The sequence below is a fragment of the Streptomyces mashuensis genome (assembly GCF_014654785.1).
Classification (GTDB): domain Bacteria; phylum Actinomycetota; class Actinomycetes; order Streptomycetales; family Streptomycetaceae; genus Streptomyces; species Streptomyces mashuensis.
In genome coordinates this window covers 227,461-285,131 of sequence record NZ_BNBD01000006.1, presented here as the reverse complement: position 1 = coordinate 285,131, position 57,671 = coordinate 227,461, and the positions used below count along the sequence as shown (strand labels likewise).

Genomic DNA, 57,671 nt, shown 5'->3' with positions numbered 1-57,671 from the left:
TCGAGGACGGCACCCTCGGTCTCGCCCTCAACCTCGAGGAGCGCGAGATCGGTGCGGTCATCCTCGGCGAGTTCAGCGGCATCGAGGAGGGCCAGCCGGTGCACCGCACCGGTGAGGTGCTCTCCGTCGCGGTGGGCGAGGGCTACCTCGGCCGCGTCGTCGACCCGCTGGGCAACCCGATCGACGGCCTCGGCGAGATCGCGACCGAGGGCCGCCGCGCCCTCGAACTGCAGGCCCCCGGCGTCATGGTCCGCAAGTCGGTCCACGAGCCGATGGAGACCGGCTACAAGGCCGTCGACGCCATGACCCCGGTCGGCCGTGGCCAGCGTCAGCTGATCATCGGTGACCGCCAGACCGGCAAGACCGCGCTCGCGATCGACACGATCATCAACCAGCGCGACAACTGGCGCTCCGGCGACCCGAAGAAGCAGGTCCGCTGCATCTACGTCGCCATCGGCCAGAAGGGCTCCACCATCGCGTCCGTGCGCGGCGCGCTGGAGGAGGCCGGCGCCCTGGAGTACACGACCATCGTCGCCGCTCCCGCGTCCGACCCGGCCGGCTTCAAGTACCTCGCCCCCTACACCGGCTCGGCCATCGGCCAGCACTGGATGTACCAGGGCAAGCACGTGCTGATCGTCTTCGACGACCTCTCCAAGCAGGCCGACGCCTACCGCGCCGTCTCCCTGCTGCTGCGCCGCCCGCCGGGCCGTGAGGCCTACCCGGGTGACGTCTTCTACCTGCACTCGCGTCTGCTGGAGCGCTGCGCCAAGCTCTCCGACGACATGGGCGCCGGTTCGATGACGGGTCTGCCGATCGTCGAGACCAAGGCCAACGACGTCTCGGCGTTCATCCCGACCAACGTCATCTCCATCACCGACGGCCAGTGCTTCCTGGAGTCCGACCTGTTCAACGCCGGTCAGCGCCCGGCCCTGAACGTCGGTATCTCGGTCTCCCGTGTCGGTGGCTCCGCCCAGCACAAGGCCATGAAGCAGGTCTCCGGCCGGCTCCGCGTGGACCTCGCCCAGTACCGCGAGCTGGAGGCGTTCGCCGCCTTCGGTTCCGACCTGGACGCCGCGTCGAAGGCCGCCCTGGAGCGCGGTAAGCGCATGGTCGAGCTGCTGAAGCAGGCCCAGTACGCGCCGTACGCCACCGAGGACCAGGTCGTCTCGATCTGGGCCGGCACCACGGGCAAGATGGACGACGTCCCGGTCGAGGACATCCGCCGCTTCGAGCGCGAGCTGCTCGACTTCCTGCACCGCGAGCACAAGGGTCTGATGACCTCCATCCGCGAGGGCGGCAAGATGTCCGACGACACGCTGCAGGCCGTGGGCGACGCGATCGCCGCGTTCAAGCAGCAGTTCGAGACCTCGGACGGCAAGCTGCTGGGCGAGGGCTGAGCATATGGGTGCCCAGCTCCGGGTCTACAAGAGGCGGATCAAGTCCGTCTCCGCGACCAAGAAGATCACCAAGGCGATGGAGATGATCGCCGCCTCGCGCATCGTCAAGGCACAGCGCCAGGTGGCCGCGTCCACTCCGTACGCCAGTGAGCTCACCCGGGCAGTGACCGCGGTTGCCACCGGCTCCAACACCAAGCACGCCCTGACCACCGAGGTCGACAACCCGGTCCGGGCCGCGGTCCTGCTCGTCACGAGCGACCGCGGTCTGGCCGGCGGCTACTCGTCCAACGCGATCAAGGCCGCCGAGCAGCTCACCCAGCGCCTCAAGGCGCAGGGCAAGGACGTCGTCACGTACATCGTCGGCCGCAAGGGCGTCGCGTACTACGGCTTCCGCGAGCGCCCGGTCGCCGGCTCGTGGACGGGCTTCACCGACAGCCCGACCTACGCCGACGCCAAGCGCGTGGCCGGCCCGCTGATCGAGGCGGTCCAGCTGGACACGGCCGAGGGCGGCGTGGACGAGCTGCACATCGTCTTCACGGAGTTCGTGTCGATGATGACGCAGACGCCGGTCGACAAGCGGCTGCTGCCGCTGAGCCTCGAGGTCACGGCGGAGGAGACGGAGGCGGTCAAGGACAAGATCCTGCCGCTGTACGACTTCGAGCCGTCCGACGAGGCGGTGCTCGACGCACTGCTGCCGCGGTACGTCGAGTCGCGGATCTACAACGCCCTGCTGCAGGCCGCCGCCTCCGAGCACGCGGCCCGCCGCCGGGCGATGAAGTCGGCGACCGACAACGCCGAGGAGCTCATCAAGTCGCTCACGCGGCTTGCCAACGCGGCCCGACAGGCCGACATCACCCAGGAAATCAGCGAGATCGTCGGTGGCGCCAGCGCCCTGGCCGACGCGACCGCGGGGAGTGACCGATAAATGACCACCACTGTTGAGACGGCCGCCGCGACGGGCCGCGTCGCCCGGGTCATCGGCCCGGTCGTCGACGTGGAGTTCCCCGTCGACGCGATGCCGGAGATCTACAACGCCCTGACCGTCGAGGTCGCCGACCCGGCCGAGGCCGGGAAGAAGAAGACCCTGACGCTCGAGGTCGCGCAGCACCTGGGCGAGGGCCTGGTGCGCGCCATCTCCATGGAGCCCACCGACGGCCTGGTCCGTCAGGCCCCGGTGACCGACACCGGCGACGGCATCACCGTGCCCGTCGGCGACGTCACCAAGGGCCGGGTGTTCAACACCCTCGGCAAGATCCTGAACGAGCCCGAGGCCGAGGCCGAGGTCACCGAGCGCTGGTCCATCCACCGCAAGGCCCCGGCGTTCGACCAGCTCGAGTCGAAGACCGAGATGTTCGAGACCGGTCTGAAGGTCGTCGACCTGCTGACCCCGTACGTCAAGGGCGGCAAGATCGGTCTGTTCGGTGGTGCCGGTGTCGGCAAGACCGTTCTGATCCAGGAAATGATCATGCGTGTGGCCAAGCTGCACGATGGTGTTTCCGTGTTCGCCGGCGTCGGCGAGCGCACCCGTGAGGGCAACGACCTCATCCACGAGATGGCCGACTCGGGCGTTCTGGACAAGACCGCCCTGGTCTTCGGCCAGATGGACGAGCCCCCGGGCACCCGTCTGCGCGTGGCCCTGGCCGGTCTGACCATGGCGGAGTACTTCCGCGATGTGCAGAAGCAGGACGTGCTGTTCTTCATCGACAACATCTTCCGCTTCACCCAGGCCGGTTCCGAGGTCTCCACCCTGCTGGGCCGCATGCCCTCCGCGGTGGGTTACCAGCCGAACCTGGCCGACGAGATGGGCCTCCTCCAGGAGCGCATCACCTCGACCCGTGGTCACTCGATCACCTCGATGCAGGCGATCTACGTCCCCGCGGACGACCTGACCGACCCGGCCCCGGCGACGACCTTCGCCCACCTGGACGCGACCACCGTTCTCTCGCGTCCGATCTCGGAGAAGGGCATCTACCCGGCGGTGGACCCGCTGGACTCGACGTCCCGCATCCTGGACCCGCGCTACATCACGCAGGAGCACTACGAGTGCGCCTCCCGCGTCAAGGGGATCCTGCAGAAGTACAAGGACCTCCAGGACATCATCGCCATCCTCGGCATCGACGAGCTCGGCGAGGAGGACAAGCTCGTCGTGCACCGCGCCCGTCGTGTCGAGCGCTTCCTGTCGCAGAACACCCACGCGGCGAAGCAGTTCACCGGCGTCGACGGCTCGGACGTGCCGCTGGACGAGTCCATCGCCGCGTTCAACGCGATCTGCGACGGTGAGTTCGACCACTTCCCCGAGCAGGCCTTCTTCATGTGCGGCGGTCTCGAGGACCTGAAGAAGAACGCCAAGGAGCTGGGCGTCTCCTGAGCCCCGTGCTCACGGACCGGGGGCGGGGCGCCCCCGCCCCCGGTCCGTACGTCCCCTATTCTTTGACCCAACACCCGCCGTGCCCGGCGGGTGGAGACCCGAGGAGCCACGTTGGCTGCTGAGCTGCACGTCGAGCTGGTCGCGGCGGACCGAAGCGTCTGGTCCGGCGAGGCCACTCTGGTCATCGCGCGTACCACATCGGGTGACATCGGCGTCATGCCCGGCCACCAGCCGCTGCTCGGTGTGCTCGAGTCCGGCCCGGTGACCATCAAGACCGCCGACGGCGCGACCGTCGTCGCCGCGGTGCACGGTGGGTTCATCTCGTTCGCCGACGACAAGCTCTCGCTGCTCGCGGAGATCGCGGAGCTCGCCGACGAGATCGACGTCGAGCGCGCGGAGCGGGCGCTCGAGCGCGCCAAGTCGGAGGCGGACGCCGCCGCCGAGCGGCGCGCGGATGTCCGGCTGAAGGCGGTCACGGGCGTTCACTAGCCCGAGATCCGCTACACGTACGTCCCTCAGCCGCGGACCGCACTGGAAGATCCCAGGGCGGTCCGCGGCTGAGGCAATAACGCAGGTGCGGTTGCTCTAGATGATGCGAGGAGGTCGGTGGAGATGGTCCTCGCGCTGCTCGTGAGCGGCATCGTCGTCCTGCTGGTGCTGGCGGGGCTGTTCGTCTTCGGACTGCGCAGACGGCTCATCCAGCGGTCCGGCGGTACGTTCGACTGCAGCCTGCGCTGGAACGTTCCCGAGGACGACCCCGAACCCGCCGGCAAGGGCTGGGTGTACGGGGTCGCGCGCTACAACGGTGACCGGATCGAGTGGTTCCGGGTCTTCTCGTACGCACCCCGGCCGCGCCGGGTCCTGGACCGGGACGCCATCGAGGTGGTGCGCCGCCGCGTCCCGCAGGGCGAGGAGGAGCTCGCGCTGCTGTCGGACGCGGTCGTCCTGGTGTGCCGGCACCGGGAGACGCTCCTGGAGCTGGCGATGAGCGAGGACGCACTGACCGGCTTCCTGGCCTGGCTGGAGGCGGCGCCGCCGGGCCAGCGCGTGAACGTTGCCTGAACCCCGTGGTGGGGGTGCCCCCGGACGGAGTCTGGGGGAGTGGCCTGAACCCCGTGGTGGGGGTGCCCCCGGACGGAGTCTGGGGGAGTGGCCTGAACCCCGTGGTGGGGGTGCCCCCGGACGGAGTCTGGGGGAGTGGCCTGAGCGGCTTCAGAGGCTGATCTTTTCCTTTTCCGTCTCCGGCTCCTTCTTCGGCCAGAGCGTGTAGCTCGCCGCGATGACCAGGTTGATCGCGGCCACGATGCCCATCTTGTTCTGCCAGTCGCGCAGCGAGCTGGTGTCGCCCTCGCCCACGTACCAGATCGCGCACTGGAGCAGGCCGGCCGCGATGGCGGAGGCCAGGATCCAGCGGCCGGCGGACTTCCACTCGTGCACCGTGCGTGCCGTGCCGTACTTCGGCGGCTTCACCGGCGGCGGGCCGCCCGCGAAGCGGTGGGCGACGCGCTCGTCCGCCCACTTGATCATGGAGTGGCCGAGCGCCACGGAGAACCCGATGTAGACGGCCGCCAGGCCGTGCTTCCAGTCCGCCCGCGCGCCGTTCTTGAGGTCGATCGCCGTGACGACCAGCAGGACGAGTTCCAGCAGCGGCTCCAGGAGCAGCACGGCGAGGCCGGCCCGCGGCATCTTCGCCCCGTAGCGGAGGGCGAGCCCCACGGCCAGCAGTACCCAGAAGCCGACCTCGCAGGCGACGATCAGCGTGACGATCACGGTGTTCTCCTTCCTTCCCCACCAGCTTGCTGGCCGTCCTCCCCCGGGTCGTCGTCGCCCCCGGTGATCCGGGACTGCATCGTTCGATGTACCGGGGGCCTGGTCGTCCGCCCCGGCGGGGGACGGTCGTACCGCGTGTGACGTGCTGTGATGGAGCCATGCCGTCCGTCCGCCCGCCCCGGCCCCCCGACCGGTTCGACCTGCTGATCGCCGCCACCGGCCTGTCGGGCGGTCTGCTGCTGTACGTACTGGGGCTGGGCAGTACGCCGGCGGCGGACGTGCCGCGGTGGCTGGCGCTGGTGGCGCTGGTGGTGATGTCCGGGGCCGAGCTGCTGCGCCGCAGCGCGCCCCTGACCGGGCTGGCCGTCGGGACGGCCGCGCTGACGCTGGACGTCTGTGCCGGCAACCTCATCGCGAACACCGGCATGTACACCGACCTGATCTACGCGGCCGTGCTGTACGGGCCGCCGGCGGCGTACCGGTTGGTGCCGCGCGCCGCCGAGGTGGTCACGGTGCTGGGCACCCTGGGCGCGCTGGTGCTGTTGCGGGACCCGCAGGCGTTGCTGCTGGGCATTGCGCTCGGCGTCGTCACCATCACACCGGCCTGGACCGGGGTGGGGGTGCGCGTCCACCGCGACGAGGCGCGGGCCGCGCGCCTGGAGGCGGAGCGCATGGCGCTGCTGGCGGAGATGGACCGCCGTCAGGCGGTGGTGGCCGAGCGGGCGCGGATGGCGCGGGAGCTGCACGACATGGTGGCGGGCCACTTGTCGGCGATCGCCATCCACTCGTCGGCGGCGCTGTCGCTGGACGAGCCGGCGGCTTCGCGGGAGGCGCTGGGCGTCATCCGGGAGAACAGCGTGCAGGGCCTGGCGGAGATGCGGCGGCTGATCGGGCTGCTGCGGGAGGCCGCGGGGGCGGACGAGCCGGCGGCGACGCCCACGCTCGAAGGGCTCGACGCGCTGGTGGAGCAGGCCCGCAGGGCCGTGCCCGGCGACCGGTTCGCGTTTGTGCTCCACGACGGGCGGGGGCCGGGTGCGCTGCCGGCGCCGGTGGAGCTCGCGGCGTACCGGATCGTGCAGGAGTCGCTGACGAACGTGGTCAAGCACGCGGCGCCGGGCGAGGTGCGCGTGGAGCTGACGCGCGATGCGGCGGCCGGGCGGCCGCTGACGGTGAGGGTGACGAGCGCGCTGGGGGAGCGGCCGGTGCAGCGTGCGCCGGGCGCCGGGGCCGGTGTGGTGGGGATGCGGGAGCGCGTGGAGTTGCTCGGTGGGCGGCTCGCGGCGGGACCGGTGGACGGGGGCACGGTGTGGGAGGTACGGGCCGAACTGCCCGTGGACGAGGAGGCGAGGGCGTCATGAGCGAGCGGCCGGCGATTCGTGTGGTGGTGGCCGAGGACCAGGCGGCCGTACGGTCCGGGCTGGTGCTGATCCTGCGGTCGGCGCCCGGCGTCGAGGTGGTGGGCGAGGCGGCCGACGGGGAGGAGGCCGTGCGGCTGGCCCGCGAGCTGCGCCCCGACCTGGTGCTGATGGATGTGCAGATGCCGCGGCTGGACGGGGTGTCGGCGACGCGGGTGGTCACGGGGGAGGGGCTGGCCGACGTGCTGGTGCTGACCACCTTCGACCTGGACGAGTACGTCTTCGGTGCGCTGCGCGCGGGGGCGGCGGGGTTCCTGCTGAAGGACAGCGAGGCGGCGGAGCTGGTGGCGGCGGTGCGGACGGTGGCGCGGGGCGAGGGCCTGATCTCCCCGGCCGTCACCCGGCGGCTGATCGCCGAGTTCGCGCGCCCGGCGGCCCGCCCGGAGCCGAGTGCGGACGCGGAGGTGCTCCGGGCGCTGACGCGGCGGGAGCGGGAGGTGCTGGCGTGCCTGGGAGAGGGGCTGTCGAACGCGGAGGTGGCGGAGCGCCTGGGCATGGCGGAGGCCACGGTGAAGACGCACGTCAGCCGGTTGCTGGCGAAGCTGGAGCTGCGCAGCCGGGTGCAGGCGGCGGTCCGGGCCCGGGAATGGGGTCTGGTCCAGACCTCTTGACCATTGGTACGGACCTTCCTACGCTCCCCTCACTCACCTGTGCACCCCCCACCCTGTCAGGCCCTCACCCGAGGAGTACGCCGTGCGTACAGGAAGAACGGGACACGACAGAAACCTCTTACGTCACCTGCGTCTTGCCGTGGCGGCCCTGGCCGCCCTGCTGCTGCCCGCCGGCGCGCTCGCCGGCGCGGCCGCGGTCCCGGCGCACGCCGCCGCAGCACCGTCGGCCACCGCGCAGTTCGTGAAGACCTCCGACTGGGGCACCGGCTTCCAGGGGCAGTGGACCGTCAAGAACACCGGCACCACGGCCCTGGACGGCTGGAGCGTGGAGTGGGACTTCTCGTCCGGCACCACCGTCGCCTCGTACTGGGACGCCCTCGTCAGCTCCTCCGGCGGCCACTACACCGCCAAGAACCGCGAGTACAACGGCAGCATCGCCCCCGGGGCGAGCGTCAGCTTCGGCTTCGTGGCCTCCGGCGACGGCACCCCGCAGGGCTGCAAACTCAACGGCGGCCCGTGCGACGGCTCGTCCGGCGGGGACACGCCACCCGGTGCGCCCGGCGCCCCGCAGGCCACCGCCGTCAAGGACACCTCCGTCTCGCTGAAGTGGACGCCCGCCACCGACGACAAGGGCATCCGGGACTACGACGTCTACCGCGGCACCACCAAGGTGGCCACCGTCGTCAAGCTCGCGTACACCGACACCGGGCTCACCCCCGGCACCGAGTACACCTACACCGTCGTGGCCCGCGACACCGCCGGGCAGACCGGGCCGGCCAGCGCCCCGCTGACCGTACGGACCACCGGCGGCACCGACCCGCAGCCGGGCACGGGCTACGCCCGCGTGGGCTACTTCGTGCAGTGGGGCATCTACGGGCGGGCGTACACCGTGAAGTCCCTCGACGCCACCGGCGCCGCCTCCCGCCTCACCCACCTCAACTACGCCTTCTCCAACATCGACCCCGTCAACCTGACCTGCCTCAACGGCGTCACCAAGGCCACCACGCCGAACCCGCAGGACCCCAGCCAGGGCGACGGCGCCGGGGACTCCTGGGCCGACTACGAGAAGGGCTTCGGCGCCGGCGAGTCCGTCGACGGCGTCGGCGACACCTGGGACCAGCCGCTGGCCGGCAACTTCAACCAGCTGAAGAAGCTCAAGGCCAAGTACCCCAAGCTGAAGATCAACATGTCGATCGGCGGCTGGACGTACAGCAAGTACTTCTCCGACGTGGCGCGGACCGACGCCTCCCGGAAGAAGTTCGTCCAGTCCTGCATCGACCTGTACCTCAAGGGCAACCTGCCGGTGACCAACGGACGTGGCGGCGCCGGCGCCGCCGCCGGCATCTTCGACGGCTTCGACCTCGACTGGGAGTGGCCCGGCTCCGAGGGCCACGCCGGCAACCACGTCTCCAAGGACGACAAGGCCAACAACATCCTGCTGTTCCAGGAGTTCCGCCGGCAGCTCGACGCGCTGTCCGCCACCACCGGCAGGAAGTACCTGCTCACGGCCTTCACCCCGGCCGACCCTGGCAAGATCGACGCGGGCTGGGACATCACCACCAAGGACGGCACGCCCAGCGTCCTGGACTCCATGGACTTCGCCAACGTCCAGGGCTACGACTTCCACGGCTCCGGCAGCGACAACAGCTGGGAGCCCAAGCGCACCGGCCACCAGGGCAACCTCTACACCGACCCCAAGGACCCGTACACCACGAAGTTCAGCGTCGACGGCACCGTGCGCACCTACCTCGACGCCGGCGCCGACCCGCGCAAGCTCGTGCTCGGCCTCGCCTTCTACGGCCGCGGCTGGCAGCGCGTGACCGACGGCGGCGCCCACGGCACCTGGCAGGCGGCCGACGGCGCGGCCCCCGGACAGTTCCCCGAGGAGTCCGGCACCCGCGGCTACGACAACCTGCTCGCCTCGGTACCGGGGCTGACGGTCTACCACGACGAGCAGGCCGTCGCCACGTACGGCTACACCGGCGACGGCGGCCAGTGGTGGACGTTCGACGACGCCTGGTCCATCGGGAAGAAGACCGCCTGGCTGCGCGGCAAGGGCCTCGGCGGGGTGATGATCTGGGAGATGTCGGGCGACAGCGGCACGCTGATGAAGGCCGTGGACGACGGCCTGCGCTGACGGACCCGTAAGGCCCCCGCCACCCGGCGGGGGCCGCACCGCTAGCGGTTCTCGCCGGGCACCCAGAGCACGTCCCCGACCTCCTGATTGGCCGAGCGGGCCAGGATGAACAGCAGGTCGGACAGGCGGTTCAGGTACTTGGCCGTCAGCGGGTTCATGATGTCGCCGTGCAGCTCCAGCGCCGCCCACGTCGACCGCTCGGCGCGGCGCACCACCGTGCACGCCTGGTGCAGCAGCGCCGCGCCGGGCGTCCCGCCCGGCAGGATGAAGCTGCGCAGCTTCTCCAGCGGCTCCAGGAAGCGGTCGCAGTCCGCCTCCAGCTTGTCGATGTACGACTGCTCCACCCGCAACGGCGGGTACTTGGGGTCCTCGACGACCGGCGTGGCCAGGTCCGCGCCCACGTCGAACAGGTCGTTCTGTACCCGTACGAGCACCTTGACGACCTCTTCGGGCAGCTGCCCCAGCGCGATGGCCACCCCGATCGCGGCGTTGGCCTCGTTGGCGTCCGCGTACGCCGCGATGCGCGTGTCGGTCTTGACGGTACGGCTCATGTCGCCGAGGGCGGTCGTGCCGTCGTCCCCGGTCCGGGTGTAGATGCGCGTCAGATTGACCATGCCCCTGAGCCTAGCCACGCACGAGCCCCCCGGAACCTCCCGTGTGACGTGTGTCCAGGGGGACGTGACGCGCATCTCTAACCGCCCAACAGGCCGCCTCCGAACGCTAATGTCCGGGCGGAGAGCCGCGTACGCACAGGTATGGGCACAGGGAGTAAGGGGACAGCAGTGGCCAAGAAGCTCGCCGTCATCGGTGCCGGACTCATGGGTTCCGGGATCGCCCAGGTCTCCGCGCAGGCCGGGTGGGACGTCGTCCTCCGGGACGTCACCGACGAGGCGCTGCGCCGCGGCACGGACGGCATCCGCGCCTCGTACGACAAGTTCGTCGCCAAGGGCAAGCTGGAGGCCGCGGCGGCCGAGCAGGCGCTGGCCCGCATCACCCCCACCACCGACCTGGACGCGGCGGCCGACGCCGACATCGTCGTCGAGGCGGTCTTCGAGGACGTCGACACCAAGCGGGACATCTTCCGCACCCTGGACGGCCTGGTCGGGGACGAGACCGTGCTGGCCTCCAACACCTCCGCCATCCCGATCACCAAGATCGCGGCCGCGACGAAGCGCCCCGAGCGGGTCGTGGGCGCGCACTTCTTCTCGCCCGTGCCGATGATGCAGCTGTGCGAGCTGGTGCGCGGCCACAAGACCAGCGACGAAACGCTCGCCAAGGCCCGCGCGTTCGCCGAGGGCGTCGGCAAGACCTGCATCGTCGTCAACCGCGACGTGGCCGGCTTCGTCACCACCCGCCTGATCTCGGCCCTGGTCGTCGAGGCCACCAAGCTGTACGAGTCCGGCGTGGCCTCCGCCGAGGACATCGACGTCGCCTGCAAGCTGGGCTTCGGCCACGCCATGGGCCCGCTCGCCACGGCCGACCTCACCGGCGTGGACATCCTGCTGCACGCCACCCAGAACATCTACACCGAGTGCCAGGACGAGAAGTTCGCGCCGCCGGAGCTCATGCGCCGCATGGTCGACGCGGGCGACCTGGGCCGCAAGAGCGGCCAGGGCTTCTACCAGTACTGAGGACCGCTGGGCCACCCGCTTCACCCTCCGGGGTGATTTCGGTATCGGTTCGCTTACAAGCGGCAACTTTGTGGTGTGAGAGGCAGTCAGGTCTTTAGAGCCACCCGTCACGTCCAAGCCCGATCAGGCACGCACCACCTCCGGGAGCGCACATGCACATCAGGGGCGACCATGCCGAACTGGTCGTCGGGGGACGCCTCGACGTCCGCAGCGCGGCGGACGCCCGTACGGTCCTGCACTCCGCGCTCGACGCCGGCCGGGGCGACCTCGTGCTCGACCTCACCGAGCTCGACTCCTGGGACGCCACCGGCCTCGGCGTCATCATGAGCGCCCACCGCCGCGCCGGCCGCGCCGGCCGGCGGCTGGTGCTGCGCGGCGTGCCGGACCGGATGCAGCGCGTCCTGGTCGCCACCCGGCTGCACCGCATCCTCGCCATCGAGAACCTCGACAGCATGGAGTCCATCGGGAGCATGGGGGGCCTCGGCGGCGTCGAAACCGTCCCGCACCGGGAGAACGGCGCGGAAGGGACGGGAGCGCCCCCCGTGTCGAGAATGCCCCGATCCTGATACGACTGTGACGTCCCCCGGCACGCGGCACCCCGCGGGTCGGCGATACTGTGCCAAGGTCTGTTCGGTTTCCCGCCACCCACCAAGCCCACGGCGGGCACCGGGCCGGAGGTCGAACGAGTGCGGACAGGCCGGCACGACGGCACGCCACGCATCTTGGGGGCTCTGCAGCATGGACCCGACGAACCGGGGACCCGAGGATTTCCACGACGACGAGCCGCGGTCCGGCACGGCCGGCGGCCACGCCGCCGAGGCCGACGGCGCCGACCGCAGACGGCGCCCCGCCCGGGACGCGGCGCCGGCCCCCGAGGCCGCAGGGCAGCAGCCCGTCCGCGTCGCCCAGCTCGTCAGCGGCGACTACCTCCTCACCGTCAACCCCCTGGACGGCAGCGAGATAGAGCCCTGCCCGCCCGGCGCCCTGCCCGCCCGGCCCGAGCGGCACGGCGCCGAGCGCCGCGCCGAGCTGCGCCGCGCCGCCGCACCCACGCCGCCCGCACGCGAGGACGGCCCGCGGCTGCCGCTGCTCCACCGCGACGAGGAGCGCGAACGCCTCGGCCGGCTCCTCTCCCGGGGCCGCTCCGTACGCCTCACCGGCCCGTCCGGCGCCGGGCGCACCGCCCTGCTGGACGCCGTCGCCGACGACTGCGCGGCCCTTGCTCCCGACGGCGTCGTCCGGCTGACCGGCTGTCACCGCTCCGTCGCCGACCTGCTGCACGACCTCTACGCCGCCGTCCACCACGCGCCCGACTTCCGGCCCGAGCGGGCCGAACTGCTCGCCGCCGTGGCCCGGATCGGCGCCGTCGTCGTCCTCGACGACATGGAGTTCGGCGGCGCCGCCCTGGACGAGCTGCTCGACGCCACGCCCGAGTGCGCCTGGCTGCTGGCCGCCACGCCCGACGTGGCCGCGCCCTCCACCGACTCGCACGTCGAGGAGGTGTTCCTCGGCGGGCTCGACCGCACCGCGTGCCTGGAGCTCCTGGAGCACGCCGTCGACCGGCCGCTCACCGACGAGGAAGCGGACTGGGCCGCCGACCTGTGGTTCGAGTCGGAGGGCCTGCCGCTGCGGTTCGTCCAGGCCGGGGCGCTGCTGCGGCTGACCGGACGGGACGGGGCCGGCTCCGCCGGGGCGGCCCTGCCGTCGCTGGCGCAGGCCGCCGCGCCCGCGGGGCTGCTCGCCGCCCGGCTCGACGAGCCCGCGCGGGACGCCCTGCGGTTCGCCGTCGCCCTGGGCGGGGAACTGCCGCACCAGGCGCACCTGCCGGCGCTCGTCGGTGACACGCACGCCGACGCGGCGGTCGGGGCCCTGCTGGCCTGCGGGCTGATCACCACGGCGGGGCCGCGGTACCGGCTCGCCGCCGGTGTCCGCGAGCAGCTCCTCACCGAGGGCTACGGCGACGACGCGGCGTCCGTCGCGCTCACCGCGGCCCAGCACTACGCGTGGTGGGCGGGGCATCCGTCGGTCGAGCCGGAGCGGATCTGCCGCGAGGCGGAGGCGGTGCTCGCGGTGCTGGGCGCGCTGGCGGGCGGCTCGGGTGCCGGGTCGGGTTCCGGTTCCGGCTCGGGTTCCGCTTCCGCTTCCGGTGACGCCGGGCAGCGGGCCGCCGCCGTGCTGCTGGCCCGTACGGCCGCGCCCGCCTTCGCCGCGGGGCTGCACTGGGGCGCGTGGGAGCGCTGCCTGCGGTACGGGCAGGAGGCCGCCCGGCTGGCTGGGGAAGTCGGCGAAGAAGCGTATTTCCACCACGAGTTGGGTGTGCTGGCGCTGTGCACCGGGCACCTGGACCGGGCGCGCGCCGAGCTGGAGGCGTCCATCGGGCTGCGCGGCGTCCTCGCGGACAAGCGGGGCGCGGTGGCCGGTCGGCGGGCCCTGGCGCTGGTGGCCGACCGGTCCCGGTCCCGTGTGCCGGCGGCCCCGGCGGCGGTGCCGCCGCCGCCCAGGACGCCGCCCGTCCCCGCCTCCGTCGCCGTCCCGGTGTCGCCCCCGGCGGGCGAGGAAGTGCCCGACGCCCGGCGCGAGGAGTCCGCCGCGCCGCCGGCGCGGGTCGCCGCACAGGTGGCGCGCGTGGCGCAGGTGCCCTTCGTGCAGAAGTTGATGTCCGGCGGCAACCGGCGGAACCTGGTCGCGGCCGGCGCGGGCGTGGTGCTCGCGGGCGTGCTCGCCGCCGTGGTGACGCTCGGCGCGGCGTCCGGCGGCAGCGACGGCGGACAGCAGGGGACCGTGCGGCCCGGCCAGTCGGCGTCCCAGCAGGACGGCGACGGCGGCCTGTCGGCCGACGAGCCGGCGCCGGGCGAGACCGGCCGTCCGGCGCTGCCGGGCCAGGCGGGTGCGCCGGGCCGGTCGACGGGCCCGAGCGCGTCCTCGTCGCCGGGTGCGTCGGAGAGCCCCGGCGGGTCGCCGTCGGCCTCGCAGAGCCCGGGCGGGTCGCCGTCGCCGTCCCCGTCGTCGGGGCAGCCGTCGCAGAGCCCGACGCGGACGCCGACCACGCCGCCGCCGACCAAGTCGGCCGAGCCGACCACGCCGCCGCAGCCGACGAAGACGGCGGAGCCGAAGCCGACGCTCCCGCAGCCCACGGGCGGTACGACGTCCAACACCGCCAGCGGGCCGGCCGACCCCACCGGGCCGGGCGGCCAGAGCGGCCAGGGCGGGACGGGAACGCCGGTGGCCTGACGGCACACGAAAGGGGGGCGGGACCCGTAACGGGTTCCGCCCCCCTTTCGTGGAGTCGTGGAGCGTCAGAACAGCCGCAGCTTGTCGTCCTGGATGCCGCGCAGCGCGTCGTAGTCGAGAACGACGCAGTCGATGCCCCGGTCGGTGGCCAGGACCCGCGCCTGCGGCTTGATCTCCTGCGCCGCGAAGATGCCGCGGACCGGCGCCAGGTGCGGATCGCGGTTGAGCAGCTCCAGGTAGCGGGTCAGCTGCTCGACGCCGTCGATCTCGCCGCGCCGCTTGAGCTCGATGGCCACCGTGGCGCCGTCGGCGTCGCGGCAGAGGATGTCCACCGGGCCGATGGCCGTCGGGTACTCGCGGCGGATCAGCGTCCAGCCCTCGCCGAGCGTCTCCAGGCGGTCGGCGAGCAGCTCCTGGAGGTGCGCCTCCACACCGTCCTTGATCAGGCCGGGGTCCACGCCGAGCTCGTGCGAGGAGTCGTGCAGGACCTCCTCCATCGTGATGATGAGTTTCTCGCCCGCCTTGTTGATCACCGTCCAGACGCCGTCCTCCTCCTTGAGGGTGCAGGGCGGCGACATCCAGTTGAGGGGCTTGTAGGCACGGTCGTCCGCGTGGATGGAGACGCTGCCGTCGGCCTTGACCAGAATCAGGCGGGGGGCGGAGGGCAGGTGGGCGGTGAGCCGGCCCGCGTAGTCCACGGAGCAACGGGCGATGACGAGACGCATGGTGTGTCACGCTACTCGACTCACGCCGCTCGGCGCGATTCGCCCTGAGTGGCCCCTGCAGGCTTTGGCCACACTTCCCCATTCTCCTGGTGGGCCCCTCATGGCCGGATTACCGTTGAGGCGGGCGGTCGTCGTACGGGCACGGAGCGTCGTCGTCCGCTCGCCCACCCCCAAGACCCCGCCCGCTGGGGTCGCGAGAGGAGAACCCATGTCGCTCGACGTCTCACCGGCCCTCCTCGAACAGGCCGAGCGAGGCGAGGTCGACGAAGCGGATTTCGTCGACTGCGTCCGGAACTCCCTGCCCTACGCATGGGAGATGATCAGCTCCCTGGTGGACCGGCTGCACGCCGACGGCGGTGAGATCGCCGACAACCGTACGCCGCCGCCGGACGAGCAGGCGCGCGGCCAGCTCCTGCGCGCCCTGGCGAGTGACGCGATCCGGGGGGCGCTCCAGCGGCACTTCGGGGTCCGCCTGGCCTTCCAGAACTGCCACCGGGTGGCGGTCTTCCCGCCCGGCCCGGCAGCCGACGAGCGTCTGGCCCGGTTCACCTCGGTGCGGGGCCAGCTGCTCAACCAGTCGCCGGAGCTGCGCGACTGCTAAAGACAGCCCGTGCTGCCGCTCCGGGGCACCACAGGTGCGACGGAGGAGGGGGCGGCAGCTGCCGGCGGGGCGAGCAGCGGCAGGACGTCGCTCCCCAGCCGGCGCAGGTTCTCCTCCGTGCCGGCCAGGTCGCCCGAGCCCTCCGCGAGCAGGGCGAAGCGGCTGATGCCCGTCCGTTCGGCGGTGGCCGCCAGCCGGTCGGCGCACCGCCGGGGCGTGCCCACCGGGTGCAGGCCGCACAGCAGCTCCGTGTACGCGAGCGGATCGCGCATGCGGCGGGTCCGGCCGTCGACGGTGACGTGGGCCGACAGCCCGTGGTGGAGCCAGCCCGGCATCGCCTTCAGCAACGTCTCGGCCGCGTCGTCGTCGCGGTCCGCGATCTGCACGACGCCCGCGGCGACGTGGCCCGCGGCGGCCACGGACTCCGGCGCGTGGCCCGCCTCCAGCGCGCAGCGCCGCCACAACGCCACCATCTCGGCCTTCTCGTCGTCCGGGCTGTGCATGCCCAGCAGTATCGGCAGGCCCCGCGCCGCCGCCAGGCGCACGCTGGCGGGCGAGGTGCAGGCGACGACCACGGGCGGGCCCGGCACGTCCAGCAGGTCGTCGGGGCGGGGGACGACGGGCACCTCGCGGAAGCGGAACCGTTCGCCCCGGGCGCCCACGCGGGGTTCGCGCAGCCAGCGCATCAGCAGTTCGAGGGATTCGGGGAACCCCTCTTCGTACGCCTCCAGTCCGGGGCCGAACACCTCCAGGTCCACCCACGGACCGCCGCGGCCCACCCCGAGGGTGAACCGGCCCCCGGAGACGAGGTGCAGCAGCGCCGCCTGCTCGCCCAGGGTCACCGGGTGCGTGGTGGGCAGGACGCTGACGGCCGTGCCCACGCCGATCCGGCGGGTCCGGCCGAGCAGCAGCGCCGCCAGCGTCACCGCGGACGGGCACACCCCGTACGGTACGAAGTGGTGTTCCGCCAGCCAGACCGCGTCCAGGCCCGCCTCCTCGGCGACCTCGGCCGACCTGACGGCCCGGTGCAGCGCCTCCGCGTGGCCCTGGCCCGGGAACTGCGCAGCCAGGACGAAAGCTCCTACGCGCATCGTTCCGTGTCCCTCCTGGTGACCGACGCCGCGTCCCCCCGGAGGCAATAACGCCTGACACGTGCCAAAGGTACGGCTGGGCGTGAAGTTTTCATGATGATCGGATCTCAGCCGTCATACGACGCCGGAGGAGCGGTGACGCTGCCGCGTAGGCTGGTCACGATTCGTAGTCCCCGGAACTGTCGAGGTGCCCCGTGTCCCCGCGCCGAAACCGCCCCAAGGGCGGTGCCGAGAGAAGAGACGCCGCCCCGCGCGAGGTGAACCCCGAACGGTACGGGCTGGAGCGCACGGAGAGCTGGCAGGGCGAGGACTGGGCGGTGCGGCTGGTGGGCGGCGGCTCGGCCGGCAAGCACTACCGCTGCCCCGGCTGCGACCAGGAGATCCCGCCGGGCGTGCCGCACGTGGTGGCCTGGCCGCAGTACGGGCAGGGCGTCGAGGACCGGCGGCACTGGCACCGCGCGTGCTGGAACGCACGAGACCGCCGGAGCGCCAGGCTCCAGCGGTCTCGCAACGCGCCCCGGTATTAGGGCCGGTGGGCGCCTGGTGGGTCAGGCGTCCCGGCGGCTGAGCGCCGCGTAGGCGCCGCCCAGGGCGGCGGCGGTGAGGACCCCGATGACCAGCAGGGGCTCCCAGCCGCTCGGCCCGTCCATCATGTGGACCCCGTAGAGGGCGGTCAGCTGGCTGGGCACCGAGTACTCGATCAGTGCCTCGCGCACGTCGCTGAGGCTGTTGCTGTACATGAACATCGACATGACCAGCGGCAGCAGCACCACGCCCAGCATGACCGTGATCGCGGCGGCCGAGTGGCGCAGCAGCGCGCCCACGGCCAGTGCCAGCACGCCCAGCAGCGAGACGTAGACGCTCACGCCGAGCGTCGTGCGCAGCCACTCCTCCGCGGTCGGTGCCCGCTCGGCGAGGGGCCCGACGAGGGCCTGGTCGACGAGGCCCACCAGCGTCGTGGAGACGAGCATGAGGACGAAGGACAGCAGGAAGAAGACGATCGCCTTGGCCGCCAGCAGCCGGCCGCGGTCGGGGCAGGCGGCGAGCGTGGTGCGGATCAGGCCGGTGCCGTACTCGGAGCTCGTCGTCAGCGCGCCCAGCGTGATCACGCAGATGCTGCCCAGCAGCACCCCGTAGAGGCCGAGGATCAGGACGGAGCCGGTGCCCTCCGCGTGCGCGCCCGTCGACACGGCGTTGATGACCACGGCGATGAGCACGCCGAGCCCCACGACGCACAGGAGCAGCGCGGCCAGCGTCCACATCGTCGACCGCAGCGAGCGGATCTTCGTCCACTCCGCCACGATCGCGTCGGCGAGGGTGGGCTTGCGGACGGGGATCGGCGAGACGTAGCCGGACGGCGCCTCCTGGCCGGGCCACAGCGGCCGAGGGGCCGCGGCGGGCTGCTGGGGCACGGACGGCAGCGGGGCGGCCTGGGGGGCGTTCTGGGGGGCGTTCTGCGGGGGCGCGGGGTGCTGCGGAGTGGTCATCGGGCGTCCTCGCTGTCGCGCTTCGTGAGGTCGGCGGGGGCGGTCGTGGGGGCGGCCTGCGGTGCAGGGGGTGCAGGGGGCGCCTGGGGCGGGGCCGCGGGCGGCTGCGCGTACGGGTTCGGGCGCTCGCCCGGCAGCACCGGGTACGACGACTCGGGCCAGTCCGGCGGCGCCGCCGCCAGGGGCTGCTGCCACGGCGCGGGGGCGGGCGGCTGGAGCGCGGCCCGCGGGTCCGCCGTGGAGCGGTAGTCGACGGCGCCCTGCGTCATCCGCATGTACGCCTCCTCCAGCGACGCCTGGTGCGGGGAGAGCTCCCACAGCCGGACGTCCGCGGCGTGCGCCACGTCGCTGATGCGCGGCAGCGGCAGGCCCGTGACCCGCAGCGCGCCGTCCTGCTCCGGCAGCACCTGGCCGCCGGCCTCGACCAGCGCGGCGGTCAGCTTCTCGCGCCCCTCCGCCTCGCCGTCGGGCGTGCGGACGCGGGCGAAGCCGGCCGAGTTGGCGGCTATGAAGTCCTTGACGCTCATGTCGGCCATCAGCTGCCCGCGCCCGATCACGATGAGGTGCTCGGCGGTCAGCGCCATCTCGCTCATGAGGTGCGAGGAGACGAAGACGGTGCGGCCCTCGGCGGCGAGGGACTTCATCAGGTTCCGCACCCAGAGGATGCCCTCGGGGTCCAGGCCGTTGACCGGCTCGTCGAACAGCAGCACCTCGGGGTCGCCGAGCAGCGCCGCGGCGATGCCGAGCCGCTGTCCCATGCCGAGCGAGAAGCCCTTGGCGCGCTTGTTCGCCACCTCCTGGAGGCCCACGACGCCCAGCACCTCGTCCACGCGGCGCGCGGGGATGCCGGCGTGCTGGGCGAGGGCCAGCAGGTGCTTGCGCGCGGTGCGCCCGCCGTGCACGGCCTTGGCGTCCAGCAGCGCACCGACCTTGCGCGGGGCGTTCGGCAGCCGGCGGTACGGGAGCCCGCCGATCGTGACGTGCCCCGCGGAGGGCACGTCCAGCCCGAGGATCATGCGCATGGTCGTGGACTTCCCGGAGCCGTTGGGCCCCAGGAACCCCGTCACGGTCCCCGGACGTACCTGGAACGACAGGTTGTGCACGGCTGTCTTGGCGCCGTAGCGCTTCGTCAGGCCGACGGCCTCGATCATTCTCTCCGCCCCTTGCGATGTCACAGCCTGGGGCACATGCCCCGTAAAGGTTAGGAGGATAGACGAGGGGTTGACGGTTCCCCGGGGGCCGAAGGTCACGACTCCGGGGGCCGGGGGTCGTACACCGGGAGCACCCAGCCCTCGGCGGCCAGCAGCCGCGTGCCCTCGGCGCGGACGGCTTCGTCCGCGGCGGCCCGCCGCACCCAGTCGTCCGGTCCGGGCCCCAGCAGCGCGCGCAGCCGCGCGGAGCCGCGCAGGAGCGCCGTCAGCAGCGCGGCCTGGTCGCCGCCGCCGGGGCGGGGCAGCCCGTCGGCGGGGTCGAGGAGCACGCCCCAGCGGCTGACGTAGACGTCGGCCCCGCCGGGGAGCGGTTCGCCGGAGGGGAGGGTGACGGGGCCGCCGTCCGGCAGCCCGACCCGCCGGTAGTTGAATTCGGTGGCATCGACGGCCGCCAGCTGGTCCGGGTCGAACCAGCCGGCGACGAGCGACAGCGAGGCGCCCGGGTCGGGGTAGGGGGCCGTCGCCACGTACCCGTGCCGCCCGATGTGCGCGGAACACCCGACGGCCAGCCCCCGGACGCGTACGGGCACCATCGGCACGAGGGCCGGCAGCCCGGCGCGCGTGAGCTTGTGGGCGAGCTGGGCGGGCGAGGCGTTGGACCCGGTGGCGAGCACGGCCCGCCGCCCCGCGACGGGCGCCCCGCCGAGCGCGGCCAGCACGGCGTCCAGGCCGCCGCCGTCCGTCGCCCACTGCCCGGGCCCGCCGGGACCCGGTCTGAGGGGCAGCAGCTCCGCGCCGGCGAGGAGGGCGGGCGCGGTGACGGGCCGGCCGGGATAACTGAGCGGCCGCACCGCGGGCGCGACGTCCAGCCCGAGGGCACGAAGGGAACGCGCGACGTCCGGGCTCATGACGGCATGCCTGCCCGGCGGGGGAGGAGGGGGAAACACGGCGCCGCGGGGCGCCGCGGGCGCCGTGGGCCGCTGCGCTACGCGTCGCGGCGCAGCAGGACCGCGTACGCGCCCGCCAGGGCCGCCAGGACCCAGAGGACCATGATCCCGAGGCCGGCCCACGGGCCGTACGGGGCGTCGTTGCCCGCCGTGACCACCTGCATGACCTTCTGGCCCGCCTGGTCCGGCAGGTACTGGCCCACCTTCTTCGTCGCCGGGACGTTGCCGAGGATCGCCGAGACGAGGAAGAAGAACGGCATGAGGATGCCGAGCGCGAGCAGGGGGCTGCGGAGCATCGTCGCGACGCCCATCGAGAAGACCGTGATCAGCGTCATGTAGAGGCCGCCGCCCACGACGGCCCGCGGTACGCCGGGGTCGCCCAGCGCCACGCTGTGCTCGCCGAGCATCGCCTGGCCGGTGAAGAACGCCGCGAAACTCGTGGCCATGCCGACGGCGAAGGCCAGCGCCGTCGCCACCGTGATCTTGCTGAACAGGAAAAGGCCGCGCTGCGGCACCGCGGCGAGCGACGTCCTGATCATTCCGGTGCTGTATTCATTCGAGACCACCAGCACCCCGAAAACGATCAGTGCGAGCTGACCGAGCCCCATTCCGGCGAAACTCGTGAACGTCGGATCGAATTTGATCTTGCTTTCGACCGACAGATTCTTGTATTCGCGCGCCGACAATCCGCTGATCAGCGCCCCGACCCCGACCGTGACGACGACCGCGACGCCCAGCGTCCACACCGTGGAACGCACCGATTTGATCTTCGTCCATTCCGAGCGCAGCACCTGGGCCGTCATCCCCGTCATCCCCGGCACCGCCGTCGTCCCCGGCGTCGTCATCGCCGCGGCTCCTTCCGCTCCTGCGAGCCTCGCGAGCCCCGCGCGTCCCACCCCGCGCCCCAGCCCCCACCGGCGCTCGCGTCCGCCGCAGGCCGGTCCTGGTGCGCGTGGTACTCCACCGCCGTCGCCGTCAGCCGCATGAACGCCTCCTCCAGCGACGCCTGCCGCGGGCTCAGCTCGTGCAGCGTGAGGCGGTGCCGCGCCGCCAGTTCGCCCAGGTGCGCGGCGTCCTCGCCCGTCACCTCCAGGCCGCCCCGCCCGTCGGGCGCGGCGTCGATGCCGGCGCCGTGCAGCACCTCGCGCAGCCGCTCGTACTCGGGCGAGACCATGCGCACCGTGGAGCGGGAGTTCTCCCGGATGAAGTCGGCCATGCCCGTGTCGGCGAGCAGCCGGCCCTGGCCGATGACCACCAGGTGGTCCGCGGTCAGCGCCATCTCGCTCATCAGGTGCGAGGAGACGAAGACCGTACGGCCCTGGCCCGCCAGGTTCTTCATCAGCGTGCGGATCCAGTGGATGCCCTCCGGGTCGAGCCCGTTGACCGGCTCGTCGAACATCACGATCCGCGGCTCGCCGAGCAGCGCCGCGGCGATGCCCAGCCGCTGGCCCATGCCCATGGAGAAGCCCTTGGTGCGCTTGCGCGCCACCGGCGCCAGGCCCACCAGGTCCAGCACCTCGCCCACCCGGGAGCGCGGGATGCCGTTGCTCTGCGCCAGGCAGAGGAGGTGGTGGTAGGCGCTGCGACCGCCGTGCACGGCCTTGGCGTCCAGCAGGGCGCCCACCGTCCGCAAGGGGTCGCGCAGCTGCCGGTAGTGCCGGCCGTCGATACGGACCGAGCCGCTCGTGGGGTGGTCCAGGCCCAGCATCATCCGCATGGTCGTGGACTTGCCCGCCCCGTTGGGGCCCAGGAAGCCCGTCACCACGCCGGGCCGTACGGTGAACGTCAGCTGATCGACGGCGAGGACGTCGCCGTAGCGCTTGGTCAGACCCTCAAGCTCGATCATTCCGCCACGATAAGGGCGACGGCGGCCGCCCGCCACCGGGCACGGCCTCCGCGCGCCGCGCCGCCGTCCGGCGCGCCGCACACCGCCCGGAGGGCGGCGGGCGCGCCGGCACAGGATCCCCCGGTCACACAGGAAAGGACAGCGCTCAGCGGCTCTGCTGGGCCGGCACGCCGCGCGAGATGGGCTCGTCGTCGCCCGGCACCCCGGCCGCGGCCACGGCCGCGCCGGTCAGCGTGGCCAGCATCTCGCGGACGTTGGTCAGCTGGGCGTTGATGCTGTCGCGGCGGTTGGTGAGCGCCGCCAGCTCCCGCTCGGACTCGCTGCGGATGCGGTCCGCCTTGGCATTGGCGTCGGCCACGATGTCCTCGGCCTGGCGCTGCGCGGTCTCCACCGTCTGGCGGGCGCGCCGCTCGGCGTCCGTGCGCAGCTTCTCGGCCTCCAGGCGCAGCTGCTCGGCCCGGTGCTCGATCTCCGCCAGCCGCTTCTCGGCCTTGGCCTGACGGGACGCCAGGTCGCGCTCGGACTGCTCGCGCCGCTTGGCCAGGTTGGTCTCGAAGTCCGCGGCGGCCTGGGCGGCCTTGGCGCGGGTCTCCTCGAAGAGGGCGTCGGCCTCCTCGCGCTTGGACTGGGCGTCCTTCTGCGCCTCGGCCCGCAGCGCGGCCGCCTCGCCCTTGGCCTTCTCGACGATCCGGGCGCCCTCGTCCTCCGCCTTCGCCTTCCGGTCGGCGGCGAACGCCTCGGCGTCGTTGCGCACCTGCTGGGCTGCCGACTCGGCCAGCTCACGGTGCTGCTCGGCGGCGCGCCGGGCCTCCTCACGCAGGTCCTTGGCCTCCTCCTCGGCCAGCCGGAGGATCTTCTCGACCCGCGCGCCCAGCCCCGCGTACGACGGCTCCGCGTCGTTGATCTGCGCCTGGGCGTTCTGTGTTTCGAGGTGCAGTTCCTCGATGCGCTTTTCCAGAGACGTGATCCGGGCCAGGGCGCTGTCCCGGTCCGCTACGAGCTTGGCGATGCGGTCGTCCACCTGGCCGCGGTCGTATCCACGCCGCACCAACTCGAAGCCGAAGGGAGAGGAAGTGTCGCTCATGGGGTTCCTGTCATTGGAGACCGGTGAGGTGATAGAGCGAATCCTAGGGGCGCGGGCGGCGTGTCATCCGGCAGATGATGGCGAAAGAGGAGGGGAATCCGGAAAATGACCCCTCGAATGAGTGGCTACTTCCTATCCTGCTTGCCACCCGATCGAGTTGCGCCGACCCCCGCCGCGGCCTTCACCCCGCCGTCCTTCGAGCCGCCCGCCCCGGGGGACTCAAATGATTCCAACGCTTCGAGCACGTCCTGGACACGGGAAATCTCGGCCTGGATGTCCTTGCGACGCAGCTCAAGCGCCGCGAGCTCCTGCCGCGCCTCGGCCAGCAGCTCGTCGGCCTCCGCCCGAGCCTCGGTGCGCAGGCGCTCGGCCTCCCGTACGGCGGTGGCCCGCTTCTGCTCCGCCTCCTTGATGAGTCCCTCGGCCTTCTTCACCGCGGCGATGCGCACCTTGTTCGCCTCGCCCTTGGCGTCCGACACCAGGGCCGCCGCCTTCTCCTCGGCCTCCGCGAGCTGCTCGGTGGCCGCCGCCACGAGCTTGTCGCAGCGCTCGCCCGCCGACGCCATCGCCTCGGCGGCCTCCCGCCGCGCCCGCTCGTGCAGCTCCTCCACCTCGGACTCGATGCGCGACCGCAGTTCCTCGGCGCGCTCCCTTATGGCCGTGGCGTCGCCGCGGGCCTCGGCCAGCAGCGTGTCCGCGTCCGACCGCGCCCGCTCCACCAGCGCGTTGCCCTCGCCGGTGGCCTCCTGGACGATCCGCTCGGCCTCCTTGCGCGCGGCGCCCACCATGGCGTCGGCCTGCTCCTCGGCCGCGGTGGCGGCCCGTACGGCCTCCTCCTGCGCCCGCTCCACCAGCGCGTCCGCCTGCTCGGCGGCCTCCTGCCGGCGCTCGGCCGCGTCCCGGCGGGCCTCGTCGACGATGTGCTCGCCCTCGGCCCGCGCCTCGGCGCGCAGCCGCTCCGCCTCCAGCACCGCATCGGCCTTGATCTTGGCCGAGGCGGCGCGCGTGCTGTTGGCGTTCTCCTGCGCGGCCGCCAGCGCCTCGGCGGCCTCCGTCGCCATCCGCTCGGCCTCGGCCGCCGCCTCGGCGATCAGCTGGTCGGCCTGCTCGGCCGCCTCCGCACGGCGGGAGTTGGCCGCCTCGCGCGCCTCGTCCGTGGTCCGTGCCGCCTCCCGGCGGGCACTGTCCAGCACCGCCTCGGCGTCCGCGCGCAGCCGCTCCGCGGCGTCGTTCGCCTCGGCCAGCGTGCGCTCGGCCTGCTCGTCGGCCTCCCTGCGGCGCGCCTCGGCCGCCTGCCGGGCCTCCTCCAGGGCGCGGGCGGCCTCCGCCGCCATCTTCTCCGCCTCGGCCGTGGCCCCGGCGATCAGCTCGTCGGCCTGCGCCGCGGCCTCCGCCCGGCGGGCGTTGGCGGCCTCGCGGGCCTTGTCCACGATCCGGTCGGCGTCGTCCTGCGCCGAAGAGGTCAGCTCCTCGGCCTCGTTGACGATCCGTTCGGCCTCCGCACGGCCCTCGTTACGGATCTTGTTGGCGTCCTCGCGGGCCTCCGCGCGGGTGCGCGCCGCGTCCTGCTCCGCCGACGCCAGCGCGTCGGAGGCGTCGGTCCGCATCTGCTGCGCCCGGGCGGACGCGTCCGCCACCATCCGCTCGGCCTCGGCCGTCGCCTTGGCCAGCACGGCCTCGGCCTGCTCGTCCGCCCTCGCCTTCTTCTCCGCCGCCGCGGCCCGCAGCCGCTCGGCCTCCTTCGCCGCCTCGGCCAGCGTCCGTTCCGCCTGCTCGTCGGCCTCCGCACGGCGCGCCTCGGCCGCCTGCCTGGCCTCCTCCAGGGCGCGGGCGGCCTCCGCCGCCATCCGCTCCGCCTCGGCCGTCGCCTCGGCGATCAGCTCGTCGGCCTGCGCCGCGGCCTCGGTGCGCTGCGCACCGGCCGCCTCCCGCGCCTCGTCCAGGACCCGGGCCGCCTCCGTACGCAGCCGCTCCGCGTCCGCGTCGGCCTCCGCACGGTGCGCCTCCGCGGCCTGCCGCGCCTGCTCCTCGAACCGCGCGGCCTCCGCCTTCGCGACGTCGATCATCTCCGACGCCTCGGCGACGATGCGCTCGCCCTCGGCCGTGGCCTCCGCGATCAGCTGGTCGGCCTGCTCGGCCGCCTCGCTGCGCCGGGAGTTGGCCGCCTCCCGCGCCTCGTCCAGCACCCGCTGCGCCTCGGCGCGCAGCCGCTCGGCCTCCTCCTCGGCCCCGGCGCGGTGCGCCTCGGCGGCCTTGAGGGCCTCCTCCTCGAAACGCGCCGCCTCCGCCTTCGCGGTCTCCACCGCGCCCGCGGCCTCGGTCCGCAGCTTCTCCGCCTCGGCCGCCGCCTCCGCGATCAGCTCGTCCGCCTGCGCCGCGGCCTCGGTGCGCCGGGCACCGGCCGCCTCCCGCGCCTCGTCGACCAGCCGCTCCGCCTCGGCCCGCAGCCGCTCGGCCTCCGCGGTCGCCGCCGCCGTCGTCCGCTCCGCCTCGGCCAGGGCCTCGGTGAGCAGCTCGTCGGCCTGCTCGGCCGCCTCGCTGCGCCGGACACCGGCCTCCTCGCGCGCCTCGTCCAGCACCCGCGCCGCCTCGGCCCGCAGCTGCTCGGCGCGCTCCCGCGCGGCTTCCTCCAGCGCCTTGGCGTCGGCCCGGGTGCGGGCCGCCTCCTCGTCGGCGCGCTCGCGCTCCGCGTACGCGTCGGCGCGCACCCGGTCCGCCTCGATCTGCGCGTCGGTGACCGTGCGCTCGGCGTTGTGCTCGGCCGCCGAGCGCAGCCCGGCGATCTCCTCCTCGGCCTGCTCGTGCAGCCCCGCCACCGCGTCCCGCACCTGCTGCGCGGTCTGCTCGGCGGCCGTCACCAGCTCGGTGGCCCGCTGCTCCGCCTCCTCGACGAGGCGCCGGCCCTCCTCCTGCGCCTGCTCGACCCGCGTACGCGCCGAAGCCAGCAGCTCCTCGCTCTGCTCGCGCGCCGCCTCACGCTCGGCCTGCGCCTCGCTCCGGGCGTCGCCGAGCAGCTCCTCGGCCTCCCGGCGGCGGCGGGCCGCCTCCTCCTGCGCGGCAGCGAGCGCCTCGGCGGCCTCCGCCTCCGTACGCTCGGCCGCCGCGGCCGCCTCCGCCCGCAGCCGGTCCGCGCTCTCCTGCGCCTCCGACCGCAGCCGCTCGGCCTCCTCCTCGGCCTCCGCGCGCAGCCGCGCCGCGGCCGCCTCGGCCTCCGCGCGCGCCGTCGACGCCTCGGCCGCCGCCTCCTCGCGCAGCCGCTCGGCCTCGGCCTCCGCCTGGTCCTGGAGCGCACGCACCCGCTCGGCGGTCTCGCCGCGCAGCCGCTCGGTCTCCTCGCCCGCCTCCCGGCGCAGCTTCTCCGCCTCGGCCCGCGCCTCCTTCAGCGCCGTCTCGGCGGCCTCCAGCCGGGACTCGGCCTCCTCCTGCAGACGCGTCAGCTCCGCCGACGCCTCCTCGGTGCGCGCCCGCGCGGCCTTCTCGGCCTCCTCGCGCAGCCGCGCGGCCTCCTCCTCGGCCTCCGCACGCGTCCGCGCCGCGTGGTCCTCGGCCTCCTCGGCCATCTCCTCGGCCTCGGCGCGGGCCCGCTCCAGCGCCTCCTCGGCCTGCTTGCGCAGCGCCGCCGCGCGCTCGGCCGCCTCGGCCCGTACCCGCTCGCTCTCCGCGGCCGCGCCCGACCGCGTCTCCTCCGCGTCCGCCTTGGCCTTGAGCAGCAGCTCCTCGGCGGTGCTGGCCGCCTCCTCGATCTGCTGGACGGCCTCCCGGCGCGCCTCGCCGCGGATCCGCTCGCCCTCGGCGACCGCCTCCGCGCGCAGCTGCTCGGCCTCCGCCCGCAGCCGCCCGGCCTCCTCCTGGAGCTTCGCCGTCCGGGCCCGGTACTCCTCGGTGTCGTCCTCGGCCTCGCCCTTGAGCTGCTCGGCCGTGTCCGCGGCCTGCTTGCGCAGCCGCTCGGCCTCCGCCTCGGCCTCCGCGCGGATCCGCTCCGCCTCCGCCTGCGCGGCCTTCGTCGTCGCCTTCGCGTCCTCCGACGCCTTGGCCAGCACCTCCTCGGCGGTGCGCGCGGCCTTCGCCAGCGCCGCCGCCGAGTCCTCGGCCACGGCACTGCGCGCCTTCTCCGCCGCCTCGGCCAGCATCCGCTCGGCCTCCGCCGCCGCGTCCGCACGCAGCTGCTCGGCCTCCGCGCGCAGCGCCTCGGTCTCCTTGGTGGCCTCGCTGACCATGCGGGCGATCTCGGCCTTGGCCGTACGGGCCCGCTGCTCGTTGTCCGTCTCGGCGGCCGACAGCCGCCGCGCCGCGGCCTCCTTGGCCTCGGCCACCAGCTTCTCGGCCTCGGCCCGTGCCTCGCGCAGCGCCGCCTCGGCCTCCTGCATCCGCGCCTCGGCGGCCCGCGTCAGCTCCGCCGCCGTACTGCGCGCCTGCTCGGCCTCCGTGCTGGTCGACGTGCGCAGCCGCTCGGCGTGGTCGGTGGCCTCCTGGGCCTGCGCCGACGCCGCACCCAGCAGCCGCTCCGCGTCCGTACGGGCCCGCCGCAGGATCGCCTCCGCCTCGGCACGGGCCTCCTCGGCCGCCGTGCCCAGCCGGGCGCTCGCCTGCTCCGTGAGCCGCTGCGCCTCCGCGCGCGCGGCGGCGAGCGCCGCCTCCGCCTCGGCCCGCGACTCCTCCAGCAGCCGGCGCGCCTGCGCCTCCGTACGGGCACGCAGCTGCTCGGCCCACGCCACGTTCTCGTTGACGTGCGACTCGACGGTGCGGCGGCGCTCGTTCAGCTCCTCGTCCAGGCGCTGCCGGCGCGCCACCGCCTCGGCGTGCAGCTCGGCCTCGACGCGCGCCTGCCGCTCGGCCTGCTCCTGGAGCAGCCGCTGCGTCTGGGCGCGCGCCTCGCGCAGCTCGCGCTCGGCGTCGCTGCGCAGCTGCTCGGCCTGGATCTGGGCGTTGCGCAGCAGCTGTTCGGCCTGGTAGCCGATGTCCGCCGCGTCGTACGCGGGACGGTGGGCGAGCGTGCGACGCGCCTCGTGGAGCTTGGCGCGCAGCACCTCGACCTGATAGCCGAGGTCGTCGGCGTGCTGGACCGCCTTCTCCCGCTCGGTCCGCAGCCGCTCCATCTCGGCCTCGAACTTCGAGAGGTGGTCGTCAGCCTCGTAGCGGTCCTCGTAGCGGTCGTAGCCCCGCACAGCGCGGTCCATCCGTCCCCTGGTCGCGTCGGCGGCCGGCCCCGTACTGCGTCGGTGTGAAACCCGGAGCCCGCCCTTCCGAAGAAATGGTGTCAGATCATCGGTCCGGCCCGGTCCGGGGCCCTGCCCGTACCCGGCCGAACCCGCACTCTACCGGCCGGGGGAGGGGAGGGTCAGTGCTCCGCCCGGGGGCCGGGCGCAGAGGTGACGAGTTCCGTCAGCACACCGTGACAGTCCTTGGGGTGCAGAAACGTGATGCGCGAGTCCATCGAGCCGCGCCGCGGCTCGTCGTAGAGGACCCGGACGCCCTTGCCCCGGATGGCGGCGGCGTCCCCGTCCACGTCCGCGGTGCCGAACGCGATGTGGTGGACACCCTCCCCGTTCTTCGCGAGCCACTTGCCCACCGGTGAGTCCTCCCGGATGGGCTCCAGCAGCTGGAGGTACGAGGCCCCGCCGTCCGAGGTCTCGTTGATCTTCAGCATGGCCTCGCGGACGCCCTGCTCCTCGTTGACCTCGGTGTGCAACACCTCGAAGCCGTACGTGGCACGGTAGAACTCGACGGTCCGGTCGAGGTCGAAGCAGGCGATCCCGATGTGGTCGATGCGCGTCAGCATGGAACCAGTGCACCGCTCGCGCGGGCGGTTACGCAACGTGCGCGCGATCACACTCGCGGCCCGGTGACCGCACGGGTACGCCTCAGTACATTGACGGGAACCACCGTTAACCTCCTCGTCCCGAAGGAGCAGCGCCCATGTCAGCCACGAACGGAACCGCGGGGGACCCCGCCACCACCTCCGTCATCGTCGCCGGTGCCCGGACGCCCATGGGCCGGCTGATGGGGTCGCTGCGCTCCTTCTCGGGCGCCGAGCTGGGCGGCGTGGCCATCAAGGCCGCGCTGGACCGCGCCGGCATAGGAGGGGACCAGGTCCAGTACGTCATCATGGGCCAGGTGCTCCAGGCCGGCGCCGGCCAGATCCCGGCCCGCCAGGCGGCCGTCAAGGCGGGCATCCCCATGTCCGTCCCCGCACTCACCGTCAACAAGGTGTGTCTCTCCGGCCTCGACGCCATCGCCCTGGCCGACCAGCTCATCCGCGCGGGCGAGTTCGACATCGTGGTGGCCGGCGGCCAGGAGTCCATGACCAACGCGCCCCACCTGCTGCCGAAGTCCCGCGAGGGCTTCAAGTACGGCGCCGTCGAGATGCTCGACGCCATGGCCCACGACGGCCTGACCGACTTCGCCGAGAACATCCCCATGGGCGCCTCCACCGAGAAGCACAACGCCCGCCTCGGCATCGGCCGCACCGAGCAGGACGAGATCGCCGCCCTCTCCCACCAGCGGGCCGCCGCCGCCCAGAAGAACGGCATCTTCGAGGCCGAGATCACCCCCGTGGAGATCCCGCAGCGCAAGGGCGAGCCGGTCGTCTTCAGCAAGGACGAGGGCGTCCGCCCGGAGACCACCGCCGAGTCGCTCGGCAAGCTGCGCCCCGCCTTCGACCGCGACGGCACCATCACCGCCGGCTCCGCCTCGCAGATCTCCGACGGCGCCGCCGCCGTCGTCGTGATGCGCAAGTCCAAGGCCGAGGAGCTGGGCCTGGCCTGGATCGCCGAGATCGGCGCCCACGGCAACGTCGCCGGCCCGGACAACTCCCTCCAGTCGCAGCCGTCCAACGCCATCCGGCACGCTCTCGCCAAGGAGGGCCTGGGCGTGGACGACCTCGACCTGATCGAGATCAACGAGGCGTTCGCCGCGGTCGCCGTCCAGTCAATGAGGGATTTGGGCGTATCGCCGGAAAAGGTGAACGTCAACGGCGGCGCCATTGCGCTCGGCCACCCCATCGGCATGTCCGGTGCGCGTCTGGTGCTGCACCTGGCGCTGGAACTGAAGCGGCGCGGCGGCGGCGTCGGCGCGGCGGCCCTGTGCGGCGGCGGCGGCCAGGGCGACGCGCTGATCCTCCGCGTGCCGGGCAACGGCAACTGACGGCGACCGAGGAGCGGAGTTGACCATGGTGGACGTCCCCACGCTGGTGGAACAGGCCCGTGAGGGCCGGCCCCGGGCGGTGGCCCGGCTGATCTCACTGGTCGAGGGGGCGTCCCCGCAACTGCGCGAGGTGATGGCGGCGCTGGCGCCCCTCACCGGCGGCGCGTACGTCGTCGGCCTCACCGGCTCACCGGGCGTCGGCAAGTCCACGTCGACGTCCGCGCTGGTCACCGCGTACCGCCGGATGGGCAAGCGGGTCGGCGTCCTCGCCGTCGACCCGTCGTCCCCGTTCTCCGGCGGCGCGCTGCTCGGCGACCGCGTACGGATGTCGGAGCACGCCTCCGACCCCGGCGTCTACATCCGCTCCATGGCCACCCGCGGCCACCTCGGCGGCCTGGCCTGGGCCGCCCCGCAGGCCATCCGTGTCCTGGACGCGGCGGGCTGCGACGTGATCCTCGTCGAGACGGTCGGCGTCGGCCAGTCCGAGGTCGAGATCGCCTCCCAGGCCGACACCTGCGTGGTGCTCCTCGCCCCCGGCATGGGCGACGGCATCCAGGCCGCCAAGGCGGGCATCCTCGAGATCGGCGACGTGTACGTCGTCAACAAGGCCGACCGCGACGGCGCCGACGCCACGGCCCGCGAGCTCAACCACATGCTGGGCCTGGGCGAGTCCCGCGCCCCGGGCGACTGGCGCCCGCCCATCGTCAAAACGGTGGCCGCCCGCGGCGAGGGCATCGACGAGGTCGTCGAGGCCCTGGAGAAGCACCGCGCCTGGATGGAAGAACACGGCACCCTGACGGACCGCCGCCTCCACCGCGCCACCCGCGAGGTCGAAACCCTCGCGGTCACCACCCTCCGCGCCCGCCTCGCCGACCTCCACGGCGACCGCCGCGCCACAACCCTGGCCGAACGCGTGGTGGCAGGCGAACTCGACCCGTACACGGCGGCGGACGAACTGGTGGCGGGGTTGACGGAGGGCTGAGACGGAGCGGGTGGCGCATTTGTAGTGGCGCGATTACGCAACGTGACGCACGCCACATGCCTGCATGTCCGCATATGCGGCTTATGTCCTCATGGCGTGACTCTGTGTAGATCGACACGGGCCATGGCCCTTCATAGGCTTCAGCTCTTACTTTTTCCATAACTGGGGGGAAGTGTGGGCAAATTGAAGCGACGAAGATCGGGCCCGACCCGTAGGGCGGGAGGGGGTGGTGTCCTCCTCGCCCTCGCGCTGACCGCGGGCGTGGCGCCACCTCTGGCCGCCGCGGACGCCCGGGCGGCGGACGGCTCCGGCCCCCGCGCCGTCACGGAAGGGGCACCGGATCCCTCTCCCGGGCAGCGAGCCCTCGACGAGGCCCGGGCGACCGGCCACCGCGTCGAAGTGGTGCAGGAACGCTCGGAGACCGAGCAGGTGTTCGCCAATCCGAGTGGCACCTTCACGGCCGAGCAGACGGCACAGCCCCAGCGCGTCCGGCAGGCGGACGGGTCGTGGCAGCCGGTGGACGCCGGCCTGGTACGCCGGCAGGACGGGTCCATCGGCCCGCGGTCCGCCGTCGTGGACATGTCCTTTTCCGGCGGGGGCACGGACCAGCCGCTGATCAGGATGGCCAAGGGAGACACATCCCTGGCGCTGCGGTGGCCCGGGAAGCTTCCCGAGCCCCGCCTGAACGGCACGACCGCTGAATACGCGGAGGTCATGCCGGGTGTGGACCTCAAGGTCGATGCCACCGTGACCGGATACTCGTACGCCCTGGTCGTCAAGACCGCCGAGGCCGCGAAGAACCCGGAGCTGCGCCGGATCGAGCTCGCCACCGACACCAAGGGCCTGAGCCTCACGACGGACAGCAGCGGCCTGCACGCCCTGGACGGCAAGGGCGCGAAGGTGTTCTCGGGGCCTCCCGCACGCATGTGGGACTCCTCCGGCCGTCCCGCGCCGGCGGCGCCGGGAGCGGCACCGGCGACGACCCCGGCCCCCGGCGACAAGGTGGCCACCATGGCCATGTCCGTCCAAAAGGGGGCCGTCACCGTCGTACCGGACCAGGCACTGCTGACCGGGCCGGGCACCAGGTACCCGGTGTACATCGATCCGCCGACCGACGACATGACCCAGGTCGAGTGGCTCTACGTGAGCAGCAGCAGCCCCGACACGTCGTTCCTCAAGGACGAGCGCCAAGGGCGCGGCGTCGGCTACTGCTCGTACGCGCAGACCGGCGAGGGCCTGGCGGTGTGCAGCCGCGACTCGTACGTCGACCGCATGTACTTCAAGTTCAGTACGAGCGGCTGGAAGGGCCGGAAGATCCGCAAGGCGACCTTCTCGGCCGAGGAGACGTTCTCGTTCTCCTGCACCCCGACCTGGGTGGACCTGGCGCTGGTCGACGAGAAGAAGATCGGCAAGGACACCACCTGGAACAACAAGCCGGTCGACGGCGACCTCATGGTGGACCGCAAGGTCGCCTACGGCAGGGGTGACCAGTGCCCGTCCGCACGGGTCGAGTTCTACGACAACCCGGCGGAGAAGAACGAGAACCTCACTCCGACCGTCGTGAAGAAGGCCGCCACCGGCGAGCCCATCGCGTTCTCGCTGACGGCGAGCGACGAGAAGGACCCCTACTCGTGGAAGCGCTTCCGCGGCAGTGACGCGAAGCTGTCCATCGAGTACAACACCCCGCCGGCCAAGCCCACCGACGAGCGGACGAGCAACCCGGCCACGGGCTGCGAACGCGGCAGCGGACGGCCCTGGATCCGTACCGGCACGCCCACCATGCTGGTCAAGGGAACGGACGACGACCACCAGAACCTGAAGGCGACCTTCCGGGTGTGGAACGCCCTCCCCGAGAAGCCCATGGTCTTCGAGGGCACGGACGGCTACCACGCCCAGGGCGACTTCCGTTCCACCATCGCGCAGGGCAAGCTGCAGCACGGCCAGGCCTACAAGTGGCACGCCGGCACCACCGACGGGATCGACGACAGCACCGAGTGGTCCGACTACTGCGAATTCGGGGTGGACACCGAGGCGCCCGCCACCAAGCCGGCCGTGACCTCCCGTGACTTCCCCGCCGAGCAGGAAGGAAAGAAGGCCGGCCAGCCCGGCTCCTTCACCTTCTCCGCCAACGGCGTCCGCGACTCCGCGTACGGCAACGACATCGCGTACTACGAGTGGGCGATCGGCGACGACGAACCGGCCAACCGGGCGGTCCCGTCCCGGACCGGCGGGGACGCCACGGTGGACATCACCCCGACGACGTTCGGCCCCAACGTCCTGTACGCCCGCAGCGTCGACCGCGCGGGCAACCGCGGCCCCCTGACGACGTACGTCTTCAAGGCGGTGCGCCCCTGCCCGGACGAGCTCACGGACGGCTGCTCGGCGGCCACCTACCACCTCGACCAGGTGGCCTCCGGCACCAGCCCGGACAGCAGCGGCAAGAACCGCTCGCTCGGCGTCACGGGCGCCACCTCGGTGGCCGGCCGCAAGGCAGCGAGCCGGCCCGACGACAAGGCCCTGCGGTTCAACGGGACGAGTGACTATGCGAAGGCCACGTCCCCCGTGGACACCCGCCAGGCCTTCACGGTCAGTGCCTGGGTCCGTCCGACGGGCGTCGACCACAACGGGACGGTGCTCAGCCAGTCGGGCGAGCACGTGTTCGGCCCTGCCCTGTACTACTCGACCACGTTCCAGCGCTGGGTCTTCGGTCGTATGGCTGCCGACAAGGCCGCCTCGACGACGGACGACCTGAAGCGGGCCATGGCCGTCAGCGAGCGGCCGGCGCGCCTGAACGAGTGGACCCATCTGACGGGGACCTACGACCCCCAGGCCAGGAAGATCCAGCTGTATGTGAACGGCGTCATGGAGGGGGAGGCGTCCTTCGACGCCGTCATCGACGCCCGCCAGGGGCTGGAGCTGGGCCGTTCCCGCTGGAACGACCAGTGGGACAACTTCTTCGCCGGCGACGTCGACGACGTGCGCGTGCACGCCGGACGGCTGTCGGACCGCGACATCGCCTACCTGGCCACACCCTGACCGCAGTTCCGCGGCAGGAGGAACACCATCACCACCGAACCGTGCCCGGGAGCACCCGCTCCCGGGCGCGCGGTCCGGCCTGCCCTGACCCGGCGGGCCGTGGAGGGGAGCAGCCGTGCAACACGGCTTGATGACACGCAACGACTACCGGAGACGGCGCGCGCGCAGATGGCGCGCGTCCCTCTCCACCGCCCTGGCGAGCGCCCTGGCGGCCACCCTTCTGCAGGGCGTCCCGGCCGCCTGGGCACAGTCCCGGGACGACCGGCGGCCCGAGACCCAGAGCATGAAGTCCGTCCCCGTCACCGGGGTCGGGATGAAACCGGCACCGGTCGACGAGGCGGCCCAGGCCGCCAAGAAGCCCCTGCCCAAGGTCGAGTGGCCCCGGGCCGCCTCGGCCGAGGCCGTTCTGGCCCCCGCGAAGCAGGGGCTGGCGGCCGGCCGGGCCTCCGCGAAGGTACGGGTGGGCTCACTGCCCGTACGGGTGAGCACCCCGGCCTCGCCGAAGCCCGAGCGGGCGGCGCAGGCGTTCGGGGCGGCCCCGTCGGGCAGACCGGCGGACGCCGCACCGGGCAAGGTGCGCATCGAGGTGCTCGACCGCAAGTCCACCCGCAAGGCGGGGGTCGACGGAATCCTGCTCAAGGTGACGCGGGCGGACGGCGGCACGTCGGCCGCGCCGGTGAACCTGGAGGTCGACTACGCGAAGTTCGCCGGCGCGTACGGCGGGGACTGGGCCTCGCGCCTGTCCCTGTCCGTGCTGCCGGGATGCGCGGTCAACGGCTCGGCGGCCGTCTGCCGGGACCGCAAGCCGCTCAGGACGCACAACAGCCTCCGTGGTGCCACGCTCACCGCGGACGTGGTGGCGCAGCCGGCGGCGACAGCCTCCCTGGCCGCCGGCGCGGGCGGTCAGCTGGTCGCGCTGAGCGCCGGGGCGTCCGGCGCCGCGGGAAGCTACGGGGCGACCTCGCTGACGCCCTCGGGCAGCTGGCAGATGGCCGGCAACACCGGCAGCTTCTCCTGGCAGTACCCGCTGCGGGTGCCGCCCGCCGTCGCCGGGCCCTCGCCCAAGCTGGCGATCAACTACAACTCCGGCAGCATCGACGGCCGGGTCGGGTCCACCAACAACCAGCCCTCCTGGGTCGGTGAGGGCTTCGACCTGTCGGTCGGCTTCATCGAACGCGCCTACCAGTCGTGCAAGGACGACGGGTTCGACACGGAGGGCGAGGAGAAGTACGACCAGTGCTGGCACTCCGACAACGCGGTCATGAACTTCGGCGGCCGCAACGGGGAGCTGGTCAAGAAGTCCGACGGAACCTGGCGGCTGAAGGCCGACGACGGCACCCGCATCGAGCGGAGGACCGGCGGTTCCAACGACGACAACGATGGTGAGTACTGGGTCGTCACGACCACCGACGGCACGCGCTACTACTTCGGCAAGGGCAAGCGGTTCGCCCAGGACCCGGAGAACACCCGCTCCGCATGGACGACGGCGGTCTACGGCGACGACAAGGGCGAGCCGTGCCACGCCGACGCGTTCAAGGACTCCCGCTGCCAGCAGGCGTGGCGCTGGAACCTCGACTACGTCGTGGACGTGCACGGCAACTCCATGACGTACTTCTGGGACACCGAGAAGAATCGTTACGGCGCCAACCGCGACGACACCTCCGTCTCCTACGACCGCGGCGGCTACCTCAAGCGCGTCGAGTACGGCACCCGCGAGGGCGAGGAGCGCTCCGGCAAGGCCCCGTCGCAGGTCGTCTTCACCGTGGACGAGCGGTGCACCGGCGACGCCGCCGGCTGCCGGCCGGACGGCCTGAAGGAGGACACGGCCAAGCGCTGGCCCGACGTCCCCTTCGACCAGATCTGCACCGACGACAAGCACTGCAAGGACCAGTGGTCGCCGAGCTTCTTCACCCGGAAGCGCCTGACCAAGGTCACCACACAGGTCCTCAAGGGCAACGCCTACCAGGACGTCGACGAGTGGACGCTGGACCACTCCTTCCCCACCCCCGGTGACGGCCTGACCGGCGGCCTGTGGCTGAAGTCCATCGGGCACACCGGCAAGGCCCAGGGCTCGACCGTCACCCTGCCCAGGACCATCTTCTACGGCACCCAGCTCACCGGCCGCGTCGACAAGTCCTTCGACGACCGCCCGGCGATGGTCAAGTGGCGCATCCGGGCCATCCAGTCGGAGTCCGGCGGCACCGTCTCGGTCAACTACAAGCCGGCCGAGTGCACCCCGTCCTCCCTGCCCGACCCCGCCGACAACACCAAGCGCTGCTTCCCGTCCTTCTGGTCCAAGTCCGGATCGATCGGCGAGAAGGAGGACTGGTTCCACAAGTACGTCGTCGACTACGTCGTCGAGGACGGCCGGCTGGCCAACGGCACCAACAAGGTGACCCGCTACGACTACCTCGGCGGCGCGGCCTGGCACTACGACGACAGCGAGATCGTCAAGACGAAGAACAAGACCTGGAGCCAGTGGCGCGGCTTCCAGAAGATCCGCACCGTCGTCGGCGACACCGGCACCAAGCAGCTCCGCACCGAGTCCACCTACCTGCGGGGCATGGACGGCGACCGCGCCAACAAGGACGGCGGCACCGAATCCGTCACGGTCAAGGCCAGTGACGGCACCGCCGTCAAGGACCAGGACCGGTTCCAGGGATTCGTCCTCGAGCAGCGGCAGTTCAACGGCAGCTTCGACGACTCCGCCGAGGTCGGCGGCAAGGTCAGCACGCCCTGGATCTCCGAGCCCACCGCCGTCGAGGGCGACGACAAGGCCACCCTCACGGGAACGGCCAGGACCGTCGTCCGCACGGCGCTGGACAAGGGAGTGCGCCGCACCGGCATCGAGCACACCTACGACGAGTACGGCATGCTCAAGTCGTCCTCCGACTTCGGCGACATGGGCGCGGACGGCCGCAACCAGGGCGACGACGCCAAGGACGACACCTGCACCACGTACGAGTACACCCGCAACACCGACGTCAACCTCCTGACGCTGGTCAAGCGCACCGCGACCACGTCGAAGGCGTGCGGAGCGGCCACGGGCCCCTCCGACGCGATCTCCGAGGTGCGCACCAGCTACGACCACGGCGCCTACGGCGCGGCACCCACCAAGGGCGACGTCACCCGTACGGAGGAGCTCAAGGGCTTCGACGGTGACACGCCGCAGTTCCTCACGGTCTCCGAGAGCGACTACGACGTCCACGGCCGGGTGACCTCCACCACCGACGTCGGCAAGCGCAGGACCACCACCGCGTACACCCCCGCCACCGGCGGCCCCGTCACCGGCATGACGGTCACCGATGCGCTGGGCCGCAAGGTGACGTCCACCGTGGAGCCGTCCTTCGGCCTGGTGACCGGCAGCGTGGACGCCAACAAGCTGCGTACCGACCTCGTCTACGACGGCCTCGGCCGCCTGCTCAAGGTCTGGCTGCCCGGCCGCGACAAGGCCAGGGACCTGCCCAACTCGGAGTACGCCTACCAGATCCGCAACGACGGCCCGAACGTCGTCACGACCAGGTCGCTGATCCCCAACGGCGACGTGAAGATCAGCCACCAGCTCAACGACGGCCTGCTGCGGCCGGTGCAGAGCCAGGGCCCGACCCCCAACGGCGGCCGCGTCGTCTCCGACACGGTCTACGACTCGCGGGGCCTGTCCGTGAAGTCCGTCGGCCCGTACTACAACGCCTCGAACCCCGACACCTCCGTCGTCGACCCCTCCGCCTCGGCGGACGGCGCCCCGACGGAGACCGAGACCGTCTACGACGCCGCCGGGCGCGCGACCGACTCGATCCTGCGGGTCAAGGGCAAGGAGAAGTGGCGCACCACCACCGCGTACCACGGTGACCACACCGACGTCACCCCGCCGGCCGGTGAGACGCCGCGCACCACGTACACCAACGCCCAGGGCCTGACCACGAAGCTCCTGGAGTACAAGGGGCCGACGCCCACGGGCGACGCCGACGTCACCACCTACACGTACGACCGCACCTGGCAGCTGGCGTCCGTCGAGGCCCCCAGCGGCGACCGCTGGACCTACGAGTACGACGTACGGGGCCGGCAGACGGTGTCCGTGGACCCGGACAAGGGCCGCACCGAGCTCGGCTACAACGACCTGGACCAGGTCGTCAGCGCCACCGACGCCCGGGGCCGGACCCTGACGTTCCAGTACGACCTGCTGGGCCGCCCGACCGGCACCTTCGAGGGCAGGACCCAGCTGACCGCGCTCACCTACGACACCGCCCCCAACGGTGTCGGACGGCCCGCCAGCTCCACCCGCTTCGTGAAGGACCCGCGGGCGGCGGAACCCCAGGCGTACACGACGGTCGTCGACGCCTACGACACCGCCGGCCACCCGACGAAGACCACGGTCAAGATCCCGAAGGTGGAGGGCAAGCTCGCGGGCGAGTACTCCACCTCGACCACCTACAACCCCGACGGTTCCGTCAAGACGGCCACCCTTCCCGCCGGCGGCGGTCTCCCGGCCGAGACGATCTCCACCGGCTACAACCTGGTGGGCAAGCCCACCTTCACCTACGGTCTGGACGACTACGTCCGCGAGACGAAGTACTCCAACTTCGGCGAGACCCTTCAGATGGAGCACGGCCTGTCCAGTGGCGCCAAGCGCACCTGGCGGACCAACTTCTACGAGGAGGGCACCCGCCGGCTCCAGCGCACCAGGCTGGACCGCGAGGGCGTCACGGACGCCGACTCCGACGTCACGTACACGTACGACGCGGCGGGCAACACCACCAGGATCGCCGACACGCCGACCAATCACCCGGCCGACGTGCAATGCTTCCGCTACGACTACCTGCGCCGGCTCACCGACGCCTGGGCACAGGGCGCCGTCGACTGCGCCGACGACCCGGCCAAGGCGGCCCTCGGCGGCCCGGCCCCCTACCGGCAGTCCTTCGAGTACGACGTCGCCGGCAACCGCACCAAGGAGACCACCTACGCCACCACGCCGGGCGGCACCCAGACCACGAAGGTCTACCACCCGCGCGGCAAGGGCAACGCCCCCTCGCACGCCATCGACTCGGTCGACGTCACCGAGACCACCGGCGGCAAGACCATCCAGACGAGGGACACCTACGAGTACGACGCCGTCGGCAACACCACGGCACGCAAGCTCGGCACCAACCCCAAGCAGTCCCTGACCTGGGACACCGAGGGCCGGCTGAGCCAACTCGCCACCGAGGACGGCAAGACCACCTCCTTCCTGTACGACGCGGGCGGCAACCGGCTGCTGCGCCGGGACCCGGTGAACAACACGGTGACCCTCTACCTGGGCGCCATGGAACTCACCCTCGACGCGAAGGACACCGTCAGCGGCACCCGCTACTACGCCTACAACGGCCAGCAGATAGCGGTCCGCACGCCCAAGGGCGTCACCTGGCTGGCCGGCGGCCAGAACGGCACCGCCGAACTCGCCGTCGACGCCAGGACCCAGGGCCTCACCCAGCGGCGCACCCTGCCGTTCGGCGGCCCGCGCGACGCCAAGCCGGCCGCGTGGCCCACGGACAAGGGCTTCGTCGGCGGAACCATGGACTCGACGGGCCTGATCCACCTGGGCGCCCGCGAGTACGACCCGTCGACCGGCCGCTTCCTGTCGGTGGACCCGGTCGTCGACTACACCGACCCGCAGCAGCTCCACGGCTACCTCTACGGCCGCAACAACCCCCTCGGCTTCCCGGACCCCTCCGGCATGTTCTGGGGGCTGGACTGGGACGACTGGGAGGACATCGGCCACGGCGCACTCGACGTGATCGGCATGGTCCCGGTCGTCGGCGAATGGGCCGACGCGGCCAACGGCCTCTGGTACCTGGGCGAGGGCGACTACGTCAACGCGGGCCTGTCCTTCGCCTCGGCGATCCCGATCGCCGGGTACGCGGCGACCGCGGTGAAGGGCACCAAGTACGTCGAGGAGGGCGTCGAGGCGGCCAAGGCCGTGGAGAAGACCGAGGAAGCGGTCGAGGACACGGTGAAGGCGGCCGACAAGGTCGAGGACGTGGTCGAGGGCGCGGCGAAGACGGAGGACGTGGCCCAGGACGTGGCCAAGGCCGCGGAGGAGGCCACCCCGCCGCCGGCCCCGAAGCCGAAGCCCGAACCCGAACCGGAGATGCCGGCCGAGCCGAAGTCCAAGCCCGCCCTCGCGGCGGAGAAGGGCGACCCGGTCTCCAGCGGCAAGGCCCCGGACGGCGGCGGCAAGGCGAAGTCCAAGAGCGACGGCGACGGCGGCGGCTCGAAGGCGACCAGCTGCGAGAACAGCTTCGTGCCCGGCACGGAGGTCGTCCTCGCGGACGGCTCGGTCAAGCCGATCGAGAAGCTCGAACTCGGCGACGAGGTCCTGGCCACCGACCCGGAGAAGGGCACGACGGAGGCCAAGCCCGTCACGGCCACGATCGAGGGCCACGGCACCAAGCAACTGGTGAAGCTCACCGTCGACACGGACGGCGACAAGGGCCCGGCCACCGACACCATCACCGCCACCGGCAACCACCCGTTCTGGCTCCCGGAGCTCAAGAAGTGGGTCACGGCCGACCAACTGGAGCCGGGCCAGTGGCTGCGCACCGCGTCGGGTACGTGGGTCCAGATCACGGCGGTGCAGGGGTGGACCCAGCAGGCGACGGTCCACAACCTGACGGTGGACGGGGTCCACACGTACTACGTGGTGGCGGGGGCGACGCCGGTCCTCGTTCACAACTGCGGCGACGTATCGATTTACAGGACGCCGAAGGTGGATGACATGGCTCATGAAATGGAGCGCGGTCCGAACCCGGCATCCCATCAAGAGGGCGACGCATCGGTCTACTTTGGGGAAAAGAGCGTGGCGGCCGAATATCAGGGTCGGGGCTCTTACGCTAAGGGTTCCATTCGGTATGAGATGCATGAAGATTTTGCCAAGGAGTTCGCTGATGTAAAGTTCCGCTATGACCGGCAAGGGCCCGGCGGTTCGGCGAGGTTCGAGTTCGTGATTCCTGTGGCGCGACTCGAACGCTTCAATGAACTGACTCTGCGCAGAGTATGGGAACCGAAGGCTGGATGAAGTGACCGTACTGGTTGACCAGGAAGTCGATGTAACCGTAGTCGCCGTTCTCGCATGGGGGGTGGCTGTCGAGACAGGAGATGGTGAGCGCGGCTTCATTGACAATCTCAAGATCCCTCTCGGGCCTGACGGCGTGAGTTGTCGAGAGGTTGGAAATCCGTTGCGGGTCGTCGTTCTCGATGATTCCAGGACTCCCTTCAGGGGAAGTCTCCTTCGGGAGGATTTTTCGCTGGCTCGCGAGTCGAGGCGGCGCGAGCGGTAACCTGCTGAAGCGCGTTGCAACTCCATCCCGTGAAGCCCCGTCAGCTTTGTTCTGGCGGGGCTTCCGGGCTGGGTGACGGCAGTAGCTGACGAAGTCGACATGAACGGGAGCCCGGCCAGTCATGAACGCTTGCCGTGCTCGGGAAGAGTTTCAGGTCGTGAAGCTGGGTCTCGAGGAAAGTCGTGAGATGGAGGCGGTGAGTCTCAACAGGTTTGTGCCCACCGCCAGAGGTGCCCTTGCTTGGGAGGCCGGCTCGTACGACGACCGGCTGGTGGGACGACGAAGAGGGCTGGTCCCGGACGGCGAGACGGAAGACCCAGCGGTATGGCGGTGTCGCCCCTCTGTTGCATCCGTGACAAGGTTTCCGAGCTCTATGAGCTGTTGCTCAGAGCGGGACGGGGATGAATGGAGAGTGGGAGGCGAAGCCATGATGTCCGGACTCAGGGCCGGGGCCTGGCTTCCGGGACGTTCCCGGCGGCCCCCGTGTCCGGCACGCCGACGGCTACTGCCACTTCGGGGAGTGAAGGGATGATTTTGCCGTGACCGCTACCCCTGAGCAGCGAGCCGCGTTGCGGCGCATTCGGGAAGTGCGCTCGAAGCGGCCGGCGAACGGGGAAGAGAGCGAGGCATTTGCAGCCTGGAGAGAGGCTTTCGCAGATGCTCTTCGTGACGTCTCCCAGGTGTTGCCCCACGCTGTGGATCGCCGGCAGGCGTTGAGCGAGTCGGAAGCGGCGCGCGCAGAGGCTGATCACATTCGTCGCCGACTGCTGAACCGGGATTCGGGGGAAGCGGGAAGGTGAAGAGAGATCGAAAGGTCCGCCGGATTCCTCCGGCGGACCTTTCGGCGTGACTATGAACCCTCAGCCCTTCCCTCGCGTGGCTCGCAAATGCTCCGCCACCGGGGTCAGGGAGTCGCGGAGGGCCTTGAGGTCTTCCGGGGACAGGAGGTCGATGAAGTGTTCGCGGACCGAGGCGACGTGGTGGGGGGCGACCTTGCGCATGGTTTCCCAGCCCTGGTCCGTGAGGACCGCGAAGAGGCCGCGGCGGTCGGACTCGCAGTTCTCGCGGCGGACGAGGCCGGCGTTCTCCATTCGGGTGATCTGGTGCGAGAGGCGGCTCTTGGACTGGAGGGTGGCCGTGGCGAGGTCGCTCATGCGCATCCGGTGGTCCTTCGACTCCGAGAGGTTGACCAGGATCTCGTAGTCGTTGTTGGTGAGGCCGAACGGCTGCAGATCCCGTTCGAGCTGGTGCATCAGCAGCCGGCTCACCTCGAGGTGGGCACGCCAGGCGCGCTGTTCCTCTTCGCTGAGCCAGCGGGTGCCGTTCTGGGTGTCCATAGATGGATTCTACCTAAGAAGTTGAAATGCTAACCAATTGGGGGTTGGTCGCCGTCGCCGGCAAAGTGACAGGTCAAGCGTTCGACCGTCACCCTGCGCAGACTACCGCTCACAGCCCGAAACGGCGCTGGAGGTCGCCGAGCTGACCCGGAAGACGCGGCATTGGCTGATTCCCGTGGCCCCCGCCCCCGCCCGGCACCCCGGCCTCGTCCGGCGGGCCCTCGCCCGTGGGGGCCTCCGCCATCAGCTGCTCCGTCGACTGGAGCAGCACCGTGCCCGCGCCCACGAACTCGAACTGGTGCTCCTCGCCCGACGCGCCCCCCAGCCCCGTCAGCCGCCGCACCCCGCCCATGACGCCGCGCAGGTACTGGTGGTCGTAGTGGTGGCACGGCGACGGGCAGTCCGCCCAGCCCACCAGCGCCTGCGGGTCCACCCGGATCGGCGGCTCCACGAAGACCACCGGCCCGTTCGACGCCGCCACGAACTTCCCCGTCCCGATCAGCGTCAGGAACCCCGGCACGATCGACTGCTTCAGCGACAGCGACGGCTCGAACGCCAGCAGGTTCCCCGACCGCACCGTCAGGTTGCCGTCCTCCAGGTCGTACGAGTTCACGTCGAAGGACCGGTCGGCCAGCAGCATCTTGCCCTGCCCCTCGGCCACCACCCAGTCCGCGGCGTGCAGCGGCGAGTGGAAGCTCCCCGCGATCAGCCGGTCCAGTGGGCCGTGCCCGATGCCGTGGAAGTCGATCCGCCCGTAGTAGGCGATCATCTTCCCCTTCTGCAGGAACCACTTGCTGCCCTTGAGCTCCACACTGAAGGCGTACGGATTGACGTTGTCGTCGACCGGCAGCGTGGTCGCGTCGTGGATCACCGGGCCGTTCACAGCTTCTCCTCCGATGCCTGCACGTACACCGTGCCGTTGCCGGACAGCTCCAGGCGGAACGCCTCGCCCGAGCCGCGGCCCACCACCTCGCGCCAGCCGAGCGCCGCCGACAGCTTGTTGCGGACGTCGCCGCGGTGCGCCACGTACGCCTGCGGGTCGACGACCACGGGGCGGTGCGGGGTGATCGGCAGCTCGATGACGCCACCGTGCGCCATCACCGCCACCGCGCCGTGGCCCTTGAGGGTCGTGGTGAACAGGCCCTGGCCGGTCACCTGGCCGCGCACGATGCCCATGACGCCGCCCTGCGAGCCCATGAACATCGTCCCCTGCTGGAGCGTCCCGTCGAACGCCAGCAGCCGGTCCGCCTCCACGTACAGCGTGTCGCCCGACAGCTCCACCACGTGCACGTGGTGACCGCCGTGGCCGAACATCACCGTGCCGCTGCCCTCCACCGCCATCAGCGGGGTCGCCTCGTTGGCCACGCGGCGGCCGATCATCCCCATGACGCCGCCCTGGCCGCCGGTGATACTCGGCGTGAACGACACCTCGCCGCGGTACGCGAGCATCGCCCCGCGCTGGCTGAACAGCCGCTGCCCGGGGACGACCTGGGCCTCGACCATGCGGGAGTTGAGAAGCCGGAACGGCATCACACCTCACCCCCGATGGTGTTGCGCTCGCTCGGCTGCACGTACACCAGCCCCTCGCCCTCGAAGCGGATCTGGAACGCCTCGCCCGAGCCCTCGCCCAGGAAGGTCCGGAAGTTCACGCCCGACTGGAAGTGCTGCCGCAGCCGGCCGGTGTGCGCGATGTACGCGCCCGGGTCCACCTGGAGCGGCAGCTGCGGCGTCACCCGCAGCACGATCGCCGTGCCGTCGGAGAGGATCGCCGCCTGGCCCGTGCCCTCCACCGTCGTGGTGAACAGGCCGTTGCCCTGCGAGGCGCCCCGCAGGCCCGTGAAGGTCGTCCCCGTGCGCAGCGACGCCTCGGTGCACAGCAGGTTGCTGGCCTCGACGTAGAGCGTCTCGCCGTGCAGCGAGACCAGGTTGATCTCGCTCGCCCGGTCGGCGAAGTAGCAGGTGCCGTGCCCCTTCACCTCCATCACTTCCATCTGCTCGCCGGTGAGCCGGCGCGTCATCATCCCGCGCAGGCCGTCACCGCCGCCCGTCAACTTCTTGAACGTCATCTCGCCCTCGTACGCGACCATCGAGCCGTTCTTGGCCTTGACCGCGTCGCCCGCCATGTCGACGGCGAGGACCTTGCTCCCGTGGAGCCGAAACTGAGCCACGGCGGAGACCGTAGCGGGCGGACATACGCCTCCAACAGGCCCCCACTGACCGGAAGGCACCCGGATCCGGTGATCGGCGCCGGGGCTGCGACAATGGGGACGCTTGTGAACGCCGTCACAAGCAGTCATCGATCCGTACCGCCACGCGACCGAAAGGTGCCCCCGTGGACCTCAAGACCGCCTCCGCCCTGCGCCGGCTCCGCCTTGTCTCCGTCCCGGAGGCCGTTTCCTGGCTGCTCCTGATCGTCTGCATCGTGCTGAAGAACACGACGTCGTTCAACGCCGTGCCCGTCATGGGCTGGGTGCACGGCATCGCGTTCATCTTCTACGTCGTCTTCCTGCTCGACGCCTGGAACCGCACCAAGTGGCTCTGGACCCGGGCCGCCCTGATCTTCATCCTGTCGATCGTCCCCACCGGCGGCTTCTTCGCCGACCGCATGCTGCGCCGCGAGACCGAGGCGCAGGTCATCGCCGCCCGTGCGCGCAAGGAAAGCGTGGTCAACGCATGATCGTCGCCTTTTCCGTGACGCCGCTGGGCGTCGGTGAGGACGTGGGGCAGTACGTCGCCGACGCCGTCCGTGTCGTCCGCGAGTCCGGGCTGCCCAACCGCACCGATGCGATGTTCACCTCGCTCGAGGGCGAGTGGGACGAGGTGATGGACGTCGTCCGGCGGGCCGTCGCCGCCGTCGAGGCCCGCTGCGGGCGCGTCTCGCTCGTACTGAAGGCCGACATCCGGCCGGGTGTGACGGACGGGCTGACGTCGAAGGTGGAGACCGTGGAGCGGTATCTCGCCTGACGCGTTCCCGACCCGTTTCCCGACCGGTCCTCGCGATCATGTGCCGCCGCGGGCCCGGCCGTTCCGGATCACGGACGGCCGGGCCCGCGGTGCGGGCACCCGGGTAGGCTCGGTGGCGTGCCCAAGCCCCTCAGCCTCCCCTTCGATCCGATCGCCCGCGCCGACGAGCTGTGGAAGCAGCGCTGGGGGTCGGTGCCGTCCATGGCGGCGATCACCTCGGTGATGCGTGCCCACCAGATCCTGCTGGGGCAGGTCGACGCGGTGGTCCGGCCCTACGGGCTGACATTCGCGCGGTACGAGGCGCTCGTGCTGCTGACCTTCTCGCGGGCGGGCGAGCTGCCGATGTCGAAGATCGGCGAGCGGCTGATGGTGCACCCCACGTCGGTGACCAACACCGTGGACCGCCTGGTCGCCCAGGGCCTGGTCGCCAAGCGCCGCAACCCCAACGACGGCCGCGGCACGCTCGCGTCGATCACCGACAAGGGGCGCGAGGTGGTCGAGTCGGCCACGCGCGACCTGATGGCCATGGACTTCGGGCTGGGCGCGTACGACGCGGAGGAGTGCGGCGAGATCTTCCGGCTGCTGCGGCCGCTGCGGGTCGCGTCGGGTGACTTCACCGACGCGGACGAGGGTACGGAGCAGGGCTAGCGCGGGGTGGCGAAGATCGCCCCGGTAGATGCCGTTACGCTCGCTGTCATGAAATCCAGCGTGCTCACCCGTTACCGCGTGATGGCCTACGTGACCGGCGTCCTGCTCGTCCTCCTCTGCCTCGGCGTGATCGCCAAGTACGGCCTGGACATGGACGGTGCCGCGTCGTTCACCAAGGTCGTGGGCATCGCGCACGGCTGGCTGTTCGTGATCTACCTGGTCTTCGCCTTCGACCTCGGCTCCAAGGCGAAGTGGCCGGTCGGCAGGCAGCTGTGGGTGCTCATCGCCGGCACGATCCCGCTGGCCGCGTTTTTCGTCGAGCGCCAGGTCGTCGCCGAGGTCCGGCCGCTGGTCGCCACCACGCCGGCCGACGCCGTGAGTGCCTGACGCCGTGAGCGCCTGACGCGCCTCCCGGGAGCCCCGGACACGCCGCCCCTTGTGGCCCCTTGTGTCCGGGGCACTCTTGCGCGAAAATTTAGTAGGACGTCCTACTAAATTTTCGCGGGGCAACGGGGCACGGAGAGGCGACACACCACCATGGACGCAGCAGCCATCGCAGCGGGGCGCAGCCGCTGGCAGGCACGGTTCGACGCCGCGCGCACGCGCGACGCGGACTTCACCACCCTCTCCGGCGCCGAGGTCGAGCCCGTCTACGGACCGCGTCCCGGCGACGTCTACGAGGGCTTCGAGCGCATCGGCTGGCCCGGCGAGTACCCCTTCACGCGGGGCCTGTACGCCACCGGCTACCGGGGGCGGACGTGGACCATCCGCCAGTTCGCCGGCTTCGGCAACGCCGAGCAGACCAACGAGCGGTACAAGATGATCCTCGCCGCCGGCGGCGGCGGGCTCAGCGTGGCCTTCGACATGCCCACCCTCATGGGCCGCGACTCGGACGACCCGCGCTCGCTGGGCGAGGTCGGCCACTGCGGCGTGGCGATCGACTCCGCCGCCGACATGGAGGTGCTGTTCCGGGACATCCCGCTCGGCGACGTCACCACGTCGATGACGATCAGCGGCCCGGCCGTCCCCGTCTTCTGCATGTACCTGGTGGCCGCCGAGCGGCAGGGCGCCGACCCGCGCGTCCTCAACGGCACGCTCCAGACGGACATCTTCAAGGAGTACATCGCGCAGAAGGAGTGGCTGTTCGCGCCCGAGCCGCACCTGCGCCTCATCGGCGACCTGATGGAGCACTGCACGCGCCACATCCCCGCGTACAAGCCGCTGTCGGTCTCCGGCTACCACATCCGCGAGGCGGGGGCCACGGCCGCGCAGGAGCTGGCGTACACGCTGGCCGACGGCTTCGGGTACGTCGAGCTGGGCCTGTCGCGGGGCCTGGACGTGGACACGTTCGCGCCGGGCCTGTCGTTCTTCTTCGACGCGCACGTCGACTTCTTCGAGGAGATCGCCAAGTTCCGGGCGGCCCGCCGCATCTGGGCCCGCTGGATGAAGGAGGTCTACGGCGCGCAGACGGAGAAGGCGCAGTGGCTGCGCTTCCACACGCAGACCGCCGGCGTGTCGCTCACGGCGCAGCAGCCGTACAACAACGTCGTGCGGACGGCCGTGGAGGCCCTGGCGGCCGTGCTCGGCGGCACCAACTCGCTGCACACCAACGCCCTCGACGAGACCCTCGCCCTCCCCAGCGAGCAGGCCGCGGAGATCGCGCTGCGCACCCAGCAGGTGCTGATGGAGGAGACCGGCGTGGCCAACGTCGCCGACCCGCTGGGCGGCTCGTGGTACGTCGAGCAGCTCACGGACCGCATCGAGGCCGAGGCCGAGAAGATCTTCGAGCAGATCAAGGAGCGCGGCCTGCGCGCCCACCCGGACGGCAAGCACCCCATCGGGCCCATCACGTCCGGCATCCTGCGCGGCATCGAGGACGGCTGGTTCACCGGCGAGATCGCCGAGAGCGCCTTCCGCTACCAGCAGGCCCTGGAGAAGGGCGAGAAGCGCGTCGTCGGCGTCAACTGCCACGAGGGCTCGGTCACCGGCGACCTGGAGATCCTCCGGGTGAGCCACGAGGTGGAGCGCGAGCAGGTGCGGGTGCTGGCCGGCCGCAAGGCGGCGCGCGACGACGTGGCGGTGCGGGCCGCCCTGGACGCCATGCTGGCCGCGGCCCGCGACGGCTCGAACATGATCGAGCCGATGCTGGAGGCGGTGCGCGCCGAGGCGACCCTCGGCGAGATCTGCGACGCCCTGCGCGACGAGTGGGGCGTGTACGTGGAGCCGGCGGGCTTCTGAGCCCCTCCCGCGCGCCGATACGGGCTCCCCGGTGACCGGGGGGCCCGTACGCGTACCTGTGGGCGGGCGTCCGTACGCGCATCCGTGGGCGGGCGTCCGTACGCCGCTACGCCCCCGCCGTCAGCCCGCCCACCAGCAGTGCCGCGAACGAGCGGGCCCACGCGCCGTCCACCGGCTCGGCGCTGACCAGCGTGCGGTGGACGACGGCGCCGGCGATCACGTCGAAGATGAGGTCCGCGGTGCGGGCCGCCGCGGCGGGGTCGGTCTCCACCGGCAGCTCCCCGCGCGCCTGCGCGCGCTCGCGGCCGAGGAGCACCAGGGCCTTCTGCCGGTCCACGATCGCGGTGCGGATGCGTTCGCGCAGCGCCGGGTCGCGGGTGGACTCGGCGACCACCGCCATCAGGGCCGTCTTCGTCTCCGGCCGCTCCAGCAGGGCGGCGAACTGCCGCACCACGCCCTCGACGTCGGCCTGGAGGCCGCCCCGGTCGGGCAGCTCCAGGTGTTCGTCGAAGAGGGCGGCCACGGCGTCGACGACCAGTTCGTTCTTGCCCGCCCAGCGGCGGTAGAGCGTCGTCTTGGCCACGCCCGCGCGGGCCGCCACGTCGCCCAGCGTCAGCTTGGACCAGCCGAGCTCGACCAGGGCGTCCCGGGTGGCGTCGAGGATCGCGCGGTCGGCCTCGGCGCTGCGCGGCCGGCCGGTACGGCCGTGGCGCGTGCCGTGGGCGGGGGTGCCGGCGCTGGTCATGGCAGGACCTTACCGCCGGGTAAGGCGTTGGTACGGACAAGCGGTGTGAGGCGGATCACGCGCCGGGTCCGCCCCGGTCCCGCCCGATCCAGTTACGCTACGGCTCGTAGCGAAAGCCGGAAGCGGAAGCCCCAGGGCGGAGGCTCCGGCGAACGAGCGACAACCACACGCCGGGTGGGGACCCGGCGGCACGACGCGACGCTACGCGTCCCACCGCAGCCAGGGCCACGGCCACGGCTCACGGTGGGTTGCCGGTGTTTTCCTGTTCACCGTGCGGAGGGGGGAGGATAGGGCCATGCAGCCACGGAACATGTCCATGAGCGGAGTGGTCGACCTCGCCGCGGTGAAGGCGGCCGGAGAGGCCAAGCAGAAGGCCGAGCAGGCCCGGGCCCAGGCGGCCCGCACGGGCGCCCCGGCGGCGGGCCCCCTCGTCCTCGACGTCAACGAGGCGGACTTCCAGAGCGAGGTCCTGCAGCGCTCCACCGAAGTGCCCGTCGTCATCGACTTCTGGGCCGAGTGGTGCCAGCCCTGCAAGCAGCTCGGCCCGGTGCTGGAGCGGCTCGCCGAGGAGTACGCCGGCCGGTTCGTCCTGGCGAAGATCGACGTCGACGCCAACCAGATGCTCTTCCAGCAGTTCGGCGTCCAGGGCATCCCCGCGGTCTTCGCGGTGGTGGCCGGCCAGCCCATCCCGCTGTTCCAGGGCGCGGTGCCCGAGGCGCAGCTGCGCCAGGTGCTGGACCAGCTGATCCAGGTCGCCAAGCAGCAGTTCGGCATCGAGGGCGCGCCCGTCGCCCCGGGCGCCGAGGGCGAGGCGGAGGCCCCGGCCCGCCCGGCCGGCCCGTACGACACCGCCCTCGACGCGGCCGCCGCCGCGCTGGACGCCGGTGACCTGGGCGGTGCCGTCCGCGCGTACGAGAACGTGCTGGCCGACGACCCGGCCAACGAGGAGGCCCGGCGTGGTCTGGCCCAGGCCGAGCTGCTGCGCCGGGTGCAGGACATGGACCCGCAGCAGGTGCGCAAGGCCGCGGCCGACGCGCCGGGCGACGCGCAGGCGCAGATCGCCGCGGCCGACCTCGACCTGGTCGGCGGCCATGTCGAGGACGCCTTCGGCCGCCTGGTCGACACGGTGCGGCGCACCGCCGGCGAGGACCGCAACGCGGCCCGCGTCCGGCTGCTGGAGCTCTTCGAGGTGATCGGCCCGGACGACCCGCGGGTGGTCGCCGCGCGGACGGCGCTCTCGCGCGCCCTGTTCTGACGCCCGGCCCCCAGGGGGACGCGGCGGCTCGCGCCTCACCCCCGCACCAGGGGGCACAACAGCAGCGCTTTGCCAAAACTTGGTATTAGCGGTCGTCGTCACCGCCTGTGAGAAGGGCCCGGGCTTTCGCCCGGGTCCTTCCGCTTTCCTCCCCCTCTCGCCGGACACGCTCCGCACGCGAGCACACCCCGGCCGGTACGGCCCCGACTCACGCCCGTCACCGGCCCGTTACTCGCCAGTAATCAACCTCTTGTGCCCCGGCCGGTAATGCACCACGATCGGCCCAACCCGGTCCGGACCCACGCGCCGGTCACCGTCGGCACGTGGTCCGGGTCCCCACCGGGTGGCCGGTGTGCCCGCACGCCGGCCCGGTACAGGGGGGTTCCCGCCGCGGCGGGACCTGTGCCGGCTCAGCGGTTGCGCGAAGGCGTGGCCAGTGGTTGTCGCTCGGGGGTGAACGCCGGTGTGGAACGGGCGCAGTTGGCGCCGCCGCATGCGACGGCGCTCTCCTTCCCGAGGACGTGGCACTTCTCCCATCCCCGCCGGGAGCCCCTGGGGCTCCTGCCGGAGGTGTACGTCCGCGAAGGAGGAAAGTCGTGAAGTCTCAGGCACGCGGCGGGACCAGATGGCGACGGTTCGCCGTCGTCATGGTGCCCAGCGTCGCGGCGTCGGCCGCCATCGGCGTGGCGATCGCCCAGGGCGCCCTGGCGGCGTCGTTCAGCGTCTCCGGACAGCAGTTCCAGGTGACGGCCAACCGGATCGACGGTGAGGGCTTCGTCCAGTACGGGGCCATGGACGAGACCAAGGCGGGCGCCCAGCCCGTCGCGGTCGTCGGCATGGACTCGGCGAAGATCACCAAGCTGTGCCAGGCGGTCAACGTGCCCGTCTTCGGCAAGACGATCTCCATGAAGCTGACCGCCGGCGGCGGCAACGACCGGGTCGAGGCGACGAAGCTCTACATCGACGCCAACGACCTCAAGGCCAACGCGACCTTCAACGAGGTGGACATCGGCGTCGCCGTCGACAGCACCACCAAGGGCCCGGGCCCGGCCAAGCCGGGCGAGAACGGCCGCGGCGCGTACGTGCCGGGCTCCTTCGCGCAGCAGGCCAAGTCGGTGACGTTCACCGACGTCGACCAGAAGGCCTGGGCGACCTCGGCGGGCACGTTCACGCTGCCCGGCCTGCACATGGGCGTCGCCTTCGGCGCCGCCGAGTGCAAGCCCGAGTGACGCGCTGAACGGGCGGGTACGGAGCGGGAGTCGGCCGCCTCCGTACCCGTACCGGCCGCCGTCCCCGCCCCACCCCCCCTGCACCACAGATCGGCCGGCCCCGAGGAGCTGGAGACCATGAGCGCCGAGACGCGACCACGGCTGATGACGCTGACGACCGGGCTCAGCCGTACCCGCCGGACCTTCCGTGACTGGCGGGGCCGACGCCCCTTCTGGGGCGGGCTGCTGTGCATACTCGCCGGCGTCCCGATCATGTACATCCCCTACCAGACCATGACACTGGGGGACCTGCACATCCGGCTGGCCACCACCGCCGGCGCCGGCTCGCTCATCATCGGCGTGCTGCTGGTCGTGCTGGGCCTGACCCTCTGGTACCAGCCGCAGTCGCGGGTGTTCGCCGGCGTCGCCGCGATCCTGCTCGCGCTGGTGTCACTGGTGGTGTCCAACTTCGGCGCGTTCCTCATCGGCTTCCTGCTGGCCCTGGTCGGCGGCGCGCTGGGCGTGGCCTGGGCGCCGGGGACCCCGCAGCCGGAGCAGCCGGCGGACGCCGAGGGGGTCCGTGGTGGCGACTGACGAGCAGCCCGGGGGGACGACGCCCCGGGCCAGAACCGGCCCCCGGCACGCGGCACCGCGCAAGCCCCTGCTGGCGCGGCTGCACATGCCGGCGGGCAAGGCCGTCGCGCTGGTGGCGATGCCCAGCGCGATGCTGATGGGCATGGGCCTCACTCCGACGCTGGCGCAGGCCAAGCCCGCCGCGCCGCCGAATCCTTTCGGTGACGCGCAGTGCGCCGCGGCGCCGGACCAGTCGCCGGAAGCGTCACCGAGCGCGAGTACGGGTGCGAGTACGGGTACGAGCGCGAGCCCGGCGCCGGACCCGTCGTCCAAGCCGTCGAAGTCGCCGAAGTCGCCCACGTCCGCGGAGGAACCGTCGCCGAAGGCTTCGGTGGAGGACGACGACGCGTCGTCGCCCCCGCCCGCCCCAAGCCGTAAGCCGGCACCGCAGGCCAGCAAGGCGCCCGTACCGCCGGCGCCCGCACCGTCCGCGTCGCCGTCCCCCTCGCCGTCGGCGTCGCCGTCCAAGCGGGCCAACCCGCTGGACCCGCTGGGCCTGGGCGACAAGCTCGGCGACCTCCTGGGCGGTCTCGCCGGCAAGAAGACCACGGCCCCGGCGGCGCCCGCGCCGGCCCCTCCGGCACGGCCGGCCCCGTCGGCGGGCTCCACCGCCACGGACCCGGACCCGGAGCCGGAGGACGCACCGTCCTCCGCGCCCGCCGCGTCCCGCGCGCCGTCCCCGGGGCCGTCGCACGCCCCCGCGACGCCGCTGCCCGGACCGTCGGCCACCGCCGGCCCGTCCGGCACCCCGTCCGCGGACCCGTCCGGCACCCCCTCGGCCGGCCCGGAGGCCGGCAAGCCCCTGCCCCCCTGCCCGCCCACCGGCGTCGTGGACGAGAAGGAGGGGCACGCCTTCCCCAACCAGCCCTGGTACCTGGAGGCGAGCAGGCTGACGCTGACCGGGCTGACCTACGAGGGCGTCCGGCGGATCACCATGGTGAACGGGCAGAAGAAGGACGTCCTCAAGTTCACCGCGGACGCCCTGGACATCCAGGACCTGCACCAGATCGTCAACAGCAAGGGCAGGGAGTATCACGTCACCGGCGTGGGCACGAACTCCCGCGTGGCCGGCGGCCGGATCACGATGTACACGGAGGAGCTCAAGGGCAAGCTGCTCGGGCTGATCCCGGCGACCCAGTCGCCGACCAGCCCGCCGCCGCTGATCCCCGGCATCAAGCTGCCGATCCCGATCTTCTTCACGGACGTGAAGGTGCGCCAGGGCGGTCAGTACGGCGGCACGCTGACCATCCCCAACCTGCACCAGTACCTGACCGAGGGCACCTACCCGTAAGGGAGACCCCCGGAAAAGCAGCGGGCGGGCTGGAGAACCAGCCCGCCCGGGGTGGGTCAGCTCTCGCCGCCCAGGTGGTGCACCCGCACCATGTTGGTGGTGCCGGGGACACCCGGCGGGGAGCCCGCCGTGATGATCATGATGTCGCCCTCGTTGTAGCGGTGCAGCTTCAGCAGCTCCGCGTCCACCAGGTCGACCATGGCGTCCGTGGTGTCCACGTGCGGCACGACGAAGGTCTCGACGCCCCAGCTCAGCGTGAGCTGGTTGCGGGTCGACTCGTCCGTGGTGAACGCCAGGATCGGCTGCTCGGCGCGGTAGCGCGACAGGCGGCGGGCCGTGTCACCGGACTTGGTGAAGGCCACCAGCGCCTTGCCGCCGAGGAAGTCGGCGATCTCGGCGGCCGCGCGGGCCACGGAACCGCCCTGGGTGCGCGGCTTCTTGCCCGGCACCAGCGGCTGGAGGCCCTTGGAGAGCAGCTCCTGCTCGGCCGCCTCGACGATGCGGGACATCGTCTTGACGGTCTCGATCGGGTACGCGCCCACGCTGGACTCGGCGGAGAGCATGACCGCGTCCGCGCCGTCCAGGATCGCGTTGGCCACGTCGGAGGCCTCGGCGCGGGTCGGGCGCGAGTTGGTGATCATCGACTCCATCATCTGGGTCGCGACGATCACCGGCTTGGCGTTGCGCCGGCACATCTCGATGAGGCGCTTCTGCACCATCGGCACCCGCTCCAGCGGGTACTCCACGGCCAGGTCGCCACGGGCCACCATCACGCCGTCGAAGGCCATGACGACCTCGTGCATGTTCTCGACGGCCTGCGGCTTCTCGACCTTGGCGAGGACCGGCACGCGGCGGCCGACCTCGTCCATGACGCGGTGGACGTCCTGGACGTCCTTGGCGTCGCGGACGAAGGACAGCGCCACCATGTCGCAGCCCATGGCGAGCGCGAACTTCAGGTCCTCGATGTCCTTCTCGGACAGCGCCGGGACGTTCACCGCCGCGCCGGGCAGGTTGATGCCCTTGTGGTCGGAGATGACACCGCCCTCGATGACGATCGTGCGCACCCGCGGGCCGTCGACCTCGGTCACCCGCAGCTCGACGTTGCCGTCGTTGATGAGGATCTGGTCGCCCTTGGCGACGTCGCCCGGCAGGCCCTTGTAGGTCGTGCCGCAGATCGTCCGGTCGCCCGGGACGTCCTCGGTGGTGATGGTGAACTCGTCGCCGCGCGCCAGCTCCACCGGGCCGTCCGCGAAGGTCTCCAGGCGGATCTTGGGGCCCTGGAGGTCGGCGAGGACGCCGACGGCGCGCCCGGTCTCCGCGGCCGCCTTCCGCAGGCGGTGGTACCGCTCCTCGTGCTCCGAGTGGGTCCCGTGGCTCATGTTGAAACGGGCCACGTTCATGCCGGCCTCGATCAGCGTCTTCAGCTGCTCGAAGGAGTCGACGGCAGGGCCCAGGGTGCAGACGATTTTGGAACGGCGCATGGGGCAGATCCTATCGGGTTTGTTTCGGAGCGGAATATTCGAGCTGTGGGAAAGGACAGGGGCGGAGCCCCTCGTTCCGCCAGTGCCTATGCGCTGACCAGGGCGTACGTCTGGGTGGCGATCTCCAGCTCCTCGTCGGTCGGGACCACCGCCACCGCCACCCGCGCGGAGGCGGGGGAGATCAGCCGCGCGTCGCCCGAGCGGACGGCGTTGAGGTCCGCGTCCACCGCCAGGCCCAGCGCCTCCAGGCCCGCCACGGCGGCCTCGCGCACCGGGGCCGCGTTCTCGCCCACGCCCGCCGTGAACGCCACCGCGTCCACCGTGCCCAGGACCGCGTAGTAGGCGCCGATGTACTTCTTCAGCCGGTGCACGTACACGTCGAAGGCCAGCCGCGCGCGCTCGTCGCCCTCGTCGACCCGCCGGCGGATCTCGCGCATGTCGTTGTCGCCGCACAGTCCGATCAGACCGCTCTTCTTGTTGAGGAGCGAGTCGATCTCGTCGACGGACATGCCGGCGTTGCGCGCCAGGTGGAAGATCACCGCCGGGTCGAGGTCACCGGAACGGGTGCCCATGACCAGGCCCTCCAGCGGGGTCAGGCCCATCGAGGTGTCCACGCAGCGGCCGCCGCGCACGGCCGAGGCCGAGGCGCCGTTGCCCAGGTGCAGCACGATGACGTTGACCTCTTCGGGGGCCTTGCCCAGCAGCTCGGCCGTCTTGCGGGAGACGTAGGCGTGCGAGGTGCCGTGGAAGCCGTAGCGGCGCACCATGTGCGCGTCGGCCGTCTCCGTGTCGATCGCGTAGCGCGCGGCCGACTCCGGCATCGTCGTGTGGAAGGCGGTGTCGAAGACCGCGACCTGCGGCAGCTCGGGGCGGAGCGCGCGGGCGGTGCGGATGCCGGTGATGTTGGCCGGGTTGTGCAGCGGCGCCACGGGGATGAGCCGCTCGATCTCGGCGACGACCTCGTCGGTGATCAGGGTGGGCTCGGTGAACTTGCTGCCGCCGTGCACGACGCGGTGGCCGATCGCGGCCAGCTCCGGCGAGTCCAGGCCCAGCCCGTCGGCGGCGAGCTCCTCCGCCACGGCCTTCAGCGCGGCGTCGTGGTCGGCGATGCGGCCGGTGCGCTCGCGCTTCTCGCCGCCGGTGGCCAGCGGGGTGTGCGCCAGCCGGGAGGTGTCCTCGCCGATGCGCTCGACCAGGCCCGCGGCCAGGCGGGCGCCGTCGGCCATGTCGAGCAGCTGGTACTTGACCGAGGACGAGCCGGAGTTGAGGACGAGGACACGGGTGGCGGTGGAAGTCATGAGGCTTTCCGTAGCGGGGTTCGACGGGGGAGTGGGGAGGGGGCGGACGGCCGTGGGGCCGGGGCGCGGGCCCCGGCCCCACGGCCGGACTTCTTTACGGTTCGGTGCGCTCGCTGCGCTGCTCGCCCTGCGCCTGGATGGCGGTGATGGCGACGGTGTTGACGATGTCCTGCACCAGGGCGCCGCGGGACAGGTCGTTGACCGGCTTGCGCAGGCCTTGGAGCACCGGGCCGACGGCGACGGCGCCGGCCGAGCGCTGCACGGCCTTGTAGGTGTTGTTGCCCGTGTTGAGGTCGGGGAAGACCAGCACGGTGGCCTTGCCGGCCACCTCGGAGCCCGGCAGCTTGGTCGCGGCGACCTTGGCGTCCACGGCGGCGTCGTACTGGATCGGGCCCTCGACCAGCAGGTCCGGGCGGCGCTCGCGCACCAGCTCGGTGGCCTTGCGGACCTTGTCCACGTCGGCGCCGGAGCCGGAGGTGCCGGTGGAGTACGACAGCATCGCGATGCGCGGCTCCACGCCGAACTGCTTGGCGGTCTCGGCGGACTGGATGGCGATGTCGGCCAGCTGCTCCGCGTTCGGGTCCGGGTTGACCGCGCAGTCGCCGTA

The 57,671-nt window shown here is 72.1% G+C and carries 45 protein-coding genes and 1 pseudogene (2 of these 46 only partly in view); 26 read left to right on the top strand and 20 right to left on the bottom strand.

All coding sequences use genetic code 11. The features are described 5' to 3' along the window. The 5 genes from atpA to IE305_RS17685 form a co-directional block, all read left to right on the top strand. Positions 1 to 1,397: the 3' portion of a F0F1 ATP synthase subunit alpha gene (atpA, locus tag IE305_RS17705; RefSeq protein ID WP_190130579.1), read on the top strand. 175 nt of this gene lie to the left of the window's left edge; 1,397 of the gene's 1,572 nt are visible here — the last part of the coding sequence; its start codon lies off the left edge, out of view; the stop codon is at positions 1,395 to 1,397. 4 nt (positions 1,398 to 1,401) lie between these two features. Further along, complete coding sequence (locus IE305_RS17700; RefSeq protein ID WP_190130578.1) at positions 1,402 to 2,322, top strand: F0F1 ATP synthase subunit gamma; 921 nt, start codon at positions 1,402 to 1,404, stop codon at positions 2,320 to 2,322. Continuing rightward, a complete protein-coding gene (atpD, locus tag IE305_RS17695) occupies positions 2,323 to 3,765 on the top strand; it encodes a F0F1 ATP synthase subunit beta (protein ID WP_190130577.1) in 1,443 nt (480 codons plus the stop codon). 111 nt (positions 3,766 to 3,876) lie between these two features. Further along, entirely contained in the window at positions 3,877 to 4,254 is a 378-nt protein-coding gene (locus IE305_RS17690; protein ID WP_190130576.1) for a F0F1 ATP synthase subunit epsilon, read from the top strand. A gap of 123 nt (positions 4,255 to 4,377) precedes the next feature. Continuing rightward, positions 4,378 to 4,827 carry a DUF2550 domain-containing protein gene (locus tag IE305_RS17685; protein ID WP_190130706.1) on the top strand — a complete coding sequence of 150 codons (450 nt, stop codon included), beginning with the start codon at positions 4,378 to 4,380 and terminating at the stop codon, positions 4,825 to 4,827. A gap of 150 nt (positions 4,828 to 4,977) precedes the next feature. Here IE305_RS17685 and IE305_RS17680 read toward each other — a convergent pair whose 3' ends face one another. After that, positions 4,978 to 5,535 carry a hypothetical protein gene (locus IE305_RS17680; RefSeq protein WP_190130575.1) on the bottom strand — a complete coding sequence of 186 codons (558 nt, stop codon included), beginning with the start codon at positions 5,533 to 5,535 and terminating at the stop codon, positions 4,978 to 4,980. Positions 5,536 to 5,693: 158 nt separating this feature from the next. Here IE305_RS17680 and IE305_RS17675 point away from each other — a divergent pair, with 158 nt between their 5' ends. From IE305_RS17675 to IE305_RS17665, 3 genes are all read left to right on the top strand, one after another. Beyond that, positions 5,694 to 6,893 (top strand): sensor histidine kinase, encoded by a 1,200-nt coding sequence (locus IE305_RS17675; RefSeq protein WP_190130574.1) that lies wholly within the window; start codon positions 5,694 to 5,696, stop codon positions 6,891 to 6,893. Then, entirely contained in the window at positions 6,890 to 7,561 is a 672-nt protein-coding gene (locus IE305_RS17670; protein WP_190130573.1) for a response regulator, read from the top strand. Before IE305_RS17675 ends, IE305_RS17670 begins: the two co-directional genes overlap by 4 nt. A gap of 139 nt (positions 7,562 to 7,700) precedes the next feature. Further along, positions 7,701 to 9,698, top strand: coding sequence for a glycoside hydrolase family 18 chitinase (locus IE305_RS17665; RefSeq protein WP_229891113.1), 1,998 nt, complete (start codon positions 7,701 to 7,703; stop codon positions 9,696 to 9,698). 41 nt (positions 9,699 to 9,739) lie between these two features. Here the strand turns inward: IE305_RS17665 and IE305_RS17660 are convergent, their stop codons facing one another. Further along, a complete protein-coding gene (locus IE305_RS17660) occupies positions 9,740 to 10,312 on the bottom strand; it encodes a cob(I)yrinic acid a,c-diamide adenosyltransferase (RefSeq protein ID WP_190130572.1) in 573 nt (190 codons plus the stop codon). Between the two features lie 168 nt (positions 10,313 to 10,480). Between IE305_RS17660 and IE305_RS17655 the strand changes: the two genes are divergently transcribed. From IE305_RS17655 to IE305_RS17645, 3 genes are all read left to right on the top strand, one after another. Continuing rightward, positions 10,481 to 11,329 (top strand): 3-hydroxyacyl-CoA dehydrogenase family protein, encoded by an 849-nt coding sequence (locus IE305_RS17655; protein WP_190130571.1) that lies wholly within the window; start codon positions 10,481 to 10,483, stop codon positions 11,327 to 11,329. Positions 11,330 to 11,481: 152 nt separating this feature from the next. Further along, entirely contained in the window at positions 11,482 to 11,895 is a 414-nt protein-coding gene (locus IE305_RS17650; RefSeq protein ID WP_229891111.1) for an STAS domain-containing protein, read from the top strand. A gap of 172 nt (positions 11,896 to 12,067) precedes the next feature. After that, on the top strand, positions 12,068 to 14,560 hold the full coding sequence (locus IE305_RS17645; protein ID WP_190130570.1) for an ATP-binding protein: 2,493 nt from the start codon (positions 12,068 to 12,070) through the stop codon (positions 14,558 to 14,560). A 65-nt stretch (positions 14,561 to 14,625) separates the two neighbouring features. Here IE305_RS17645 and nucS read toward each other — a convergent pair whose 3' ends face one another. Further along, positions 14,626 to 15,285: an endonuclease NucS gene (gene nucS, locus IE305_RS17640; RefSeq protein WP_190130569.1), complete on the bottom strand. Its 660-nt coding sequence runs from the start codon at positions 15,283 to 15,285 to the stop codon at positions 14,626 to 14,628. 208 nt (positions 15,286 to 15,493) lie between these two features. Here nucS and IE305_RS17635 point away from each other — a divergent pair, with 208 nt between their 5' ends. After that, entirely contained in the window at positions 15,494 to 15,886 is a 393-nt protein-coding gene (locus IE305_RS17635) for an SCO5389 family protein (protein WP_190130568.1), read from the top strand. Between the two features lie 71 nt (positions 15,887 to 15,957). Here the strand turns inward: IE305_RS17635 and IE305_RS17630 are convergent. Then, positions 15,958 to 16,977 (bottom strand): annotated as a pseudogene (locus tag IE305_RS17630) (LLM class flavin-dependent oxidoreductase); the annotation flags it as partial. 194 nt (positions 16,978 to 17,171) lie between these two features. On the opposite strand from IE305_RS17630, the gene IE305_RS17625 reads away from it, so the two are divergent. Next, entirely contained in the window at positions 17,172 to 17,504 is a 333-nt protein-coding gene (locus IE305_RS17625; RefSeq protein WP_190130566.1) for an Rv1322 family protein, read from the top strand. A 21-nt stretch (positions 17,505 to 17,525) separates the two neighbouring features. On the opposite strand, the gene IE305_RS17620 is transcribed toward IE305_RS17625, so the two are convergent. From IE305_RS17620 to mce, 8 genes are all read right to left on the bottom strand, one after another. Next, complete coding sequence (locus tag IE305_RS17620) at positions 17,526 to 18,464, bottom strand: ABC transporter permease (RefSeq protein WP_190130565.1); 939 nt, start codon at positions 18,462 to 18,464, stop codon at positions 17,526 to 17,528. Continuing rightward, entirely contained in the window at positions 18,461 to 19,615 is a 1,155-nt protein-coding gene (locus IE305_RS17615) for an ATP-binding cassette domain-containing protein (RefSeq protein ID WP_190130564.1), read from the bottom strand. The genes IE305_RS17620 and IE305_RS17615 overlap by 4 nt, the downstream gene beginning before the upstream one ends. A 95-nt stretch (positions 19,616 to 19,710) precedes the next feature. Then, positions 19,711 to 20,523, bottom strand: coding sequence for a hypothetical protein (locus IE305_RS17610; protein ID WP_190130563.1), 813 nt, complete (start codon positions 20,521 to 20,523; stop codon positions 19,711 to 19,713). Positions 20,524 to 20,600: 77 nt separating this feature from the next. Next, positions 20,601 to 21,365 carry an ABC-2 transporter permease gene (locus IE305_RS17605; protein ID WP_190130562.1) on the bottom strand — a complete coding sequence of 255 codons (765 nt, stop codon included), beginning with the start codon at positions 21,363 to 21,365 and terminating at the stop codon, positions 20,601 to 20,603. A 38-nt stretch (positions 21,366 to 21,403) separates the two neighbouring features. Continuing rightward, on the bottom strand, positions 21,404 to 22,408 hold the full coding sequence (locus tag IE305_RS17600) for an ATP-binding cassette domain-containing protein (RefSeq protein WP_190130561.1): 1,005 nt from the start codon (positions 22,406 to 22,408) through the stop codon (positions 21,404 to 21,406). A 145-nt stretch (positions 22,409 to 22,553) separates the two neighbouring features. Further along, positions 22,554 to 23,492 carry a coiled-coil domain-containing protein gene (locus IE305_RS17595; RefSeq protein WP_190130560.1) on the bottom strand — a complete coding sequence of 313 codons (939 nt, stop codon included), beginning with the start codon at positions 23,490 to 23,492 and terminating at the stop codon, positions 22,554 to 22,556. Positions 23,493 to 23,617: 125 nt separating this feature from the next. After that, positions 23,618 to 28,657: a polarized growth protein Scy gene (gene scy, locus IE305_RS17590; protein ID WP_190130704.1), complete on the bottom strand. Its 5,040-nt coding sequence runs from the start codon at positions 28,655 to 28,657 to the stop codon at positions 23,618 to 23,620. Between the two features lie 173 nt (positions 28,658 to 28,830). Beyond that, entirely contained in the window at positions 28,831 to 29,271 is a 441-nt protein-coding gene (gene mce / locus IE305_RS17585) for a methylmalonyl-CoA epimerase (protein ID WP_190130559.1), read from the bottom strand. A 137-nt stretch (positions 29,272 to 29,408) separates the two neighbouring features. Here mce and IE305_RS17580 point away from each other — a divergent pair, with 137 nt between their 5' ends. The 4 genes from IE305_RS17580 to IE305_RS17565 all read left to right on the top strand — a co-directional run bounded on the left by IE305_RS17580 (position 29,409) and on the right by IE305_RS17565 (position 41,704). Continuing rightward, positions 29,409 to 30,635, top strand: a complete 1,227-nt coding sequence (locus tag IE305_RS17580; protein ID WP_190130558.1) for an acetyl-CoA C-acetyltransferase — start codon at positions 29,409 to 29,411, stop codon at positions 30,633 to 30,635. 25 nt (positions 30,636 to 30,660) lie between these two features. Continuing rightward, positions 30,661 to 31,617 (top strand): methylmalonyl Co-A mutase-associated GTPase MeaB, encoded by a 957-nt coding sequence (gene meaB / locus IE305_RS17575; RefSeq protein WP_190130557.1) that lies wholly within the window; start codon positions 30,661 to 30,663, stop codon positions 31,615 to 31,617. Positions 31,618 to 31,878: 261 nt separating this feature from the next. Beyond that, positions 31,879 to 34,653: a LamG-like jellyroll fold domain-containing protein gene (locus tag IE305_RS17570; protein ID WP_190130556.1), complete on the top strand. Its 2,775-nt coding sequence runs from the start codon at positions 31,879 to 31,881 to the stop codon at positions 34,651 to 34,653. 130 nt (positions 34,654 to 34,783) lie between these two features. Further along, positions 34,784 to 41,704 carry a polymorphic toxin-type HINT domain-containing protein gene (locus IE305_RS17565; RefSeq protein ID WP_190130555.1) on the top strand — a complete coding sequence of 2,307 codons (6,921 nt, stop codon included), beginning with the start codon at positions 34,784 to 34,786 and terminating at the stop codon, positions 41,702 to 41,704. A 1,122-nt stretch (positions 41,705 to 42,826) separates the two neighbouring features. On the opposite strand, the gene IE305_RS17560 is transcribed toward IE305_RS17565, so the two are convergent. The 4 genes from IE305_RS17560 to IE305_RS17545 form a co-directional block, all read right to left on the bottom strand. Continuing rightward, positions 42,827 to 43,303, bottom strand: a complete 477-nt coding sequence (locus IE305_RS17560) for a MarR family winged helix-turn-helix transcriptional regulator (RefSeq protein ID WP_190130554.1) — start codon at positions 43,301 to 43,303, stop codon at positions 42,827 to 42,829. Positions 43,304 to 43,412: 109 nt separating this feature from the next. Then, on the bottom strand, positions 43,413 to 44,186 hold the full coding sequence (locus tag IE305_RS17555; protein WP_190130553.1) for an AIM24 family protein: 774 nt from the start codon (positions 44,184 to 44,186) through the stop codon (positions 43,413 to 43,415). Beyond that, complete coding sequence (locus tag IE305_RS17550) at positions 44,183 to 44,833, bottom strand: AIM24 family protein (protein ID WP_190130552.1); 651 nt, start codon at positions 44,831 to 44,833, stop codon at positions 44,183 to 44,185. Before IE305_RS17550 ends, IE305_RS17555 begins: the two co-directional genes overlap by 4 nt. Then, positions 44,833 to 45,471: an AIM24 family protein gene (locus IE305_RS17545; RefSeq protein WP_190130551.1), complete on the bottom strand. Its 639-nt coding sequence runs from the start codon at positions 45,469 to 45,471 to the stop codon at positions 44,833 to 44,835. Before IE305_RS17545 ends, IE305_RS17550 begins: the two co-directional genes overlap by 1 nt. 164 nt (positions 45,472 to 45,635) lie before the next feature. Here IE305_RS17545 and IE305_RS17540 point away from each other — a divergent pair, with 164 nt between their 5' ends. The 5 genes from IE305_RS17540 (at position 45,636) to icmA (ending at position 49,153) form a co-directional block, all read left to right on the top strand. Continuing rightward, the gene (locus IE305_RS17540; RefSeq protein WP_190130550.1) at positions 45,636 to 45,980 is read left to right on the top strand and encodes a DUF3817 domain-containing protein; all 345 of its coding nucleotides are present in this window, start codon (positions 45,636 to 45,638) and stop codon (positions 45,978 to 45,980) included. Next, positions 45,977 to 46,267, top strand: coding sequence for an MTH1187 family thiamine-binding protein (locus IE305_RS17535; protein ID WP_190130549.1), 291 nt, complete (start codon positions 45,977 to 45,979; stop codon positions 46,265 to 46,267). The genes IE305_RS17540 and IE305_RS17535 overlap by 4 nt, the downstream gene beginning before the upstream one ends. A gap of 117 nt (positions 46,268 to 46,384) precedes the next feature. Beyond that, on the top strand, positions 46,385 to 46,915 hold the full coding sequence (locus IE305_RS17530) for a MarR family winged helix-turn-helix transcriptional regulator (RefSeq protein WP_190130548.1): 531 nt from the start codon (positions 46,385 to 46,387) through the stop codon (positions 46,913 to 46,915). Positions 46,916 to 46,963: 48 nt separating this feature from the next. After that, positions 46,964 to 47,302 carry a DUF3817 domain-containing protein gene (locus tag IE305_RS17525; protein WP_190130547.1) on the top strand — a complete coding sequence of 113 codons (339 nt, stop codon included), beginning with the start codon at positions 46,964 to 46,966 and terminating at the stop codon, positions 47,300 to 47,302. A gap of 150 nt (positions 47,303 to 47,452) precedes the next feature. Then, positions 47,453 to 49,153, top strand: coding sequence for a coenzyme B12-dependent isobutyryl-CoA mutase large subunit (gene icmA, locus IE305_RS17520; RefSeq protein WP_190130546.1), 1,701 nt, complete (start codon positions 47,453 to 47,455; stop codon positions 49,151 to 49,153). A gap of 106 nt (positions 49,154 to 49,259) precedes the next feature. On the opposite strand, the gene IE305_RS17515 is transcribed toward icmA, so the two are convergent. Further along, on the bottom strand, positions 49,260 to 49,898 hold the full coding sequence (locus IE305_RS17515) for a TetR/AcrR family transcriptional regulator (protein WP_190130545.1): 639 nt from the start codon (positions 49,896 to 49,898) through the stop codon (positions 49,260 to 49,262). A gap of 295 nt (positions 49,899 to 50,193) precedes the next feature. Here IE305_RS17515 and IE305_RS17510 point away from each other — a divergent pair, with 295 nt between their 5' ends. The 4 genes from IE305_RS17510 (at position 50,194) to IE305_RS17495 (ending at position 54,285) form a co-directional block, all read left to right on the top strand. After that, complete coding sequence (locus tag IE305_RS17510) at positions 50,194 to 51,153, top strand: tetratricopeptide repeat protein (protein WP_190130544.1); 960 nt, start codon at positions 50,194 to 50,196, stop codon at positions 51,151 to 51,153. 596 nt (positions 51,154 to 51,749) lie between these two features. Further along, positions 51,750 to 52,382, top strand: coding sequence for a DUF6230 family protein (locus IE305_RS17505; protein ID WP_190130543.1), 633 nt, complete (start codon positions 51,750 to 51,752; stop codon positions 52,380 to 52,382). Positions 52,383 to 52,499: 117 nt separating this feature from the next. Next, positions 52,500 to 52,955: a DUF6114 domain-containing protein gene (locus tag IE305_RS17500; RefSeq protein WP_190130542.1), complete on the top strand. Its 456-nt coding sequence runs from the start codon at positions 52,500 to 52,502 to the stop codon at positions 52,953 to 52,955. Then, positions 52,945 to 54,285: a hypothetical protein gene (locus IE305_RS17495; protein WP_190130541.1), complete on the top strand. Its 1,341-nt coding sequence runs from the start codon at positions 52,945 to 52,947 to the stop codon at positions 54,283 to 54,285. The genes IE305_RS17500 and IE305_RS17495 overlap by 11 nt, the downstream gene beginning before the upstream one ends. Before the next feature lie 56 nt (positions 54,286 to 54,341). On the opposite strand, the gene pyk is transcribed toward IE305_RS17495, so the two are convergent. From pyk to pta, 3 genes are all read right to left on the bottom strand, one after another. Further along, on the bottom strand, positions 54,342 to 55,766 hold the full coding sequence (gene pyk / locus IE305_RS17490; RefSeq protein ID WP_190130540.1) for a pyruvate kinase: 1,425 nt from the start codon (positions 55,764 to 55,766) through the stop codon (positions 54,342 to 54,344). An 86-nt stretch (positions 55,767 to 55,852) separates the two neighbouring features. Then, complete coding sequence (locus IE305_RS17485; protein ID WP_190130539.1) at positions 55,853 to 57,064, bottom strand: acetate kinase; 1,212 nt, start codon at positions 57,062 to 57,064, stop codon at positions 55,853 to 55,855. Between the two features lie 94 nt (positions 57,065 to 57,158). After that, positions 57,159 to 57,671: the 3' end of a phosphate acetyltransferase gene (gene pta / locus IE305_RS17480; protein ID WP_190130538.1), read on the bottom strand. The gene runs 1,584 nt beyond the window's last position; the window shows 513 of its 2,097 coding nt (coding positions 1,585-2,097); its start codon lies beyond the right edge, outside the window; it ends in the stop codon at positions 57,159 to 57,161.

What these genes read in the sequence shown, in the direction of transcription:
- IE305_RS17580 (WP_190130558.1), top strand. Translation starts at nt 29,409, where the DNA reads ATGTCAGCCACGAACGGAACCGCGGGGGACCCCGCCACCACCTCCGTC.
- IE305_RS17685 (WP_190130706.1), top strand. Translation starts at nt 4,378, where the DNA reads ATGGTCCTCGCGCTGCTCGTGAGCGGCATCGTCGTCCTGCTGGTGCTG.
- IE305_RS17700 (WP_190130578.1), top strand. Translation starts at nt 1,402, where the DNA reads ATGGGTGCCCAGCTCCGGGTCTACAAGAGGCGGATCAAGTCCGTCTCC.
- IE305_RS17510 (WP_190130544.1), top strand. Translation starts at nt 50,194, where the DNA reads ATGCAGCCACGGAACATGTCCATGAGCGGAGTGGTCGACCTCGCCGCG.
- IE305_RS17550 (WP_190130552.1), bottom strand. Translation starts at nt 44,833, where the DNA reads ATGCCGTTCCGGCTTCTCAACTCCCGCATGGTCGAGGCCCAGGTCGTC.
- meaB (WP_190130557.1), top strand. Translation starts at nt 30,661, where the DNA reads ATGGTGGACGTCCCCACGCTGGTGGAACAGGCCCGTGAGGGCCGGCCC.
- IE305_RS17645 (WP_190130570.1), top strand. Translation starts at nt 12,068, where the DNA reads ATGGACCCGACGAACCGGGGACCCGAGGATTTCCACGACGACGAGCCG.
- IE305_RS17610 (WP_190130563.1), bottom strand. Translation starts at nt 20,523, where the DNA reads ATGAGCCCGGACGTCGCGCGTTCCCTTCGTGCCCTCGGGCTGGACGTC.
- IE305_RS17600 (WP_190130561.1), bottom strand. Translation starts at nt 22,408, where the DNA reads ATGATCGAGCTTGAGGGTCTGACCAAGCGCTACGGCGACGTCCTCGCC.
- atpD (WP_190130577.1), top strand. Translation starts at nt 2,323, where the DNA reads ATGACCACCACTGTTGAGACGGCCGCCGCGACGGGCCGCGTCGCCCGG.
- IE305_RS17595 (WP_190130560.1), bottom strand. Translation starts at nt 23,492, where the DNA reads ATGAGCGACACTTCCTCTCCCTTCGGCTTCGAGTTGGTGCGGCGTGGA.
- IE305_RS17660 (WP_190130572.1), bottom strand. Translation starts at nt 10,312, where the DNA reads ATGGTCAATCTGACGCGCATCTACACCCGGACCGGGGACGACGGCACG.
- IE305_RS17500 (WP_190130542.1), top strand. Translation starts at nt 52,500, where the DNA reads ATGAGCGCCGAGACGCGACCACGGCTGATGACGCTGACGACCGGGCTC.
- IE305_RS17525 (WP_190130547.1), top strand. Translation starts at nt 46,964, where the DNA reads ATGAAATCCAGCGTGCTCACCCGTTACCGCGTGATGGCCTACGTGACC.
- IE305_RS17670 (WP_190130573.1), top strand. Translation starts at nt 6,890, where the DNA reads ATGAGCGAGCGGCCGGCGATTCGTGTGGTGGTGGCCGAGGACCAGGCG.
- IE305_RS17620 (WP_190130565.1), bottom strand. Translation starts at nt 18,464, where the DNA reads ATGACCACTCCGCAGCACCCCGCGCCCCCGCAGAACGCCCCCCAGAAC.
- IE305_RS17535 (WP_190130549.1), top strand. Translation starts at nt 45,977, where the DNA reads ATGATCGTCGCCTTTTCCGTGACGCCGCTGGGCGTCGGTGAGGACGTG.
- pyk (WP_190130540.1), bottom strand. Translation starts at nt 55,766, where the DNA reads ATGCGCCGTTCCAAAATCGTCTGCACCCTGGGCCCTGCCGTCGACTCC.
- IE305_RS17615 (WP_190130564.1), bottom strand. Translation starts at nt 19,615, where the DNA reads ATGATCGAGGCCGTCGGCCTGACGAAGCGCTACGGCGCCAAGACAGCC.
- IE305_RS17560 (WP_190130554.1), bottom strand. Translation starts at nt 43,303, where the DNA reads ATGGACACCCAGAACGGCACCCGCTGGCTCAGCGAAGAGGAACAGCGC.
- IE305_RS17565 (WP_190130555.1), top strand. Translation starts at nt 34,784, where the DNA reads ATGACACGCAACGACTACCGGAGACGGCGCGCGCGCAGATGGCGCGCG.
- icmA (WP_190130546.1), top strand. Translation starts at nt 47,453, where the DNA reads ATGGACGCAGCAGCCATCGCAGCGGGGCGCAGCCGCTGGCAGGCACGG.
- IE305_RS17605 (WP_190130562.1), bottom strand. Translation starts at nt 21,365, where the DNA reads ATGACGGCCCAGGTGCTGCGCTCGGAATGGACGAAGATCAAATCGGTG.
- IE305_RS17515 (WP_190130545.1), bottom strand. Translation starts at nt 49,898, where the DNA reads ATGACCAGCGCCGGCACCCCCGCCCACGGCACGCGCCACGGCCGTACC.
- mce (WP_190130559.1), bottom strand. Translation starts at nt 29,271, where the DNA reads ATGCTGACGCGCATCGACCACATCGGGATCGCCTGCTTCGACCTCGAC.
- IE305_RS17650 (WP_229891111.1), top strand. Translation starts at nt 11,482, where the DNA reads ATGCACATCAGGGGCGACCATGCCGAACTGGTCGTCGGGGGACGCCTC.
- IE305_RS17485 (WP_190130539.1), bottom strand. Translation starts at nt 57,064, where the DNA reads ATGACTTCCACCGCCACCCGTGTCCTCGTCCTCAACTCCGGCTCGTCC.
- IE305_RS17675 (WP_190130574.1), top strand. Translation starts at nt 5,694, where the DNA reads ATGCCGTCCGTCCGCCCGCCCCGGCCCCCCGACCGGTTCGACCTGCTG.
- nucS (WP_190130569.1), bottom strand. Translation starts at nt 15,285, where the DNA reads ATGCGTCTCGTCATCGCCCGTTGCTCCGTGGACTACGCGGGCCGGCTC.
- IE305_RS17635 (WP_190130568.1), top strand. Translation starts at nt 15,494, where the DNA reads ATGTCGCTCGACGTCTCACCGGCCCTCCTCGAACAGGCCGAGCGAGGC.